Raw genomic sequence first — 55,938 nt, 5'->3', positions numbered from 1 at the left:
GGCGTTGCGCTGACCCTGAGCACCACCGCCGGCGAACTGTGCAGCGCCGCCGGCTCATCGCTGTACTGTGCCGCGTCGGACGGACGCGACCGCGTCGTGCTGCAACTGTTCGACCGCAGCGTGATCGGCCAGGCGCAGGTGGTGGCGATTCCTCTGGCCAGCGAGGACCTGCGGCAGAACGGTCGCGTGATGGACTACCGCGAGCGCATCGAGCGTCTCGTGCGCAGCATCCAGGGCGCGCAGGTGGCGATGGACATCGATCACCGCGACACCTTTGCCTATGTACTGTTCGACGGCCTGTCGAATTCCGAATCCTTCTTCATGGAAGCGCTGTACGAAGCCGGCCGCTTTCCCTGTCTGTTCGTCGGTGGTTCGGCCGGCGGCAAGCTCGACTTCAAGGACACCTGGCTGCACGACGGCAACCGCCGGCTCAACAACCACGTGCTGGTCACCTTCCTGAAGATGGCGCCGCAAGTGCGTTTCGGCGTGTTCAAGAGCCAGAACTTCGAAGCCACGCAGACCCGCTTCCAGATCTTCAGCGCGTCGGTCGAGCGTCGCCAGGTGAATCTGGTGATCGACGAGGACGGCCGCGCAGTGTCACTGATCGACGCGCTGTGCAGGACTTTCGGCTGCGAGCGCAGCCAGCTGTCGGCCAAGCTCGACAGCCACTCCTTCGCCATCCGCGTCAATGGCGAACTGTTCGTGCGCTCGGTCGCGACGCTGGATTTCGATCACGATCGCGTCGACTTCTACTGCGACGTGGCGCCGGGCGAGGAGCTGGTGCTGGTGCGGCGTACGCCGTTCGCCGCCACCACGGAGCGCGACTTCCGCGCCTTCATGTCGAACAAGCCGGGCCAGCCGCTGGCAGGCATGTTCAACGACTGCGTGCTGCGCCGGCTCTACAACGGCGCCGAACTGAGCGGGCTGGACCGCGTGTTCAGCGGCATCGACGTCGCCGGTTTCTCGACCTTCGGCGAAATCCTCGGTCTGAACCTGAACCAGACGCTGACCGCCGTGTTCTTCTTCCGGCTGCAGCAGGGCGAGGTGTTCCGCGATGAGTACGTCGACAACTTCGTCGCCCATTACGGCGAGTTCAAGGCCTTCTTCCTGCGCCGGCAGAACGCCAAGCTGGCCGGCATGTCGCGCGTGATGGTGCAGCAGATCAGCGATTACCGCGCCGGCAACTTCGGCAGCCGGCTCGATCCGGGCAACGTCGACCCCAGCATGGTGCCGGTGGTACGCGACCTGAACCACCTCGGCGAAATCATGCTCGACGCCCAGCGCACGCGCGAGGCGACCGCGAGCCAGCTCGAAGCCTGTGCCAACGATCTTTACGGCTCGGTGGGTGAGCTGACGACGCGCTTGAGCGACCAGCAGGGCGTCATCCAGACGGCGGTGCGTACCGTCGATACGCTGGCCGGGCAGGCGAACGAAGTGGGCAGCAGTGCGCGCGACCTGTCGCACGCCAGCGACCGCATCCAGCGTGTGGTCGAAATGATCCAGCAGATCGCCGATCAGACCAATCTGCTGGCGCTGAACGCCGCCATCGAGGCCGCCCGCGCCGGCGAAGCCGGTCGCGGTTTCGCGGTGGTGGCCGACGAGGTGCGCATGCTGGCCGAGAAGTCGCGCAACAGCGCCGGTGTGATCGGCAAGGACATTTCCGCGCTGGCGGCTGAGATCGTGCGTGTGGCGCAGATGATAGAAGCGCAATCGACCGGCGTATCCGGTCTGACCCAGGTGCTCGAAACCATCGACACCTACAGCAGCGAAACCGCCGGTGTGGCGGGGCACACGCGTGGCGTGGCCGACGTGCTCAAGGGGCTGACCGGGGCGACCCACGCGGTGCGTGCCTGAGAGGGCCGTCCGGCAGATGTGAAAAGGCGACAGCTCCGCCGCGGGCGGGCGCTGTCGCCAAGGGGGAGGCTCATCGGAAGTGCGCGATTGCGGAAGCCGCCGGGCCTGATCGGCACGGCGGCTGTCCGTATCAGTGCAGCGCCTGTTCCAGGTGTTTCACCAGTTCGCGCAGTTCGCTCGACGTCGAGTGCAGACGGGTGGCGGCCTCGCCAACCGACTGCACGCTCGAGTTGGTCTGTTCCACCGTGCTCGAAATGCGTTCCATGCTGCACGCCACCTCGTGCGAGGCGAGCGACTGCTGGCGCAGCATCTGGGTGATTTCCTCGGAGTAGTTGGCAGCTTCGCGGCTGGCGTCCCAGATGCCCTGCAGGCCGGCGCTGCTGGCCTCGATTTCGCTCGTCGAACGGGCCACCTCGCCAGCCGTGGCGCTCATCGTATCCACCGCCGAACCGGCCAGCTGGATGATGTCGGTCACCGCCGAGCCGATGTCCTTGGTGCTGGTGCGGGTGCGTTCGGCCAGCTTGCGCACCTCGTCGGCCACCACCGCGAAGCCGCGGCCCTGTTCGCCGGCGCGGGCGGCTTCGATCGCCGCGTTCAGCGCCAGCAGATTGGTCTGTTCGGCGATGTCGTTGATCACCTGCGACACCTCGCGGATCTTCTCGACCGACGCGTTCACCTCGGCAATGCGTTCCTGCGACTGCGTCACCACGCCGACCACGCGATGACTGCTGGCGATGCCCGCTTCCATCGTCTTCATCGCGTCCTGCGCACTGTGTTCGGTGCGCTTGACCGCCTCCAGGCCACGATCCGTGTTGCTCGACACCTCGTTGATCGACACGCTCATTTCTTCCATCGCCGCGGCGACCTGCATCACGTTCTCGCCCTGGGCACCGGTGGCCTTGATCAGCGCGCGCATCGCCTCGTCCAGTTCCTTCGAGCGATCATCGACCTCGCGCGCATTGACCAGTACGTCAGCGAACATTGCGCGCAGGTGGATGCGCATCACTTCCATCGCGACGAACAGCGGGCGCAGCGGCCCCGGCGGCGCTTCGATCTGCTTGGCCAGCTTGCCTTCGTCCAGTTCCAGCAGGGTGCGGTGCAGGCTGTCGAGGCGGCCGGCGACCGTGCTGTTCTGCCAGGCGGCCGTGCCCAGTGCCACAGCGGCGGCGACGCCGGACAGACCCAGGCCCCATGCTCCGCCGACGGCGCCGCCGGCCAGCGCCAGCGCTGACGTCACGCCGGCACCGAGCCAGACACGGCCGGCAAGGCCCAGTTTTGGCTTGCTGATCGGCGTACGCGGGAATTTCGCCGTCTTGTCGCGGACGGCGCGGTAGAGCGTTTCGGCGGCGGCGACTTCCTCGCGCTTGGGCGCGTTGCGCACCGACTGGTAACCGACCGTACGGCCATCGACGGTGATTGGCGTGACGAAGGCTTCGACCCAGTAGTGGTCGCCGTTCTTCGAGCGGTTCTTGACCAGACCGCGCCACGGCTGACCGGCCTTGATGGTGAGCCAAAGGTCTTCGAAAGCTTCGGGCGGCATGTCTGGATGCCGCACGACATTGTGATTGTGGCCGACCAGCTCTTCGCGGCTGAAGCCGCTGATGCTGATGAAGGACTCATTGGCGTAGGTGATGGCGCCCTTCAGGTCGGTTTTGGTGACGATGGGTTTCCCGGGCTCAAGGAAGACTTCTTTCTGCGTTACCGGCAGATTTATTTTCACGGCGACTCTCCAGGTGGCGTGATCCCTCCCGGAAAGGACTGTCGGGCTTCATGCAAGCAAGACGAACGGTCACGCATTTCCGGGGGCATGAAGCGGTTTACGGCTGCCGCCCGGAAAGCTTCACCGCTGCGTGAAATTTTTCCCGCAACGGTTGATTTCGGTCAATCGTCCGGCGCGAAGCGGGACGGGCTCAGCGCTTGAGCGAGATCCCGTTCGAGCGGCAGCGGATCGCCGCAAAGCCTTGCTGCGAGGAGCTCTGCGCCGAGCGCATTCCACACCAGGCCGCGCGCACCGAGGCCGGTCAGCAACTGCAGGCCGCCGGTTTCACCGATCAACGGCAGACGGTCAGGTGTTGCAGTCCGAAACGAAGTGCGACCGACCAGTGTTGCAGCGTGCGGCGGCGTGCAGGCCTCGGGCAGCAGGCGTTCGAGGCGGGCCAGGTTGCCGGCGTGACTGTCCTCGCGCACGGAAGTGTCGGCGTCACCGATGTCGAAGCTGGCACCGAGATTGAGATCGCCGTCCGGCGTCGGGCAGATGTAGCCCTCGCGGCACACCGTTACGTGCAGATTGGGCAGCAGGTTGCGCGGCAGCCGTGTCACCTGGCCGCGCACGCGCGTCAGCGGCAGCGCGAACGGCGCCAGTGCGCAGGCGTCCGCCGCGTTGGCCAGTACCACGGCGTCGGCGTCGATCAGCGTGCCGGCAGCGGTGCCTACCGACCAGTGGTCGCTGTCGCGGGTCAGGGACAGTGCTTCGGTGGACATCAGCCGGCTCACCGCCGCACCGCCGCGCTCGAGATTGGCGTCGCACAGGCTGGCCGGATTCACCCAGGCGCCGCGCGGGAACCACCAGCCGCCGAGTGCGACCGGATAGCCGATGCGGCGCGTCATTTCCCAGTCGGACAGGTAGCGCACCAGCGCCTGCGGCAGCGCGCCGGTTTCGCACACCTCGCGCTGCAGGCGCTCGTGTTCGGCGTCGTGGGCGATCTGCATCACGCCGGTCGGGCCCCACTTCAGCGGCCGACCTTCGCCGGCCAGCCGCCTCATGTGGGTCGAGGCGTGCAGGAAGGCGGCACGGGAAAAACGCGCGATCACGCTGTCGTCGCGGGCAATCATCGGTCGCAGCACGCCCGCCGCATTGCCCGACGCTTCCTGCGCGGGGGCTGCGTGGCGCTCGATCAGCACCACTTCGACGTCACGCGCGGCCAGTCGCTCGGCGACGGCGCAGCCGGCGAGGCCGGCGCCGATCACCGCCACCCGCTTCGGCGCCGCCGGCTCAGGCCGATGGCGCAGTGCGGCCGCCTGCGCGCCCGGGTGCAGACGGCCGGTCAGCATGTGGCGCTTCGGCCCGAAGCCGGTCTGCTTTTCCGTAACGAAGCCGGCGCCGGCCAGCGCGTCGCGCACGCCGGAGGCGACGCTCCAGGTGGCCAGCGTGGCATCCGCGGCGGCGAGGCGCGACAGCTGTTTACATATGTGGGGCGACCACAGTTCGGGATTCTTCGCCGGCGAGAAGCCATCCAGATAGATCGCGTTGGCGCGCAGGGTCAGTTGCGGCAGCAGCGTGTCGGCGTCGCCCAGACCCAGCGTCAGGATGACGCGACCGGCGTCGAACTCGATGCGGTGCAGCCCGCGCACCGCCAGCGGCCAGCGCTCGACCAGCTTCTGCGCCATCTCGGCCATGTCAGGCGGCAGCAGGCGCTGGTACGCAATGGACAGGTCGTACTGCGCGAACGGGTGTTTCTCGACCGATACGAAGTGCAGTCGTGCGCAGCGCTCTGGGCTGTCGCGCCAGGCGCGCCAGGTGGCGAGAAAGTTCAGGCCGAGGCCGAAACCGGTCTCCAGCACGACGAAGCGTTCGCGTCCGGCCCAGCGGTCGGGCAGACCGTTGCCGGCGAGAAACACGTGCTGCGCCTGCGCCAGAGCGCCGTCCGACGAGTGATAGACGTCGTCGTAGGCGGCCGAGCGCGGCGTGCCATCGTCGGCGAATTCGAGCGGCGCGGGAACCAGGGGCTGAAGAGGTCGGGACATGGTGCGGTCACTGGAAAGCGGAACGCCGATCAGGACCGGCGCCGCGGGCATCGGTTCGATCGGCGTTCATCGTGGGCCGTATCCGGGCCGGACGCTTACTCGCGCCGCATCTGCGGGAACAGGATCACGTCGCGGATATTGGCCGAGTCGGTCAGCAGCATGACCAGGCGGTCGATGCCGATGCCGCAGCCGCCGGTCGGCGGCAGGCCGTGCTCGAGCGCGCGGATGTAATCGGCGTCGAAATACATCGCTTCTTCGTCGCCAGCGTCCTTGGCTTTGGCCTGTTCGAGGAAGCGGGCCGCTTGGTCTTCCGGGTCGTTCAGCTCAGAGAAGCCATTCGCGATCTCGCGGCCGACGATGAACAGCTCGAAGCGCTCGGTGATGTCCGGCTGCGCGTCCGAACGGCGCGCCAGCGGGCTCACCTCGGCCGGGTAGTCGATGATGAAGGTCGGTTCCCACAGCTGCGCTTCGGCGCAGGCTTCGAACAGCTGCAGCTGCAGCGAGCCGAGGCCGCCCGGCTTCACCTTTTCGCCGTGGGTCACGATGGCCTGCTTCACGAAGGCCTCGTCGGCCAGCTGCTCTTCGGTGTACTGCGGGTTGTACTTGCGAATGGCCTCGACGATGGTGAGCCGGTGGAAGGGCTGGCCCAGGTCCAGCTCGCGGCCCTGGTACATGAACTTGGTCGTGCCCAGCGCCTGTTCGGCGCAGTGGCGCAGCAGGTATTCGGTGTAGTCCATCAGCTGCCGGTAGTCGGCATAGGCCTGATAGAACTCCATCATCGTGAATTCGGGATTGTGGCGCGGGCTGATGCCTTCGTTGCGGAAATTGCGGTTGACCTCGAACACCTTCTCGAAACCGCCGACCACCAGTCGCTTCAGGTAGAGCTCGGGCGCGATGCGCAGGAACAGTTCCATGTCGAGCGCGTTGTGGTGGGTCTTGAAGGGCTTGGCCGCAGCGCCGCCAGGGATGGGGTGCATCATCGGCGTTTCGACCTCGAGGAAGCCCTGGCGCGTCATTTCGGCGCGGATGGCGCTCATCATGCGGCTGCGCGCGACGAAGGTGGCGCGCGAGTCGTCGTTGGTGATGAGGTCGAGGTAGCGGTAGCGGTACTTCGCTTCCTGGTCCGACAGGCCGTGGAATTTCTCCGGCAGCGGACGCAGCGCCTTGGACAGCAGGCGGATGGCGTCGCACTTCACCGTCAGTTCGCCGGTGCGGGTGCGGAACAGCGTGCCGGAACAGCCGACGATGTCGCCCAGATCCCAGTGCTTGAAGGCGCCATGCACCTCTTCGCCGACGCCGTCATTGGTCACGTAGAGCTGGATGCGCCCCGACATGTCCTGGATGGTGGCGAAGCTGGCCTTGCCCATCACGCGCTTGAGCATGATGCGGCCGGCAAGTTGTACGCGCTCGGGATGTGCTTCCAGTGCCTCGGCGGTGGCCGTCGCATGCTGGGCGGTGATTTCGCCGGCGTAATGCGTGCGCTGGAAGTCGTTCGGGTAGGCGCCGCCGGCTTCACGCCACTGGCGCAGTTTCTCGCGCCGCTCCGCGATGATGTGGTTGTCGTCGTCGGCAGGCAGTGCGGCGTGGTCGGTCATGATGGGCTCGAAAGGTGGACCGCGCACGCAAGTGTGCGCAGCAAAAGCGAAAGCCCGCGATTTTCGCCGATAGCGGGCAGCCGGCACAAGTGCGCGGCTGCCGCGCCCGCCCTGACTGTCAGGCCGAAGTCAGCTTGAGACCGAGAATGCCGGCCACGATGAGGCCGACACAGACCAGTCGCGCCGCGTTCGCCGGCTCGCTGAACAGCACGATGCCGAGGATGACGGTGCCGACCGCGCCGATGCCTGTCCACACTGCGTAGGCGGTGCCGACCGGCAGGTTGCGCATGGCGATGCCGAGCAGCACGACGCTGATGATCATCGTCACGACGGTGAAGGCCGAAGGCCAGAAACGGCTGAAACCGTCGGTGTATTTGAGGCCGATCGCCCAGGCGCATTCGAACAGGCCGGCGATCACGAGGATGGTCCACGACATGAGCTCAACTCCGGATATCGGGGCCGTCCCCGTCGCATGAAACGCCGCGCGGGTCGTCCCGCTGGCGGTGTGCGTGTTGCACACAGAGAATATTCGTTTCTTTTGATGCACGGGTCAAGATGCGGCGCGTCAGCGCAGGCCGAGACGTTTCGCCAGCCGCTGCAGGTTGGCGCGGTCCAGCCCCAGTTCGCGTGCGGCGGCCGCCCAGTTGTGACGGGTGCGCTCCAGCGCGGCGGCGATCGCTTCGCGCTGGAGGCGGTCGACCGCGCTGCGCAGGTCGCCGACCGGGCCAGTCGGATCGCTGACCGGCGCCGCCTCTTCGGGAGGTGAGGGCGGCGACAGTTCGAGGTGGGCGGCGTCCAGCGTGACGATGCGCGGGCGCTCGTGACTGCCGGCCAGCGCCTTCAGCGCGGCGCGGCTGATCAGGTGTTCCAGTTCGCGCACATTGCCCGGCCAGTCGTGGGCGAGCAGGGCGGCCTGGGCGTCCGGGGCAAGGCGCAGGCCGCGCAGACCGAGGCGGGCGCGGTTCTGTTCGAGGAAGCGGCCGGCCAGCAGCAGCACGTCGCGACCGCGCTCGCGCAGCGGCGGCACGTGCAGCGGATAGACGCCCAGCCGGTGATAGAGGTCGGCGCGGAAGCGGCCGGCGCGCACTTCCTCGGCCAGATCGCGGTTGGTGGCGGCGATCACCCGCACGTCTACATGGACCTCCTGCTCGGCGCCGATGCGCTGCAGCTGGCCACCCTGCAGCACGCGCAGCAGCTTGGCCTGGGCCGCCAGCGGCAGTTCGCCGATCTCGTCGAGGAAGAGCGTGCCGCCATCGGCCAGCGCGAACTTGCCGCGGCGCTCGGTCAACGCACCGGAAAAGGCGCCGCGCACGTGGCCGAACAGTTCGCTTTCGACCAGGTTGTCGGGCAGCGCGGCGCAGTTCAGGCTGACCAGCGGTCGCGCCGCGCGGGCCGATGCGGCGTGCAGCGCGCGTGCCACCAGTTCCTTGCCGACGCCGGTTTCGCCGTGAATGAGCACGGTGAGCTCGCTGCCGCCGACCAGTTCGATCTCCTTCAGCAGTCGCCGGTGCGCCGCGCTGTGGCCGACCATGTCGCCACTGCCCGCCGGGCTGGCGCCGGCCGCTTCGCGGTAGGCCTCGGCGCGCAGTTCCTCGTTCTCGGCCCGGCGCGCCAGCGTGTCGATGCGCTGCGCGGCCTTGACGGTGGCCGCGGCCAGGCTGGCGAAGCCGGCCAGCATGTCGAGGTCGGCGCCGGCGAAGCGCGCCGGGTCGAGCGCGTCAAGTGTCAGTACGCCCCAAGGCTGTTCGTCGAGGTAGAGCGGGCAGCCCAGGCAGTCGTGTACTTCCAGATGTGCGCCGTGGCCCTGTATCAGACCGTCGTACGGATCGGGCAGCGGGCAGTCGGCGGCGAAGCGGGTCGGTTCACTGCGTTCGAGCAACGCAGCGAGGCGCGGGTGCTCGGCGATCAGGAAGTGACGGCCCAGCGTGTCAGGGCTCAGGCCGTCTATCGCCAGCGGCACCAGACGGTCGCCGTCCAGCCGCAGCAGCGCGGTGGCGTCGCAGGGCAGCAGTTCGCGCAGTGCCTGCAGCAGGCGGCGATAGCGCTCCTGCGCCGGCAGGTCGCGCGACAGGTCGTCGACCAGCGGAATCAGTGCGGACAGCAGAGGGTGTGTGGTCATTGTGACGCGGTGTTGTCGAAGTGACTCGAACGAAGTGTAGTCGTTTCAACTCGATGATGCTGCAAGTGACTGATCTGAAAGCAGCCGTTCGATGGCACGGCGCTTGATAGGGCGTGGGTGCCCGCGCGTCACGGGACTTTCGCGCCGGCGTTTCATTCACTGTCAGGAGAAAACCATGCTGAGCCCGGAACACCGAGCCGTCATCAAGGCCACCGTGCCGCTGCTGGAAAGCGGCGGCGAAGCGCTGACCACGCACTTCTACCGCATCATGCTGAGCGAACATCCGGAGGTGCGCCCGCTGTTCAACCAGGCGCACCAGGCCAGCGGCGACCAGCCGCGGGCGCTCGCCAACGGCGTGCTGATGTACGCGAAGAACATCGACCGCCTGGAAGCCCTCGGCCCGCTGGTCGGGCAGATCGTGCAGAAGCACGTGTCGCTGCAGGTGCTGCCCGAGCATTACCCCGTCGTCGGCGGCTGCCTGCTGCGCGCCATCCGCGAGGTGCTGGGCGCCGAGATCGCGACCGACGCGGTGATCGACGCCTGGGCCGCGGCCTACGGTCAGCTGGCCGACCTGCTGATCGGCGCCGAGGAGTCGGTCTATGCCGACCACGCGCAGGCCGACGGCGGCTGGCGCGGTGCGCGCGCCTTCCGCGTCGCACGCAAGGTGCGCGAGAGCGACGAAATAACCTCCTTCCATCTCGAACCGGTCGATGGCCGGCCGGTGCTGCGCCACGCGCCGGGCGAGTACATCGGCCTGCGGGTGACCATCGACGGCCAGGAAATGCGCCGCAACTACTCGCTGTCGGCCGCCGCCAACGGTCGCGACTACCGCATCAGCGTCAAGCGCGAGGCGGGCGGCCGGGTGTCCGGACACCTGCACGAGGCGGTGAACGAAGGCGATGTGCTCGACCTGTTTCCGCCGGCCGGCGATTTCACGCTGCGTGCATCCGACCGTCCGGTGGCGCTGATCACCGCCGGCGTCGGCATCACGCCAGCGCTGCCGATGATGGAAGCGGCGCTGGACCAAGGCCGCGAAGTGCACTTCATCCACTGCGCGCGTCACGGTGGCGTGCACGCCTTCCGCGACCACGTCGAAGCACTGGCCCAGCGGCACCCGAAGCTGAAGCGCTTCTATGTGTACAGCGAACCGCGCGACGGCGACCAGGCGCACGCCGAGGGCTTCATCGAGCGTCTGCTCCTCGAACGCTGGCTGCCGCAACCGTCGGCGCTGGACGCCTACTTCCTCGGCCCCAGGCCTTTCATGGCGCGGGTGAAGAAGCACCTGTCCGAACTGGGCGTGCCGGCTGCACAGACCCATTACGAGTTCTTCGGACCGGCGGCTGCACTGGACGGCTGATCGAAGTCTGCGGTCCGTCGCGGCCAAGGCCGCTCCCACTAGGGGGGGCGTGTCCGACCCGCGGCCGGAGCGAGGAATCTGTGGGAGGGGTCTTCTGACCCCGACTGCGGCGGTGGGCAGTGCGCCGCGATCGGCTCAGAGGCTGTCGGCCGCAATGGCCGCCATCCTCCTGAGGGCTCAGGCCTCGGCCGTCTCTTCCTCCACTGCCAGCGCCGTGCGCGGTCCGGCGGCGCGCAGTTCCTGCCCCCAGTCGACGATGGCGAAGCGGCCGTCGGCGTGTTCGACGATGGCGGTGCAGCTGTCCACCCAGTCGCCGCAGTTCATGTAGGTGAGCCCCTGCACCTCGCGCAACGACACCGCGTGGATGTGACCGCAGATCACGCCATCGACGCCGCGCGTGCGCGCCTCGTGCATGACCGAATCCTCGAAGTCGTAGATGAAGCTGACCGCGCTCTTCACCTTGCGCTTGGCATAGCCGGCCAGCGACCAGTAGCCGGCGATGCCCAGCGTGCGGCGCAGCCAGGACAGCCGCGAGTTGATGCTGACCAGCAGGTTGTAGGCGACGTCACCGAGCAGGGCGACCCAGCGGTGGTGGCGCGTGACCTGATCGAAGTCGTCGCCATGCACGAGCCAGTAACGGCGACCGTCGGCAGCCTGATGGATGTACTCACGCTGCAGTTCGATGTCGCCGAACACGGTGCCGGTGTATTCACGCAGCGCCTCGTCGTGATTGCCCGGGATGAAGATGACCTGGGTGCCCTTGCGCGCGCGGCGCAGGATCTTCTGCACGACGGTGTTCTGCGACGGCGTCCAGTGTATGGAGCGGCTCATCGCCCAGAAGTCGATGATGTCGCCCACGAGGTAGAGGTAGTCGGATTCGTGGTGGCGCAGGAAATCGAGCAGCGCCTCGGCCTGGCATCCACGTGTACCAAGGTGGATGTCCGACAGGAAGATGGCGCGCACGCGCCGAACGAGAGGATCGGGAGCATTCACGCCGCCGATTCAAGCCCATCCGTGTGACAGGGCGGTGACGCGGCGCATCGTTGCTGCCCGTCGCGGTGACCGGTGTCGCATGGACGCAAAAAAGGGCACGCCGCAGCGTGCCCTGGAATCGACCGGCCCGGCGCCCTGCGCGCCGGTGGGTCGAGGTGGATCAGTACATCAGCTGCACGCCGAGCACGAACTTGTCGGTGTCGGTACCGGCGGCGTTTTCCATGTCGGAGTACACCGCGGTGATGCGTGCGTTGTGGCCGGCCATCACATAGGTCAGGCCGAAGTCCCACTGCTTGGTGTCGCCGCCGGTGTCGGCGTTGAACTTCTGGTAGCGGGTGTAGGGCTGGAACTGGCCGATGCCGATCTTGGTCGGGATCAGGTAGGCGGCGGTCAGCAGCCAGGCGTCGCCGGCCTGTGCGCCGCCGCAGTTGTTCACATTGGTGCAGAGGATGTTGCCGGCCGTCACGTCGGTCACGCCGTCGGTGTCGTAGTCGTACCAGGCGCCTTCCAGCGTCATCACGCCGCCGCTGGCGAGCTTGGTTTCGTACAGCGCGTCGATGTTCCATGCGCGGTAGTCGCCGCGGGCGAGTGCGGTGCCGACACCGTTCTTCTGCATCTGGTAGGCCATGCCGACGGTGAAGATTTCCTTGCTGCCGAAATAGCTGTTGGTGCCGTAGTAGCCCAGTTCCGGATCGAGGAAGCTGTAGGCGATACGGGTGGCGTACAGCGGATCGTCCGAGTCGTTCGACAGGCCGGTGCCGCGGTTCTTGCCCTGGTAGGCGCCGACCGAGTACAGCAGCTTGCCGCCGAGCACGTTACCCCACAGCAGCGCGCCGTCGTCGCGGCCGGTGAAGGCGTTCGGGTACTGCGACACCATCGGGTATTCCCACACGTTGGCGAAGTAGGGGCCAGCCATGTTGGCGCGGTCGGTCGGCGGCAGCATGCGGCCGAACCAGAAATTCACGCCTTCGGTCAGTTCGAACTGGGCGACCGCGTCGAGGATGCGCATCGACTCGTCGGACTGGCGCTCGAAGTTGATCATGCCGCCGATGTTCTTGGTGATCTTGCCGCTGGTGATGATACGGACCGAATCCACCGAGAAGTCGTTCGAACGCGAGGTGCCGTTCGGTGCCGCGTCTTCGGCGTTGGTGTAGGAGGTGCGCGCCCACAGGCTGAGCGTCAGATAGCTTTCGCCGGGACCGGCAACGGTGACGCCCGCGTTCGCGCTGCCGCAGGCGGCGAGCGCGACGGCAAGAGCACTGGCTTTGCGCAGACGGTTCTTGGTGATGTTTTTCATGGTGCTGGACTCCCGGTTGTTGAGGTTCAAGGTGCGAGGTTCAAAGAGCGGACTGCAATGACGGACTGCAAATGGGGCGGACCGGGCGATCAGTGACTGATCATCCAGGGGCGTTTCGTCGGGAAGGCCTTGGAGCCGTCGCGCGCGACGGCCGTGGTCTTGCTGGGCTTGCCGCTGCAGCACGAGCAGCCGGGGCCGTGCGTGCGGCTGGCCAGCTTGGGCTCGTGGCGTGCGCGTTCGTTGGTGGCGTGCGCGCTGCGCAGCTGGCCCGGCATGTCGGCGAAGGCCGGCGCCGAAATCAGCTGGCGTGCGGCCGGCTGGCCGCAGGCCGGGCAGAGGCAGGGCGCATCCCGCTGCGCGATGCTGCGCATGGCGGAAAAGCTGCCATGCGCCTCGCAGTGAAAGTCGTAGGTCGGCATGGCAGCGTCCTCAGACGTCTTCCGAGATCGGCATCTGCACGCTGCCGTCGAGGAATTTCTGCGGACCGGCTTCGGTCGGCATGATGTCGAAGTCGAAGATGTCGGTCGGCAGCCACAGCGTCGCGCAGGCGTTCGGAATGTCGACCACGCCGCTGATGTGGCCCTGCACCGGCGCCGTACCGAGGATCGAGTAGGCCTGGGCGCCCGAGTAGCCGAATTTCTTCAGGTACTCGATCGCGTTCAGGCAGGCCTGGCGGTACGCCACATGCACGTCGAGGTAGTGCTGCTTGCCCTGTTCGTCGACCGAAATGCCTTCGAAGATGAGGTAGTCGTCGTACTTGGGCGTGATCGGGCTGGGCTTGAAGATCGGGTTCTTGACCGCGTACTTCTTCATGCCGTCCTTGATGATGTTCACCCGCAGGTGCAGCCAGCCGGCCATTTCGATGGCGCCGCAGAAGGTGATTTCACCGTCGCCTTGCGAGAAGTGCAGGTCGCCCATCGACAGGCCGCCGCCCTTCACATAGACCGGGAAGTAGATGCGCGAGCCGCGCGACAGATCCTTGATGTCGCAGTTGCCGCCGTGTTCGCGCGGCGGCACGGTGCGTGCGCCTTCCATCGCCGCCTTGTCGCGCGCCTCGCCCTTCAGGCGACCCATGTGCGCGGTCGGCGCGCAGGGCGGGCAGCCCAGCGGCGGCACGCGCTCGGGGTCGGTGTTGATGAAGTCGATCTCGCGCTTGTTCCACTCTTCGAGCAGCTTGGGATCGGGCAGGCAACCGATCAGGCCCGGGTGGATCAGGCCGGCGTACTTGACGCCCGGCACGTGGCGCGACTCGGTGAACATGCCCTTGATGTCCCAGATCGACTTCTGTGCCAGCGGGAAGTGGTCGGTCAGGAAGCCGCCGCCGTTCTTCTTCGAGAAGAAGCCGTTGAAGCCCCACAGGCTGTCTTCCTTGGCGCCGATGTCGAGGATGTCGACCACCAGCAAGTCGCCCGGCTCGCAGCCTTCGACGCCGATCGGGCCGGACAGGAAGTGCACCGTGGTCAGGTCGACGTCGCGCACGTCGTCGGCGCTGTCGTTGTTCTGGATGTAGCCGCCGGTCCAGTCGTAGGTTTCGATCTTGAAGTCGTCGCCCGGCTTCACCCACGCGACAATGGGGATGTCCGGGTGCCAGCGGTTATGCACCATGTCGTTCTCATACGGCGACTGCTTCAGGTCTACCTTGATCAGGGTCTCTGCCATGTTGATCTCCTTGGGTGGAAGGGGCGTTGGGGCGGTGTTGCGGCGGTGGGCGGGGTCAGACGGACAGGAACTGCTTGATGTGCGCGGTATCGGTTTCCGCGCGGGTGCTTTCATGGACCAGGCGGCCGCCTTCGATGACGAACAGGCGGTCGGCCACGTCCATCGCGAAGCTCAGCACCTGCTCGGATACGACGATGGTGATCTGGCGCAACTTGCGGATTTCGTTCAGTGCGCGCGCGATGTCCTTGATGATCGAGGGCTGTATGCCTTCGGTCGGCTCGTCGAGCAGCAGCACCTTGGGGTCGGTCACCAGCGCGCGGGCGATGGCCAGCTGTTGCTGCTGACCACCCGACAGGTTGCCGCCCTTGCGGCGGCGCATTTCCCACAGCACCGGGAAGAGGGCGTAGATCTCGTCCGGCACCTTCTTGACCTTGGCATTTTCGAGGCCGGTGTGGATGTTCTCCTCGACCGTGAGCGTCGGGAAAATCATCCGGCCCTGCGGCACGTAGGCGATGCCCTTGGCGACGCGCTTGTAGCTTTCGTCCTTCGATACTTCGTTGCCGGCAACTTCGATCTGGCCGCTCTTCAGCGGCAGGATGCCGATCAGCGACTTGAACAGCGTGGTCTTGCCCATGCCGTTGCGGCCCATGATGGCGACCGTTTCGTTGGCGTTGGCTTCGAACGAGATGCCGTGCAGTGCCTCGCTCTGCCCGTAGGCGACGTGGAGGTCCTTGACGTTCAGCATGGTGGTGTCCTTTCTCGGTGACTGGCGCGTAGGCGGGGCTGCCGACTCAGTGGCCCAGATAAACGTCGATGACCTTGGGATCGTTCTGCACCTTGTCCATCGATCCTTCGGCGAGGATCTTTCCCTGGTGCATGACGGTGACCTTGTGGGCGATGCGCTTGACGAAATCCATGTCGTGCTCGATCACGATCACCGAGCGGCCCTTGCAGATGCGCTGCAGCAGTTCGGCGGTCAGTTCGCGTTCGCGCACGCTCATGCCGGCGATCGGTTCGTCGAGCATCAGCAGCTCCGGCTCCTGCATCAGCAACATGCCGATCTCCAGCCACTGCTTCTGGCCGTGGCTGAGCAGGCCGGCTTCGGTGTCGAGTGCGTCGCCGAGGCCGATCTCGTCGGCCACCGACTGCACGCGCGCCTTCACCTCGTCGGTGCAGCGGAAGCCGAGCGCGCCGAGCACGCTGCGGCCGCGCGGGAAGGACACTTCCAGGTTCTTGAACACCGAAAGGTTTTCGTAGATCGACGGCGTCTGGAACTTGCGGCCGATGCCGGCGCGCACGATCTTGTGTTCCTGCAGCTTGGTCATTTCCACGTTCTTGAACTTGATGCTGCCGCCGCTGGCCTTGGTCTTGCCGCAGATCAGGTCGAGCAGCGTGGTCTTGCCGGCGCCGTTCGGGCCGATGATCACGCGCAGCTCACCGCGATCGACGTAGAGGGTCAGCGCGTCGATCGCCTTGAAGCCGTCGAAGGACACGGTCAGGTCCTCGATCGCCAGTACGAAGTCGGTATTGCTCATGTCGGTCTCCTGTCAGGTCGGGCGCGGCTCAGGCCGACTGGCCCTGTACGCCGCCGGGCAGCGCGGCGGGCGGTGCGGACTTGTTGGTGGGGGCCGAGGGCGGTGCCGGCGGTTCGCCCGCGGACGCAGCCGGCTTGGCGACGGACTTGCGGCGCGAGAACCAGGGCTTGATGTGGCTTTCGTACAGACCGGCCAGACCGTTGGGGAAGGCGAGCACGACGCCGATGAACAGCGCGGCCATCAGGAACAGCCAGAGGTCGGGCGCACTCTCGGAGAAGTAGGTCTTGCCGGCATTGACCAGCAGCGCGCCATACACCGCGCCGACCAGCGACATGCGACCGCCGACCGCGGCGAAGATGACCATTTCGATCGACGGCACGATGCCGACGAAGGACGGCGACATGAAGCCGACCTGCAGCGTGAACATCGCGCCGCCGATGGCCGAGATGCCGGCCGCCAGTACGAACACGAACACCTTGAACATCGCCACGTCGTAGCCGGAGAAGCGCACGCGGTCTTCCTTGTCGCGCATCGCCAGCAGCAGGGTGCCGAGCTTGGACATCTGTATCCAGCGGCAGAGCAGGATGACGCCGATCAGCAGCGCGGCATTGACGAAGTACAGGACGTACTTCGACGAGTCGTCGCGGATGTCCCAGCCGAGCAGGGTCTTCAGGTCGGTGATGCCATTGACACCGCCGGTGTAGCCCTGCTGGCCGATGATGAGCACGGTCAGGATGAGCGCCACCGCCTGCGTGATGATGGCGAAATACACGCCACCGACCCGGCGCTTGAACATGGCGAAGCTGATGATGAACGCCAACAGCATCGGCACCACGACCACCGCGATCAGCGCCAGCGGCAGGTGGTGGAACGGCTCCCACCAGAACGGCAGCTCGGTGATCTGGTTCCAGTCCATGAAGTCCGGAATGCCCGGCGTGCTCTGGATCTTGGTCGATTCCGGATCGGATGCCTCGAGCTTCAGGAACATCGCCATCATGTAGCCGCCGAGGCCGAAGAAGCAGCCCTGGCCCAGGCTCAGGATGCCGCCGTAGCCCCACAGCATGACCAGGCCGACGGCGACGAAGGCGTAGGTGAGGTATTTGCCGACGAGGTTCAGACGGAAGATGTCCATCGTCAGCGGGAACACGACCATGATGACGAGCGCGAGGATGAGCACGCTCCCCATTCCGGTTCGTGCAACCCAGTTCTTGAATGCGTCCATGTGAATCTCCTGGAAGGTGCGAAGTCGGTGCGGATCGCGTTCAGCGGCGGATCTTCGAAGCGAAGAGGCCCTGCGGACGGATCATCAGGATGGTCACGATGAGCAGCAGCGTGAGCACCTTGGCCATCGAGCCGGTCAGGAAGAACTCGGCGATGGACTGCGTCTGGGCGATGCCGAAGGCCGAGGCCACGGTGCCGAGCAGCGAAGCCGCGCCGCCGAAGGTCACCACCAGGAAGGCATCGACGATGTAGAGCGAACCGGAGGTCGGACCGGTGGAGCCGATGGTGGTGAAGGCTGCGCCGGCCACGCCGGCGATGCCGCAGCCGATGGCGAAGGTGAGGCGGTCGGTGCGCTTGGTGTTGATGCCGGTGGCGTTGGCCATCGCGCGGTTGGCGACGGTGGCGCGCACACGCAGACCCCAGCGCGACTTGTACAGCGCGAGCAGCACGCCGCCGGTCACCACGGCGGTGAGGCCGAGCACGAACAGGCCATTGATCGGGATGTCCAGCCCTTCGGACGGCGCCCACGAACCCATCAGCCACTCGGGCAGGGTGGGGCTCACTTCCTTCGGACCGAAGGTGGAGCGGAACACCTGCTGCATGCCGAGCGACAGACCCCAGGTGGCGAGCAGCGTATCCAGCGGACGTTTGTACAGATGCCGTATAAGCGCCCACTCTGTCAGCCAGCCGAAGGCGAAGGCGATGAAGAAGGCGGCAACGATGGCGATCGGGAAATAGGCTTGCACCAGCCCGGGTGCATAGGTTTCGGTCAGGCTGGAGAACATGAAGATGGTGTAGGCGCCGATGGTCATGAATTCGCCATGTGCCATGTTGATCACGCCCATCTGGCCGAAGATGATGGCGAGGCCGAGGCCCATCAGCAGCAGGACTGAGAACAGGCTCAGCCCGGCGAAGCCCTGCATCAGGGCGATGTTGTAGATTTCGTCGAATGACATGACGGACCTCCGGACGGTTGGCCGGGCACTGCCCGGCCGTGCAGGGAAAGGAGGCGCGCCGCCCGGTCTGCGCCGGGGCGGCACGCCGGGGTCTTACTGGTAGCCCTTGGGGAAGGGGTTGGGTTCGATCAGGTCGGCCGATTCGGCGACCACCTTGAAAGTGCCGTCCGGCTGGCCCTGCGCGATGCGCGCCTTGGACCACAGGTGATGGTTCTCATGGACCTTCACGTAGCCTTCCGGCGCGCTCTTCAGTTCGATGCCGGGCGAGGCGGCGACCACCTTGTCGACATCGAAGCTGCCCGCCTTCTCGACCGCCGCCTTCCACAGCCAGGGGCCGAGATAGCCGGCCTGGGTTACGTCGCCGATCACCGACTTCGGACCGTAGGCCTTCTTGAAGGCCTCGACGAAAGCCTTGTTGTTGGCGTTGTCGAGCGACTGGAAGTACTTCATCGAGGAGTAGAAGCCGGCGAAGTTTTCACCGCCGACGCCCAGCATTTCGTCCTCGGTCACCGACAGCGTCAGCAGGAACTGCTTGACGCCGGTGATGCCGGCCGCCTTCAGCTGCTTGTAGAAGGCCACGTTGGAGCCACCGACCACGGCTGCGAAGATGCAGTCCGGCTTGGCGACCTTGATCTTGTTGATCAGCGAGTTGAAGTTGGTGTGGCCGAGCGGGTAGTACTCCTCGCCGACCACCTTGCCGAGCTTGCCGACCGACTCGATGTGCTTGCGCGCGATCTTCATCGACGTACGCGGCCAGATGTAGTCCGAGCCGACCAGGAAGTAGGTCTTGGCCTTCTTTTCCTTCGACGCCCAGTCGAGACCCCAGATGATCTGCTGGGTCGCTTCCTGGCCGGTGTAGATGACGTTCTTCGACTGCTCCAGGCCTTCGTAGAAGGTCGGGTAGTAGAGCAGGCCGTTCTCCTTTTCGAACACCGGCAGCACCGCCTTGCGCGAGGCCGAGGTCCAGCAGCCGAACACGCAGGCCACCTTGTCGTTCACCAGCAGCTTTTTCGACTTCTCGGCGAAGGTCGGCCAGTCGGAGGCGCCGTCTTCCTTGATCACCTTGATCTTGCGACCGAGGATGCCGCCCATCGCGTTGATCTGGTCGATCGCCAGCTGTTCGGCCTGGATCGAGCCGGTTTCCGAAATCGCCATCGTGCCGGTGGCGGAGTGCAGCTGACCCACGATGACTTCGGTATCGGTCACCGCGAGCTTGGTCGTATTGACCTTGGCTGTCGGGAACTGCGCGTTGCCGAAGCTGACGCCGGGCACCATCAGCGCCGGTGCAGCCGCCATGCCGAGCAGAACCTTGCGACGTTGTTCGTCGGTGAGCGGAGCCGGAATCGTGTCTTTCTTGTCAGCCATATCGTTTCTCCTGAGCGGAAGGGGTTGGGGAGCTTCAGGCGATCCGCTTGCGGCCGTTGAATCGTTTTGTGCACTGCACCGCAATCGCTCGCTGCGGAGCGAAAAGTAGTGTTCGGGGGTGCGTAGCCGGAATACGTCGATTGACGTATGTGCGTACTCGGCGCAACACCCGCGATCGAGGTGGGCCGGTGCTAAGGTGGAATCCTGCGCTGTCGCACTGCACCAGGATGTTGCCGAGGGCACCGTCGGGGTGCGCGGCGTGGAGGGAAGCTGCACTTGGGCTCCGGGCAGCGCGCGGTTTCGCTGCCCGGAGCATTTCTTGCATGGTGTGGCCTCGATCGCGTCAGCGCCTGCCCCGATGTCCGAAGCCACCCACCAGATATTCAAGATCCGCCGCGACTACAACACCTGGGTCGCCAACGAGACGCTCGAGGACTACGCGCTGCGCTACACGCCGCGCAGCTTCCGCAAGTGGTCGGAGTGGCGGGTCGCCAACACGGCCTTCGGCGCGGTGTCCTTCCTCGCGCTGGAGGCGATCGGCGGCGCCATCGCGCTGAACTACGGCTTCACCAACGCGCTGTATGCCATCCTGCTGGTCGGGCTGATCACCTTCCTGACCGGCCTGCCGATCAGCTACTGCGCCGCCAAGTACGGCGTGGACATGGACCTGCTGACGCGCGGCGCCGGCTTCGGCTATCTCGGCTCGACCATCACCTCGCTGGTGTACGCGAGCTTCACCTTCATCTTCTTCGCCATCGAGGCGGCCATCATGGCGCTCGCCTTCGAGATGTATTTCGGCCTGCCGTTGGCGTGGAGCTATCTGCTGTGCTCGGTGGTGGTGATTCCGCTGGTGATCCACGGCGTCACGCTGATCAGCCGCATACAGCTGTGGACGCAGCCGCTGTGGATCGTGCTGCTGGCACTGCCCTACCTCGCGGTGTGGTGGCAGGCGCCGCATCTGTATTCCGAATTCACCGGCCTAAGCGGCCGCAGCTCGGGCAGCAGCGAATTCGACTGGATCATGTTCGGTGCCGCCTCGACGGTGGCGATCTCGCTGGTGGTGCAGATCGGTGAGCAGGTCGATTACCTGCGTTTCCTGCCGGAGAAGACGCGCGAGAACCGGGTGCGCTGGTGGGCCTCGGTGCTGATTGCCGGCCCCGGCTGGGTGGTGCCGGGCATGGTGAAGATGCTGGGCGGGGCTTTCCTCGCCTTCCTCGCGCTGCAGGCCATGGTGCCGGTGGACCGCGCGGTCGAACCGACGCAGATGTACCTGGCCGGCTTTGCCTACGTGTTCGATTCGCCGGCCGTGGTGCTGGCGGTGACCGCGCTGTTCGTCATCGTGTCGCAGCTGAAAATCAACGTGACCAATGCCTACGCCGGCTCGCTCGCCTGGTCCAATTTCTTCGCCCGCCTCACGCACAGCCATCCGGGTCGAGTCGTGTGGCTGGTGTTCAACGTGGTGATCGCGCTGCTGCTGATGCTGCTCGGCGTGTTCGAGGCGCTGGAGCACGTGCTCGGCCTGTACGCCAATCTCGCCATCGCCTGGGTCGGCGCGCTGGTGGCCGACCTGGTCGTGAACAAGCCGCTTGGGCTGTCGCCGTCGCACATCGAGTTCAAGCGCGCCCATCTGTACGAGATCAATCCGGTCGGTCTCGGCTCGATGCTGATCGCCACCGTCGTATCGGTACTCGCCTACACCGGCTGGATGGGCGACATGGCGCAGGCCTTCTCGCCCTTCATATCGCTGGCCACCGCCTTCGTCACCGCGCCATTGATCGCGCTCGCCACGCGCGGCCGCTACTACCTCGCGCGGCGCAGTGCCACGCAGTGGCGGCCGGGCCAGACGGTAACCTGCCACGTCTGCGAAAACAGCTTCGAGTCCGAGGACATGGCTTACTGCCCGGCCTACGGCCAGCCCATCTGTTCGCTGTGCTGCACGCTCGAATCGCGCTGCCACGACCGCTGCAAGACCGACGCCAGTGCTGCCGACCAGCTGCACGCCTTCCTGAACGCCATCCTTCCGGTGCAGCTGGCGCGACGGGTGAACTTCCGCGTCGGCCATTTCCTGGTCGTGTTCCTGTCGCTCACCGTGCTGCTGGCGGTCATCTTCGGCGTCGTGTTCTATCAGGAAGCCATCGTCAGCGGCCTCTACCCGGCGGCGCGCGACAGCCTGCAGCTCACGCTGTCGAAAACCTTCGCGCTGCTGGTGCTGCTGTGCGCGGTATGCGCCTGGTGGATAGTGCTTGGCTCGGAAAGCCGGCGGCTGGCGCAGGACGAATCGAACCGGCAGAACCAGCTGCTGATGCGCGAAATCGATGCCCACCGCAAAACCGATCTCGCGCTGCAGAAGGCCAAGGATGCGGCCGAATCTGCCAACCTCGCCAAGACGCGCTACGTGACCGGCATCAGCCACGAACTGCGCACGCCGCTGAACAGCATTCTCGGTTACGCGCAGATCCTGCTGCGGGAGAGCGGCAGCGCCGGCAAGGGCGGCAGCGACGACACGCAGAAGCGCGCGCTGGGCACCATCCTGCGCAGCGGCGAACATCTGCTGGGCCTGATCGACGGTCTGCTCGACCTGGCGCGCATCGAAGCCGGCAAGCTCAGGCTGGACCCGGCGCCGATGCCGCTGCGCGAATTGCTGGACGATCTGGCCAAGATGTTCGAGCCGCAGGCGGCGCGCAAGGGCTTGCAGTTCCGCATCGAAACGACCGGCCGGCTGCCCGACTACGTGCGCGTCGATGCCAAGCGGCTGCGCCAGGTGCTGATCAACCTGCTGGCGAACGCGGTCAAGTTCACCGAGCAGGGCGAGGTGCTGCTGCGCATCGATTACCGGATGGAAGTGGCGCGCTTCGAAATCGCCGACACCGGCCCCGGCATCGCGGCGGACGACCACGCGCGCATCTTCATGCCGTTCGAGCGCAGCGCCAGCGGCCGCGTCATCGCCGAGCCGGGCACCGGCCTGGGCTTGAGCATCACCCGCATGCTCACCTCGCTGATGGGCGGCGAACTGACGCTGGAGAGCGAGGTCGGCCGCGGCTCGACCTTCCGCCTGCGGCTTTACCTGCCCGAATACCTGTCGGTGCCGACGCAGACGCGCTCGATGCGCACCGTGATCGGCTACGAAGGTCCGCGCATGCGCGTGCTGCTGGTCGACGACGACGCCACCCAGCGTCACATGCTGACCGGCATGCTGGCGCCGCTCGGTTTCGACGTGGACGAGGCGGCCAGCGGCCGCGAGGCGCTGGACTGCGTCGCCCGCGTGCGCCCGGACGTGGTGCTGCTGGACATCAATATGGACGGCATGGACGGCTGGGAAACCGCACGCCGGCTGCGCGAATTCGACGGCGCGCCGATACCGGTGCTGATGGTGTCGGCCAATGTGTTCGAGAACCGCAGCGAGCTGCTGCGCACCGCTGGCTGCGCCGGTTTCGTGCCCAAGCCGGTGATGGAATCCGAACTGCTCGACCAGTTGCGCGAGGCGCTGGACCTCACCTGGCACGTCGACGAACCGGCCGACGCCGCGCCGCCGAAGGCCGAGCCGGCCGCCGACGCGCCGCTGGCCGCGCTCGACGACGAAGAACGCGCGGCGCTGCTGCGCCTGTCGCGGCTGGGTCACGTCAATGGCATCGCTACGCTGCTGGACGCGATTTCCGAACGGTCCGACGCCGCGCGCGAAGACTGCCGTCGCCTGCGCGCGCTGGTCGACGGCTTCGACCTCATACGCTTCACACAACTATTACAACGCGACGCCCATGCTCTCTGAATTCCATCAACCGGTCGTGCTCGTCGTCGACGACGCGCCTGACTCGCTCGGCTTCCTGTGCGACGCGCTGTCGCAGGCCGGCTACACCGTGCTGATCGCGCACGACGGCGCGTCGGCGCTGGCCCGTCTCGAATGGGTGGTGCCGGACGCCATCCTGCTCGACGCGGTGATGCCCGGCCTGTCCGGCTTCGAAACCTGCCGCCGCATCCGTGAGGAGCCGGGGCTGACTCATGTGCCGGTCATCTTCATGACCGGCCTGTCGGGCACCGCCGAGGTGGTCGAAGGTTTCACCGCCGGCGGCACCGACTACGTGGTCAAGCCCTTGCGCGTTGAAGAGGTGCTGGCGCGGCTGACCGCCCACGTGCGCAACGCGCGCGCGGTGCGCATCGCCCGCCAGGCGGTGGACGTGGCTGGCCTCGGCGTGCTGGTGGTCGATGCGCTGGGTCGTGTCGCCTGGCGTTCGCCGCGTGCGGCGGAGTGCCTGGGCCAGTTCGGCATCGACCCCGCGGCGAACTCGACCGCCGACTGGCTGGGTGACCCGGCCGGCCTCACGGCGGATCCCGCCGCCGACGCGCGCCTGCTGCGCGAGCAGGGCGATCAGGCGCTGTATGCGCGCAGCCTGGGCGCGGTGGGGCTGGGCGAACACATGCTGCTGCTCGACGTCAGAAAGCGCGGCGAATCGAGCACCCGCATCGCCGGCGCCCAGCTGACGCCGCGCGAGGCCGAAGTGCTGTCCTGGCTGGCCAAGGGCAAGACCAACCGCGACATCGGCGACATCCTCGGCATGAGCCCGCGCACTGTTAACAAGCACCTGGAGCACATCTACGAAAAGCTCGGCGTCGAAACCCGCGCCGCTGCCGCCGCGCTGGCGATGCGCGCGTCCAGCGACTGAACCGGCCCTAGTACAGCAGTTGCAGGCCGAGCACGAAGCGGTCGAGCGAGGCCGCGCCCTCGCTCTTCGCACTCGAATACACCGCGGTGAGGCGCGCCTTGTGTCCGGAGATGACGTAGTTGGTGCCGACGTCCCACTGTTCGGCGCGTGCGCCGGCGTCCGGATCGAGGCGCTGGAAGCGTACATAAGGCTGGAAGCGGCCAGGGCCCAGCGCGTGCGGAATCAGGTAGCCGACGGTGAGCAGTGCGGCGTCCGCCTGCAAGGCGCCACCGCAGTTGCTCACCCGCGAACAGAGCGGGTCGGCGGGCGCCACGTCGGCCACGCCGTCGGTGTCGTAGTCGTACCAGGCAGCCTCGACCGTGAGCACGCCACCGGAGCGCAGGCGGGTCTCGTACAGCGCGTCGAGGTTCCAGGCGCGGTAGTCGCCGCGCGCGCCGGCCAGACCCACGCCGTCCTTCTGGCTCATGAAGGCGGCGCCCAGCGTGAACACCTCCTTGTCGCCGTAGTAGGTGCTGGTGCCGTAGTAGCCGGGTTCCGGATCGAGGAAGCTCCAGGCGAAGCGGGCGGCGAACAGCGGATTGTTCGACGCGTTCGACAGACCGCCGCCGCGGTTCTTGCCCTCGAACACGCCGACGCTGTAGAGCAGCCGGTCGGCGTACAGATTGCCCCACAGCAGCACGCCGTCGTCGCGGCCGGTAAAGGCGTTCGGATAGAGCGACACGAAGGGGTAGCCCCACACGTTGGCGAACTGGTTGCCCGCCATGTTCGAGCGGTCGGTCGGCGGCACCAGCCGGCCGGCCCACAGGTTCAGACCTTCCGCCAGTTCGAACTGCAGGATGGCGTCGAGCAGCTGCATGTCCTTCGCCGGCGGCCGTTCGAAGGTGATCGTGGCGCCGATGCGACGAGTGAATTGCGCCGACGACAGCAGACGGACCGAATCCATCGTGAAGCCGCTGTCGTGCGCACTGCCGCCGGCCGGACGCGCCTCTTCGGCATTGACGTAGGAGGCACGCAGCCACAGGCCGAGCGTCAGCGAACTGTCGCCCGGGCCCTGCAAGGTCATCTGGGCATCGGCTGCTCCGGCGCAGAGCAGGGCTGCGCTGGCGAGCAGCGCGTGGCGAAAGGGCGGCGTCCATCGCAGACGCGTGAAGCGGCGGAAGGTCATGGTGGCGGTCCTGAACGGGTGCGCAGGGCGGGCAGTCGCCGGGTGCGCGGGTGGCGTCGGGAGTCCGGTATCCGGAGTGCGGCGTCCGGAATCCGGTCGTGTCGTCTGGCTGCGATTGCACGATGGGGCGTCGCGGCAGCGCCTACGGGGCAAGGCGGTTTGCCGCGTCGGTAAGCCGTTTCCGCACCGATGTGGTGCATTCGGGCGGCGAATTTCTCCGCCATCGCGCATGCGGCGACCCGTTGCACGGTGCAAGGCCAGTGCCAGGCGGGCATGGCTGATGCATGCAGAACCGGGCGACGGTCGCCTCTCAGCCTGATCGTCCACCCAGACCGGAGTCAGCCATGACAGAACGCCTATGGACTTTCGCCGCCGGTGCCGACGGCCCCTGGCGCATTACCGAAGTACGCGCCGTCATCGGCGAAGCGCTGGCCGAGGCGCCACGCCTCGACCGCATCGCCGGCGATGCGGCGGGCAGCGGCCTGTGGTCGCTGCGCGGCATCACGAGCAATGAGCGCTACGTCACCCGCGACGAGAAACAGACGCTGACCGCTGCCTCGCCGCCGCTCGGTCGCAGCAGCGCAGCCTGTGCGGTGCTGATCCCGATCCGCAAGTCGGCGGCCTGGTGGGCGCTGGCGCAGGACGAGCGGCGCGCCATCATGGAAGAGCAGTCGCACCACATCGCGCATGGTCTGCGCGTGTTGCCGGCGGTGGCGCGCCGGCTGCATCACTGCCGCGACCTGTCGCCGGACGAGCCTTTTGATTTCCTGACCTGGTTCGAATTCGCGCCGGAACACGAAGCAGAGTTCGACGCGCTGCTGGACGTGCTGCGGGCGTCGCCCGAGTGGGCCTACGTCGAGCGCGAGTTCGAGGTGCGGGCGCGGGTGGATATGGGGCCGGAGAACTGAGTCCGCCGGCCCGCTGCACGCGGTACTACCAGACGGCGAGGTCGCTGCCGTTGGCGCCGATGCGGATGTCGCCGAACTGGGCGCGGCCTTCGCCACGTCCGAACACGCTGTTGGCGATCAGCCACACGCGCACGATGCGTTGTGGCGGTGGCCCGCCGACCGCCTTCGCGTAGTCCTGCAGCACATTGCGCGACTCGTTCAGCCAGCGCCCGAGATCAGCATTGCCCGAGCGCGCCACCACGTGGGTTTCGCGGTCCTTCCAGCCGGGCAGCGGGCAGCGGAAGGTTTCGCCGACTGGCAGCGTGCTGCTCCACAGATAGGTCAGGTCCTGACCATTGTCGAACTCGACGGCGATGCTGATGTAGTCGTGCGTGATCACGCTGTTCTCGGCCTGTTTGCCCGGCAGCTGGTTTACGCGCCACGACCACTTGAGCTCGGTGTCCGGTGTCAGCGCGACCTCGGCCGGCTTTTGCAGGATGGCGACGTCGTTGCGCGTGTGCGTGTGCATGCGGCGCCTCGGGCCGCCGTCGTCGTCAGCGTGGACCTCGCGGAAGATTTCCGCCGGGCCCAGTTCCCACAGGTACTGCCAGCCCTCGGGCGCCGCAGGTGGCGACTGCAGACGGGCCAGGGCCGGCGCCGCCCAGTCGGGCGCAGCCGGCTGCAGGGCCAGTGCCGCGAGTGTGGCCGCGACGTCGGCGTCCGGCGCCCAGCGGATCAGCGCCACGCTGATGCCGCCGCCGGCGTCGGGGCTGGCGGGCGGCGCCTCACCTTGGTAGCGGCCCTTGGCGTCGAGCCAGCGGGTGGGCAGGTTCTTCAACTGCACGGTGCCGCTTTCCGCGACGGTGAAGGTGTCGGTGGCGTCGAGGCCGCGCGAGATCGCTCCATTTTCGCCGATGCGACGCCATAACTGGAGCGGCGCTTCGAGCGAAATGTCGTAGTGACGCGACAGCCATACCCGGCCCTGCAGCAGTACGGTCACCCGGTCGCCGGCCTTCACCGGAAAGCCGCTGTCCAGCCACGGGCTGTGTTCCGCGCCAAGGTAGAGCACCTTCATGCCGGTGACTGCGCCGTCGACCAGCGGCGCAACGGCGGTCTTCACCGACGCCTCGAAGCGCTCATGGGCGGACTGCGCCCACGCACTGCCGGAGGCCGCTACCGCCAGGCTCAGTACAAGGCTGCGCCACAGATGTTTCATCGTCATTCCGTCTCCTTCCTCATTTGCCGTGCAATGCCGCACGCATGCAGGGTGGCAGCAACTGCGCGCCAAAGGCAGGGCTGGACAGGGGGCGGGGCGCCGTTCCCGGCGCAGCGGGTGGAAGATGCCTGCTTCGCCGCCGGCGCAGGCGCGGAGTGGTGCGGACATCACGTCCACCTGCTCAAACAAGTAACATCACGCCTTCGCAAATTTCCCACACCGCCGTCCGGCATGTCCGATTCCCGTACCGTCGCCGTCTATTTCGTCGCCTCGCCGCTGCAGTACCTTGCCGCCAGGCGCATTGCGCAGGCGTTCGAGCCCGGCGCACGGCAGGTGCTGGTCTGGTACAAGCCGGGCATGAAGTCGGCCGTCGATCCGGCCGAGTGGGACGCGTGTACCTATATGCCGTGGCCGCGCTGGGAGCCGCTGCCCGGCGCTTTTGGCCGGCATCGGCGACTGCGCGCCAACATCGGTCTGGTGAGCGGGCTGGTCGGGCAGTGCGAGCGCCTGATCGTCCACAGCGCGGTGTTCGATACCGAGGCGATCAACTATTTCCTGCACGCCCTGCCGCGCGCCGTCGGCGCGCGCGAAATGCACGCGCGCATCCTGCCAGACGGCCTGATCTCGATTCGCCGTTATCCGCTCAGCCTCACGAAAAGACTGGCGCAGCGCCTGCGGCTGCTGCGCAGCCTGTTCGCGCCGGAGCTGCGCTACACCTGTTTTTCCGGTGACCGCATCGGTTCGGATGCGCCCTTCTGCGACCGCATCTACGTGCTGCCGGGGTTGCCGCACGAGTATCCGGCCGACAAGGTGGCGGTGTTGCCGCCGCTGGTCGATGCGCCGACGCCGGCTGCTGACGACACTGGGCGGCGCGCGCTGGTGGTGGGGCAGCCGCTGACCGGCTTCGGGTTGATGAGCGCTGCCGATCTGACGGCGACCACCGCGCGCATACGCGACTGGCTGGCGGAGCAGGGCATCACCGATATCGATTACAAGGCGCACCCGAAGGACGCCGCGCACGAGCTGCGTCATCCCGACTACCGGCTGATCGAGCCGGACTGCGCACTGGAGGTTCATATGGCGCGCACGCCCTACGCCGCCGTCGTTGGCGTACGCTCGACCGCGCTGCTGATCGCGCGGCAGATCTATCCTCCGGCAGTGCGCGTGCGCGCTTTCGGCTGGCCGGCGCTGAACTTCAAGACACCGGATGAACGGAAGGACATGAGGACAACCTTCGAGCAGTGCGGTGTGGAGATCGAATGACTTTCGCCGATTTCCGCACGCGCATACCCGCGATCAATTCATGGCTGCTGGCGGGCGTGTTCTTCATGATTCCGGTGACGGTCGCGCCAGCGTACTGGCTCACCGTGCTGATTCTGGTTCTCTGGCTGATCGAGGGGCGCCTCGGGCAGAAACTGCGTGCCTTGGCTGCCGAGCCGCTGGTGTGGGCCTTCGTCGCCTACTTCGCCGTGTTCGCCCTCTCGCTGCTGTGGTCGGACGACCTGTCATGGGGGCGGCGGCTGCTTGGCCGGCAGTACCTGTTCCTGCTGTTTCCGCTGTATCTGAGCGTCGCACAGCGTGGGCACTTCGCCCGCTACGTCAGCGCCTTCCTGCTGTCGGTGACGATGTGCGAGCTGCTGACTTTCTACAACTGGGCTCAGTTGCACGTATGGCCCGAGTTGCCGGACGGCATACGTGTCGACAAGGGGGCCGACGACACGGCGCCGTTCGTCGATCGAATTCTTTATACGCCGGCGCTGGCACTGGCCGGCTATCTGTCGGCGCACCGCCTGCTGTTCGAGCTGACTTCACTGCGTGCCCGGCTGACCTACGCAGCGCTGTTCGCAGCCACCGTGTTCAACCTCCTGATTTCGGGTGGCCGGGCCGGTCTGGTCGGTTTCCTCGCGTTGCTCACCATGCTCGCGTTCCAGCGCCTTGTCCGCCGGCCCATGCTGGCGGCGGGCGTGGCGGCCGCGCTGGTCAGCGGCATCGTGTTCGGCGGGTACTATGGCAACGACTACTTTCGCTTGCGAGTGGACCGCGCGTTCGACGAAGTTGTCCGTTACGAAGAGTTGCCGAAAGCGTCGGTCAGCCAGCGCATCGTATATGCCGCGAACGCGTGGCGCGTGTTCGCCGAGCACCCGCTGGTCGGCGTCGGCCTTGGCGATACGCGCGAGGCCTATCGGGAAATGAACGCCCGCCACACGCCAAAGTGGAAGCCTGCCTGGAACCCGCACAATCACTATCTCTACGTCCTCACGGCTGCCGGTACGCTGGGTGCTCTTGCGCTGGCTGCCGTGCTGCTGCTGCCCTGGTTTCTCGGTGCGCCGGCAGATGGAAGGGAACGCGTGCGAAAGGCGTTGCCGCTGCTGTTCATCGTCATCTGCCTGTTCGAGTCCTATCTGATGCGGTCCAACACCACCCTCATGTTCGTGCTATTCACTGCGGCGTCATGGTGCGGCGTGCGAGGGCGGCCGGCTTGAAGCGCATTCTCATCGTCCGCACCTCGGCCATCGGCGACGTGGTGTTCGCGTCGCCGCTGGCGGCGGCGATCAGGCGGACGCATCCGGACGCCTGCATCGCCTGGCTGGTCGAGCCCGGCATCGACGCGTTGATCGCGCACGACCCGAACATCGATGCCCGCATCCTGTGGCCGAAGGCAGAGTGGACGCGGCTGTGGCGCGAACGCCGCTACGGTGAGCTGTGGCGGCGGGTGAGGGCCCTGCGCGCCGAACTGCGCAGCCATCGCTTCGATACCGTGCTCGACCTGCAGGGCCTGCTGAAAAGCGGCTTTCTTGCCTGGCTGGCCGGTGCGCGCACACGCATCGGTCTCGGTTCGCGCGAGGGGAGCCAGTGGTTGATGACGCGCGTGGTGCCGCGCGGCGGCGACATCGCGCGCATTTCGTCCGAATACCTGCATCTGGCTGAACAGCTCGGTCTGGACACGGGAGATTTCCTGCCGACACTGCACGTATCCGCGGACGCGGACGTCCGCGCGCAGGCGTTGCTGGCGGAGCATGGGCTGACGCCAGGCCGCTACGCCGTGTTCGCTGCGTTCACGACGCGGCCGCAGAAGCACTGGTTCGAGGATGCCTGGCAGACGCTGGCGCCCAAGCTCGCCGCGCAGAAGGGATTGACCCCGGTCCTGCTCGGCGGACCGGCCGACGCCGAGGCGGCGGCACGCATCGCTGCCGGCGCGCCGGGGCTGGTCAATCTGGTCGGCCGCACGAAGCTGCCGGAAGCGGCCGCGCTGGTGCGTGGCGCCGGCCTGCTGGTCGGCGTCGATACCGGACTGACGCACATGGGCATCGCCTTCGCGACGCCCACCGTGGCGATCTTCGGTTCGACCTGTCCCTATACGAATACCGGTCGCGCCAACGCGCGCGTGATCTGGCTGGGCCTGCAGTGTTCGCCGTGCAAGCGCCGGCCGACCTGCGGCGGCGCCTATACCTGCCTGCGCGACATCACGCCGGACCGGGTGCTGGACGAAACGGCAAAGGCGCTCGCGGCATGAAGGTGCTGCACGTCGAAGCCGGCAAGCACTACTACGGCGGTGCGCGCCAGGTCGCCTACATCGTCGAGGGACTGGCGCGACGCGGTGTGGCCAATGTGCTGGCCTGCCCGCCGGGTGCCGGCATTGCCGCTGCGTGCGCCGGCCATGCGCAGGTGGTCGAGATGAAGATGGGCGGCGATGCCGACGCCGGCATGACGCTGCGTCTGGCGCGTCTGATCCGCGCCGAGCGGCCCGACATCGTGCATCTGCACAGCCGGCGCGGCGCCGACCTGTGGGGCGGCATTGCCGCGAAGCTGACGGGCACCCGCTGCGTGCTGTCGCGCCGCGTCGACAACCCGGAGCCGCGCTGGCTGGTCGCGCTGAAGTACCGCCTGTACGACCACGTGATCACCATTTCCGAAGGCATACGCGAGGTGCTGCTGTCCGAGGGGCTGGCCCCGCAGCGGGTGAGCTGCGTGCGCAGTGCGGTCGATGCCGCCCCCTACCTCGAACCGGTGGATGGCGTCGCCTTCCGCCGCGAGTTCGGCCTGCCGGACAATGCGCGCGTGATCGGTGTGGTGGCCCAGCTGATCGCCCGCAAGGGCCATCGCTACATGATCGAGGCGACGGCCGCACTGCATGCGAGCCATCCGGATGTCCGGGTGATCTTCTTCGGGCAGGGGCCGCTGCGCGAGGAACTGGAAGCCGAGGTGGCGGAGCGGGGGTTGGCGGAGGTGATCCGCTTCGCCGGTTTCCGTACCGACCTGCCACGCTGGCTGGGCGGGCTGGACATCCTCGCTCATCCGGCTGACATGGAAGGGCTGGGCGTATCGCTGCTGCAGGCTTCGGCCGCCGCGGTGCCCATCGTCACCTCACGCACCGGCGGACTGCCGGAGGCGGTGGCCGACGGCGTCAGCGGACTGCTGATTCCGCCCGGCGACGTGGCCGCGCTGACCGCGGCGCTGGCACGTCTGCTCGACGATGCCAGACTGCGTCGCCGCTTTGGCGAGGCCGGCCGCGCACGCATACTGGCGGAGTTTTCGGTGGATGCGATGGTCGAGGGCAACCTCGCCGTCTATCGCCGGCTGATATCACGCAACTGAATACGGATACGACATGACGACGACTGACCGCCGCATCGTGTGGCTGCTGATTGCCTACTCGCTGCTGCTTGCTTTGCTGCCGATTGCGCTGAACGAGCAGGCTTTCCACTGGACCTTCTCCGAAGTGGGGCCATTCGAGCAGTTGTCGATCGCCGGCTGGCTGGGTACGGCGGTCATCGTGCTGTTGCGCATCCGCCCGCTGGGCGCGCGCGCCTGGGCCTTCGCCTTGCTGTGCCTGGCGTTTGCCGCGCGCGAGGCCGACTGGCACAAGCTGTTCACCGGCGAGAGCTTTCTGAAGAACAGCTTCTACCGTGACGCGGCGCGTCCCTTCGAGGAGAAGCTGATCTGCGGCGCGATCGCCATCTTTCTGGTGGCACTCGTGCTGTACGCCGGGCTCGTGATCGCGCGCTTCCTGTTCCTGCAGGGCGGCTGGCGTTCGCGGTCCGGCGCCTGGCTGATGGCGGGTACTGCGCTGGTGGTAGTAGGCAAGCTGATCGATCGCCTGCCGGCCGTGCTGTCGGTCGATTACGGCATCGAACTGGGCCCACTGACCAAGCTCTATTCGGCCGCTTTCGAGGAAGGCCTGGAAATGGCGCATCCGATGATACTGGCGTGGTCGGTGTGGATCAGCCAGACCGGGCGGCGCTACCTGTCGTGACCGAGCTGCCCGGCCGTTCGCGCGTGCCGGTGAGCACGCAGACCGGGCCGCACGAACAGCTGGCGGTGCTGATCGAACGCCGCCGCGGACAGGACTACCGCAAACCGGTCGCCCCCTACAGTGCGGAGGCGTTCGCGCGCTTCGCGGCCGTCTGCGTGCCGGGCGCGCCCCTCATCGTCGACAGCTGCTGTGGCGTCGGCGAGAGCACACTGCATCTGGCCGAGCTTTTTTCCGATCACTTCGTGCTCGGCGTCGACCAGTCGGCCGACCGCCTGTCGCGTGCACCGGCATTGCCATCGAACGCGCTGCTGTTGCGCGCGGACATGGCCGACGTCTGGCGCCTCCTCTACGAGGGCGGATATCGACCGACGCATCAGTACATGCTCTACCCCAACCCCTGGCCCAAGATCGGGCAACTGGCGCGGCGCTGGCCGGCGCATCCGGTGTTCCCTCTGGTGCTCGCGCTGGGCGGCGTCATCGAGTGCCGCAGCAACTGGCGCGTCTACGTCGAAGAGTTCGCGCAGGCGGTCAAGCTGATCGCGGGCATCGACGCCCGCGTCGATGAGCATGTTCCGTCGACGCCGATCACGCCCTTCGAACGGAAGTATCTGGCGAGCGGGCACGCCCTGTACCGCTGTGGTGTGCATGTGGGTTGACGACAACGGGCGGATCGCCGGCAGCGATCCGCCCGTGCGCGACCGCATCTTTCGCGGCCGCTGGCGTGTCATCAGTTCACGTGGAAAGGCACGAAGTCCGGATCAGCCGGCGCCGCCGGTGCGATCGGGCTCGGGCGCTGGGTGATTTCGGCCCACGCCTGTTCCGGATTGCCGCCGCGCGCCTGCTGCGCCGCGGCAGCGCGATGCCAGCCGGTGTCGTTCGGGTAGTTGTCGCTGCGGTACAGCGGGTCGGCCGCAGCGGCGGGCGCCACTGGCGTCGGGCGGGCGGTTACCGCGTTGCGAGCATCGACCGCGTCGGTCGTCATTGCGCCCTGGCTGCCAGCAGGCAGGGATTCAACCGTGTCGTTCATGTGCTCGGTCGGATAGGTGGTTTCGGCCATCGCGCCGGCGGATGTGATTACGAAGGCGGCGGTAACGAAGGTCTTGAGGACGGTCATTGCAGTCTCCTTGGATAGCGTGGATAGCGGATACCGGGATCGGCATCCATGGACTGCATTGTCGACGCTGGCGGCCTGGCCGGCTGTCGGCAGGAGGGTAGCCGCTGTAGGCGCCCTGCCAATGCGTGTAGGAAGCCGGGCGGCTCCGGTCACCGATGATGTGCCGGTGTTCCCGGCGCGATCGCGCTGCCGGGGCGGCATACGCCGCGCCCTGTCGTTGTCGGTCGCGCTGTCGGACAATGTCGGAACATCAGATCGGCGCGAGGCGCGCGATCCACACCTATCCGGAGCTTCATGGACTACAACTGTGTCGAATGCGGCGCCTGCTGCGCTACTTTCCGCGTCGATTTCCATCCGTCGGACGGCGAGGCGCAGGGCGGGCGCGTGCCCGAGGGCCTGTACGACGAACTGAACGGATCAATCGCCCGCATGCGTGGCACCGACCACACGCCGCCGCGCTGCCGTGCGCTGCGCGGCTGCATCGGCGAGCAGGTGAGCTGTTTAATCTACGACGAGCGGCCCGATCCGTGCCGCGAATTCGAAGCGGGGTCGGATGCCTGTGTGCGAGCGCGGCGCCGGCATGGCTTGGCTGAATCGGCCTGACGGATACCGGATTCCCCGAAAGGCCGATTCCCCGGTGGAGCGAGCTTGCTCGGGATGGTGGCCTGAGCGGAAGGTCAGCCGACGATAACCGGTTCCGGTTCGATATCGACGCCGAATCGCTCGCGCACGCTGGCCTGTATGTCCGCGGCCAGCTTCATCAACTGGTCGGCGGTCGCCTGGCCGTGATTCACCAGCACCAGTGCCTGCCTGTCGTGCACACCGGCATCGCCGCGCCGCGTGCCCTTCCAGCCGCAGCGGTCGATGAACCAGGCAGCGGCGAATTTCACCGAGCCGTCGGTCGCAGCGTAGTGCGGGGCGTCCGGGTGGGCGGCGAGCAGGCGGCCGGCTTCGTCCGCGGGCAGCACCGGATTGCGGAAGAAGCTGCCAGCGTTGCCGATCACCGCCGGGTCAGGCAGCTTGGCGCGGCGCACCGCGCACACGGCGTCGAACACGTCGCGCGGGGTCGGACTGGTGACTCCGCGCGCCGTCAGTTCGCGCTGCAGGTCAGCGTAATCCGCACGCACCTCGGGCCGCGTGCTCAGCCGGAATACGACGCGGGTGATGATGGCGCGGCCGGCCAGCCGGTGCTTGAACACGCTGTCGCGGTAGCTCATCGCGCAGTCGGCAGCCGTCAGTTGCAGCCAGCGACGGTCCTGCATGTCCCAGGCGTTGACACTGTCCAGCCGGTTCACCAGTTCGACACCGTAGGCGCCGATGTTCTGGACCGGCGCGGCACCGACGGTGCCGGGAATGAGCGCGAGGTTCTCCAGCCCGTGCCAGCCGTGGTCGAGTGCGTGACTGACCCAGTCGTGCCAGTTCTCGCCCGCCGCGACTGCGACACGCACCGTGTCGCCGTCGCGCGCCAGCACTTCGATGCCGCGTGTGCGCATCTGCAGCACGGTGCCCGGAAAGTCGGCCGCGAACACGATATTGCTGCCGCCGCCCAGAACCAGGATGCGCTCGCCGCGCTGCAGCAGCGCCTCGGTCAGCGCCGGCAGATCGGCCGCGTCGTCCACCGGCTGCAGCCTTGCCGCGCGGGCGGGCAGGTGCAGCGTGTTCAGATCGCGCAGGTCGGCGTCGGGGAGGGCAGGGGCAATCATGACGAGCCGTGAGTCGGACCGCGAAGCGCTGGAGCAGGGGCGCGCAGTATAGCCAAGCGACTGCGCTGCAGTGCGGCAGGCGGCTTGGCTTTAAATCGAATAAAAGATATCATATATAAGACTTGAACCGCCTTCGCGCGCAGTGGGTTTTGCGCTGCGCCATGCAAGGTTGCGGTCGTCGCCAAGGTGCAGATTAGAAAGCACTTTTTCGATGCCGTTTCGGTGCAAGCCGCGGCTTTTCAGTCCGCGTCTTCGTGCGACGCACCATCGGAAGCGTGTGTCGTTCTATGATGCGGTATACCCGTCTACCGGAGGACTCACCGTGCTTGAAGCTTACCGTGCCCATGCCGCCGAACGCGCCGCGCTCGGCATCCCGCCGCTCGCCCTCGATGCGAAGCAGACTGCTGAACTGATCGAGCTGATCAAGAACCCGCCCGCCGGCGAAGAAGCCTTCCTGCTCGACCTGCTGACCCATCGCGTGCCGCCGGGCGTGGACGACGCCGCCAAGGTGAAGGCCTCCTTCCTGGCCGCCGTGGCGCACGGTGACGTCAAGGTCGCACTGATTTCCAAGGCGAAGGCCACCGAACTGCTGGGCACCATGGTGGGCGGCTACAACGTGAAGCCGCTGATCGACCTGCTGGACGACGCCGAAGTCGCCGGTGTCGCCGCCGAAGGTCTGAAGAAGACGCTGCTGATGTTCGACTTCTTCCACGACGTCGCCGAGAAGGCGAAGGCCGGCAATGCCAAGGCCAAGGAAGTCGTGCAGTCCTGGGCCGACGCCGAGTGGTTCACCAGCCGTCCGGAAGTGCCGAAGTCCATCACCGTCACAGTGTTCAAGGTGCCGGGCGAAACCAATACCGACGACCTGTCGCCGGCGCCGGACGCGACCACCCGTCCGGACATCCCTATGCACTACCTGGCGATGCTGAAGAACACCCGCCCGGATGCGGCCTTCAAGCCGGAAGAAGATGGCAAGCGCGGTCCGATGCAGTTCATCGAGGACCTGAAGAAGAAGGGTCACCTCGTAGCCTATGTCGGCGACGTGGTCGGCACCGGCTCGTCGCGCAAGTCGGCGACCAACTCGGTCATCTGGGCCACCGGCCAGGACATCCCCTTCGTGCCGAACAAGCGCTTCGGCGGCGTTACGCTGGGCGGCAAGATCGCCCCGATCTTCTTCAACACGCAGGAAGACTCCGGCTCGCTGCCGATCGAAGTCGATGTGTCGAAGCTGGAAATGGGCGACGTGATCGACGTGCTGCCGTACGACGGCAAGATCGTCCGTAACGGCGAGACGGTCGCTGAATTCGCACTCAAGAGCGAAGTGCTGCTGGACGAAGTGCGCGCCGGCGGCCGCATCAACCTGATCATCGGCCGTTCGCTGACTGCCAAGGCGCGCGACTTCCTCGGCCTGGGCGCGTCGACGCTGTTCCGTCTGCCGAAGGCGCCGGTCGATACCGGCAAGGGCTACACGCTGGCGCAGAAGATGGTCGGCCGCGCCTGTGGCCTGCCGGAAGGCAAGGGCATCCGCCCGGGCACCTACTGCGAACCGAAGATGACCACGGTCGGCTCGCAGGACACCACCGGCCCGATGACCCGTGACGAACTGAAGGATCTGGCCTGCCTCGGCTTCTCGGCCGACCTCGTCATGCAGTCCTTCTGCCACACCGCCGCCTATCCGAAGCCGGTGGACGTGAAGATGCACCGCGAACTGCCGACCTTCATTTCGAACCGCGGCGGCGTTGCGCTGCGTCCGGGTGACGGCGTGATCCATTCCTGGCTGAACCGCCTGCTGCTGCCGGATACCGTCGGCACCGGCGGCGACTCGCACACCCGTTTCCCGATCGGCATTTCCTTCCCGGCCGGTTCCGGCCTGGTCGCGTTCGGCGCCGCCACCGGCGTGATGCCGCTGGACATGCCGGAATCGGTGCTGGTGCGCTTCAAGGGCACGATGCAGCCGGGCGTTACGCTGCGCGATCTGGTGCATGCGATTCCGCTGTACGCGATCAAGGCCGGTCTGCTGACCGTTGCCAAGCAGGGCAAGAAGAACATCTTCTCCGGCCGCATCCTGGAGATCGAAGGTCTGCCGGATCTGAAGGTCGAACAGGCGTTCGAACTGTCGGACGCGTCGGCCGAGCGTTCCGCTGCCGGCTGCACGATCAAGCTGAACAAGGAGCCGGTGCAGGAATACCTGCGCTCGAACATCGTTCTGATGAAGAACATGATCGCCAACGGCTACCAGGATGCCCGCACGCTGGAGCGTCGCATCAAGTCGGTCGAAGCCTGGCTGGCCGACCCGCAACTGCTGGAAGCGGACAAGGACGCCGAGTACGCGGCCGTGATCGAGATCGATCTCGCCGACATCAAGGAACCCATCGTCTGCTGCCCGAACGATCCGGATGATGCCAAGTTCATGTCCGAAGTCAGCGGCACGAAGATCGACGAAGTGTTCATCGGCTCGTGCATGACCAACATCGGCCACTTCCGCGCCGCCGGCAAGCTGCTGGAAGGCAAGAAGGACATTCCGGTGCGCCTGTGGATCGCTCCGCCGACCAAGATGGACGCCTCCGAGCTGACCAAGGAAGGCTATTACGCCACCCTCGGCGGTGCGGGTGCCCGCATGGAAATGCCGGGCTGCTCGCTGTGCATGGGTAACCAGGCGCAGATCAAGGAAGGCAGCACCGCGATGTCGACCTCGACCCGCAACTTCCCGAACCGTCTGGGCAAGAACACCAATGTGTTCCTCGGCTCGGCCGAACTGTCGGCGATCTGCTCGAAGCTGGGCCGCATCCCGACGCGCGAGGAGTATCTGGCGGAAATCGGCGTCGTCACCAAGGACGCCGACAAGGTCTACAAGTACATGAACTTCGACCAGATCGAAGAGTACGCGGAGACCGCGAAGGAAGTGACGGTCTGATCGTCGTTCGCAGCACGCAGTGAAGACGGCCCGCGATTGCGGGCCGTTTTTTTTGCCTGTCGCACCGTAATGCCGGCATCGCAGCCGACGCCGGACGGGGGCCTCACGCCGAAATGCGGCGGCGAGGCGCGTCGGCAGGTCGAGTGCGTGACGAAGCGCTGCTCATGTTGCAGCGCGATGGTGCCGTCAAGTACAGCACCACATCCTGCGGGCCACGCCCATGACGCCTGACCTGTTCAATCTCGACGTGCTGCTGGTCGAACCTTCCCCGACGCAGAACAGGATCATCCGCGAGCGCGCGGCGGCGGTCGGCATCATGCAGATGCGCGAAGCCGAGGGTGTTCAGTCGGCGCTGGCGGCGATGCAGGCCAAGGTGCCCGACGTGGTCATCAGCGCGCTCTACCTGCCGGATGGCGATGGCACCGGCCTGGTCCAGGCCATGCGCAACACGCCCGAACTGCAGCATGTCGCCTTCGTGCTGGTGTCCAGCGAAACCCGGCCGCAGGCGCTCGACGCGGTGCGCCAGTCCGGCGTCTGCGGCATCCTGCCCAAGCCCTTCAGCAGCGCCCAACTGCAGCGGGTACTGGCGGCTACGCTCGATTTTCTCGCCGACGATGCATCGCCCGATGAAGACATCGACTACGAATCGCTGCGCGTGCTGCTGGTCGATGACAGCGGCAATGCGCGCCGCTTCATGCGCCGCGTGCTGGAGAACATGGGGCTCAGCGACATCGTCGAGGCTGGCGATGGCAGCGAAGCGGTGAAGTTGCTGGAGCAGACCCTGTTCGATCTGGTGGTGACCGACTACAACATGCCGGAGATGGACGGACAGGCGCTGGTCGAGTACGTGCGCCAGCAAAGCTGGCAGGCTTCCGTGCCCATCCTGATGGTGACCAGCGAATCCGACATGGGGCGCCTGGCCGCCGTGGAGCAGGCCGGCGTGTCCGGCATCTGCGACAAGCCCTTCGAGCCAGCCACCATACGCACACTGCTGAAGGGCGCGCTGCGGCACACCGCCTGAGCAGGCCTCAGCCGGCAGCCATCCGGCGCTTCAGTGCCGGGCCTGCGGTGGCGGCCAGTTCGCGCAGCATGCGCTCGGTGGTGGCCCAGTCCACGCATCCATCGGTGACCGAACAGCCATAGCGCAACTGCGACAGATCCTTCGGAATCGGCTGGTTGCCTGCTTCGAGATGACTTTCGATCATGACGCCGACGATGGAGCGGTTGCCGTCGCGGATCTGCCCCGCCACGTCGGCCAGCACCAGCGGCTGCATCTCGGGCTTCTTGAACGAGTTGGCGTGCGAACAATCGACCACGATATTGGGCGGCAGGCCGGCCTTGATCAGCGCCTGTTCGGCCAGCGCGATGCTGACCGAATCATAGTTCGGCCGGCCCGCGCCACCGCGCAGCACCATGTGGCCGTGCGGGTTGCCGCGCGTGCGGATGATGCTGGAGCGGCCGTAGCGGTTGATGCCGAGAAAGCTGTGCGGGCGCGAGGCGGAAATGATGCCGTTGATCGCCGCGTCGAGGTCGCCGTCGGTGGCGTTCTTGAAGCCGACCGGCGTCGACAGCCCGCTCGACATTTCCCGGTGCGTCTGCGACTCGGACGTGCGCGCGCCGATCGCCGTCCATGAGATCAGGTCGCCCAGATATTGCGGCGAGATCGGGTCCAGTGCCTCGGTCGCCGCCGGCAGCCCCAGTTCGGCGACGTCGAGCAGGAAGCGGCGCGCCAGGCGCATGCCTTCCTCGATCTGGAAGCTGTCGTCCATGAAGGGGTCGTTGATGTACCCCTTCCAGCCGACCGCGGTGCGCGGCTTCTCGAAATACACGCGCATCACCAGCAGCAGCGTCGGCGACAGTTCGTCCGACAGGGCGCGCAGTCGGCGTGCGTAGTCCATGCAGGCCTGCGGGTCGTGCATCGAGCAGGGGCCGACGACGACGAACAGGCGCGGGTCGGTCCGTTCCAGGATGGCGCGCACCGCCTCGCGGCCGGCCCGCACGGTTGCCTTCGCCGCTTCGCTGAGCGGCGCTTCGCTCTTGATGTCGCCCGGCGCCGGCATCACCGAAAAGCTCTCGATGCGGCTGTCTTCGAGTGTGGTGTCGGTGTTCATGATCAGTCTCCCCGTTTGTCATGCCAGTCAACGCCGACCGGCGCGCGCTGTCAATCGCGCCGGTCAAGGAAAGCGTGAATGGCGGGTGCAGACTGTTTCAGCGCGCGGCGTGCCGGGTGCCGTTCCAGCGCACGCGGTAGATCGCGTCCGCGGCGTCGTCGGACACCAGCAGCGAACCGTCGGGCAGCACCAGCACGTCGGCCGGCCGGCCGGATACTGCGTCGTTGCGGCCGAGGAAGCCTTCGATGAAGGGCGTGTAGCTGGTGACGGTATTGCCGTCGAGACGCGCCACCATGACGCGGTAGCCGTCGCGCACGCTGCGGTTCCACGAACCGTGTTCGGCGATGAACACCGCACCGCGGTATTCGTCCGGGAACTGCGATCCGGTGTAGAAGCGCATGCCCAGCGGTGCCACGTGGGCGCCGAGCCGCAGCACCGGCGGCGTGTAGTCGGCGCAGGACCGGCCCTTGCCGAATTCCGGATCGGCAATGTTGCCGCCGTGACAGTAGGGGTAACCGAAATGCTCGCCGGCCTTGCTGACGCGGTTCAGTTCACACGGCGGCGTGTCGTCGCCCATCCAGTCGCGGCCATTGTCGGTGAACCACAGCTCGCGCGACTTCGGGTGCCAGTCGAAGCCGACGCTGTTGCGCACGCCGCGGGCGTAGATTTCCAGCCCGGTGCCGTCCGCGTTCATGCGCATGATGTTGGAAAAGCCATCCTTGTCGCGGTCGCAGATGTTGCACGGGGCGCCGACCGGAACGTAGAGCTTGTCGTCCGGGCCGAAGGCGATGAATTTCCAGCCGTGCGCGCTTTCCTTCGGGAAGCGGTCGCTCACCAGCACCGGCTTCGGTGGCGCCGCCAGCCTGTCGTCGATGGCGGGCAGTTTCACGATGCGGTCCAGCGACGAAACGTAGAGGTCGCCCTTGCGCCACGCGACGCCGACCGGCATGTTCAGCTGGTCCGCAATCCTGACCGCCTTGCCGGCCTTCATCGTCGCCGGGTCGAAAGCGACGGCACTGACATGGCCGGCGCGCGAGCCGACATAGAGCCGGCCGGGGGCGCCCAGCGTCATCGCGCGCGGATTGTCGACCTGCGCCCACAGCTCTATCGTGAATCCAGGCGGCACGCGCAGTTTCTCGATAGCGGTTTCGGCGTGGGCGAGGGCGGAGCCGAGCGAAAGCGCGCCGGCGAGCAGGAGGCTTCGTATCATGGTGGTCATTCCGTCATCAGATGCGGAATCGACCGGCCTGCGGCGCCGGTGTTCCGCAGTGGAGCGAACATGAAGCTGGTCAGCTGGAACATCCAGTGGGCGCGCGGTTGCGACGGCCGCGTCAGCACCGGGCGTATCGCCGACATCGTGCGTGCCTGGGGCGACGCGGACGTGATCTGTCTGCAGGAGGTGGCGGTCGGTTTCGACACCTTGCCCGGAATGCAGGGCGAAGACCAGGTGGCGCAGTTCGGCGCGCTGTTTCCGGACTTTACCGCGGTCTTTGCGCCGGGCAGCGACCGCCTCGCTGACGACGGCCAGCGCGTGCAGTTCGGCAACCTGACGCTGTCGCGCCTGCCGGTGCTCGCCGTCTGGCGCCGTCTGCTGCCGTGGCCGGCCGACGACAGCGTACCCGGCATGCAGCGCGCGGTCGCGGAAGTGACCGTCGCTTCTCCGGGCGGACCACTGCGCGTGCTGAACACGCACCTCGAGTACTACTCGGCGATGCAGCGCATGGCGCAGGTGGAGGCTTTGCGCGCGCTGTCAGCAGAGGCGCTGGCTCACCTGCGTGCGCCGCCCCGGAGCAAGGACGCGAACCCGGCTTTTCTGCCGCCGCCGCGCCCTGCCGCGGCGTTGCTGTGCGGCGATTTCAACTGCGAGCCGCACAGTGCGGAACACGCGCGGCTGACTGCGCCGGCGGACGAAGCAGGCGCCGACTGGATCGATCTGTGGACGCACTGCCACGGCAGTCAGCCGCACGCGCACACCGTCGGCCTGCATGGTGCCGACTGGCCCGACCATCCGTACTGCTGCGATTTCGGTCTGGCGACGCCGGCCTTGCTGCCGCGCGTGGTCGGCATCGATGTGAACGGCGGCACGGACGCTTCGGATCATCAGCCCTTGCGGGTGGAACTGCGCGACTGAAGCGCAGTCATCATCCATGCAGGGCTGATCGCCCGGAATCGGTCGTCGTCAGGCGATGTCGTCGGGGTCGAGCAGGCGCTCTATCGTCGCGATACGGTCGCGCAACAATAGTTTTCGTTTCTTCAGTCGTCGCAGCAGAAGCTCGTCGCGCGACTGCACGTCATGCAGGTCGGCGATGGCCTGATCGAGGTCACGGTGTTCGGCGCGAAGCGCGTCCAGCGTGGCGCGCAGTTCCTGTTCTTCCATGCCTGGCGCGCTGCCGGGAGGCGGCGCCTACTCCGTTTCGGGGACAGGCCCGGATGTTAGGTGTCACACAGCGGGGGCGCAAGCGCCCTTCAGCAAAGCAGTACCCGGCCGTTAGTTCACTTGAAAGGCGGCGGGTGTGCCCCATCTGCACTGCAGGGACGCGGTGCAGGAAGCTGCGACGGGCATTCTGCCGTTGCGTGTTGTACAGCCGCACCAGCCAAGGAGAGAAATCATGCACATCATGTTCAACAATCCGCTGGTCTATGTGGTCGAGTACGCAGGTCTGGAAGCCGTCGAGGTGATCGACAAGCGCATCGGACGTGGCGCCCTGATCCGCGACGACGCAGCACGCCGTTTCCGCGAGGAACTGAAGGAACTGGTCGACCACGACGAAGAGGTCGGACCGGAAGAGTTCGATGCCTTCATGGTGCCGTGGGAGGCGCTGCTGACGCAGCCGGCGATCTACCACTGACGCACCCACCGGCCGCCCGCGGTGTTTCGCCGCAGGCGGCCGCTTCGGTAAGATGCGTGTCCGCAGAATCTGCACGCAGCCTCCGCATTCCGATGAGCAAGGCCTTCACCAAGGAAACCGACACCGAAGAGGACGATCCCGAATCGGTCAGCGCGCTGCCACCTGGCAGCAAGAACTACATGACGCTCGCCGGCTACGGCCGTCTGCGGGCCGAACTTGACGATCTGGTGCGCAGCGAGCGCCCGCGCATCGTCGAAACCGTCGCCTGGGCCGCCTCCAATGGCGACCGCTCCGAGAACGGCGACTACATCTACGGCAAGAAGCGCCTGCGCGAGATCGATCGCCGCATCCGCTTCCTGATCAAGCGACTCGAATCGGCCACCGTGGTCGACCCCAGGGAACAGCAGAACCCTGAACAGGTGTTCTTCGGCGCCACCGTTGACTACGAGGACGAGGACGGCCCGCACACGGTGCAGATCGTCGGCGTCGACGAAGCCAACGCATCCGACGGCCGCATTTCATGGATATCGCCGCTTGCCCGCGCGCTGCTCAAGGCACGCGAGGGCGACACCGTGCGCTTCCAGAGTCCGGCCGGACTGCGCGAGATCGAGGTGATCGAGGTGCGCTACGAGTGAGCGCACAGCGACATGTGCGTGTCGTTGCGCGCCTGCTTCTGCTGGCGCTGCTCGCGCTGCCGGCGGTGCCGGTGCTGGCGCAGGGACTCGCACGCAGCGCAGGAATCGCGCTGGCCGCCGACATCTGCACCGGCGCACGCGCGGCGGACGACGGCATGCCGGCCCCGGTTCAGCATGGCGGAGCGCATTGCCAGCTGTGCGGTACTCATGCCGGCGGTGCCGTTCCGGTCCGCGCGATGCCGGCCCTTGTCTTCGGTTCACGTCCCGGGCGGGAACGCCTCGCGCCGACGAGCGAATGCGGCGGTGACGAGCGCGGAATGCGACCGGAGGCGAGGGCGCCTCCCGGCGCCCACCGTCCCTCCGCCCGACCCTTGCACAGCATTCCCGACTGACGCGCGGCGCCTGCTCTGCCGGTGCCCGACACGTCATCGCCCAGTCCTTTCCGGAGCACAGAAATGAAATCAGTCCTGACCGCCACTCTCCTTTCCATCGCCTGCGCCGCCGCCATGGCCGACGTTACGGTGAAGGATCCTTGGGTACGCGCCACCGTGGCCGAACAGAAAGCCACCGGCGCCTTCATGCAGATCACCGCGCCGAAGGCTGCGCGGCTGGTCGGCGTTCAATCGCCGGTGGCCGGCGTCGCGGAAATCCACGAAATGTCGATGAACAACAATGTGATGCGCATGCGTGCCATCCCGGCGATCGATCTGCCGGCCGGCAAGGCGGTCGAACTCAAGCCTGGCGGCTACCACCTGATGCTGATGGATCTGCGCGCGCCGCTGGTCGATGGGCAGGTCGTGCCGCTCAGCCTGACCGTCGAGACCGCCGACGGCCGGCGCGAGACGCTGGAGGTCAAGGCCCCGGTGCGCCCGCTTGGCGCGGCCGCGTCGCACGACCACCACTGAGCGAAGCGACGTTTCCGCGCGCGGGCCGCGCGTCCCCGAGCGCCCCTCGCGGTCTTCTGCTCCCCGCTGTCCGCTGCCTGCACACCTCGCGTGTGCAGGCGGTCCTGCCTTTTCCGTCGTCCTCTCACGTTCTCCGGGATATCTTCCCGCCGCGGTGATCAATCAACCGTACGGATACAGTTAATTAACCGTACGCCTAAAGTTTCGCCTCCAGGGTTCGTAATCCTGCACAGCAGGTGGTCGCTGACAGCCTTGTCCGGCCGGACTTTCGCAATACAACGCACACAGAACTGTCATGAACTCGAATTCCAGGAGTGGCGATCCGGTCGCTTCCAGGGTGCTGGACGCGAGCGCGCTCGGCCGTCCCGTCCATCGTCTGGATGCCTTCGCCGACAGATTGTCCAGGGATCTGGCCGAGGCATTCCGCGGTGGCGTGAACCGCCGCTACCGGGCCGCCTTCGATCTGCGCTCGGTCAGCATCGACCGCACCGGACACGCCGGCGACCTGATCCGCTGGACGGCCTACACCGGCGAGACAGGGCGCATCCTGTTCGCCGCCGAACGTCCGCTCGTACTCACCCTGCTCGGATACCGCTTCGGCCTGATCGGGCGCAGCGGTGCAGCGGCGCCGGCGCAGGCCGACGGCAACGGTCGCGCAACCGCGACCGAGGAACGTGTGGCGGTCGCCCTGGGTGAGGAACTGGCCGCCGTGGTCGCCGCCCGCATCGAAACCGGTGACCTCGACCGGCCGCTCGACGCCGTCGCAACGCCGGCCTTCTCGATCGCGCCGGCACCGCCTCCGGCCGCGGGCGCCTGGACGCTCAGCTGCACGGTGGCCGACCCGCTGCTCGGCGAGGACAGCCGCATGTGGTTCGTGCTCGACGACGCCTGCATGGACAGACTGCTGCGCGGCCTCGCGCCGCCGCGGGAAAAAAAGGACGCAGCCGGCGCCGACACGCCGTTTGCCCACCGACTGCAGATGACGCTCACCGGCCGCCTGCTGAGCAGGGACATCCAGCTCGGTGAACTGTTCGACCTGCGTGTCGGCGATGTCATTCCGGTCTTCGTCGGCGAAGCCGACGTGCTGGTCGACGACTCGCGCCTCTTTACGGCAGCTGTCGCCGAACACCGGGGCAAGCTCTGCCTCACCTCATTCAACGATATGGACTGATGCCATGGACAACACTTCCGGAATCGACACGCTGCTGGACGGACTGGACGAGGCAGGCGACGACCTGGCGCTGCTCGGCAACGAAGCGCCGGCCACACCGGCTGCACCGCGACGGAACATTCCGCAGATGATGCGGCGCATACCGGTCACGCTGACGCTGGAGGTCGGTTCCGCGCGCGTATCGCTGCAGGATCTGATGGAAATCGGACCGTCGAGCGTGCTCGAACTGGATTCGCTGGCCGGTCAGCCGCTGGTGATCAAGGTCAATGGCACGCCCATCGGTCACGCCGAGGTGGTGCTGGTCGGCGACAACCACGGCCTGCGCGTGGTCGATCTCGACGGCCTCGATCTGGACACCCTGGCGCAATGACCGACCGATCGTCCTGCGAGCCGTCGTGGGCGCGTCGCGCCTGCTGGCTGTTGCCGGCCGGTGCCGCGCTGCTCGTCTGCGCATCGGCCGGGGCGGCGGAGATCCCGCTGCTCGAATCGACCACCCGCGGCGCCAGCACCGAGTTCTCGGTGAAGACGCAGATACTGATCATCATGACCCTGCTCGGGCTGCTGCCCGTCATGGTCATGATGATGACCAGCTTCACCCGCTTCGTCATCGTGCTGTCGCTGCTGCGCCAGGCGCTGGGCCTGCAGCAGGGCCTGCCCAACCGCATCGTCACCGGCATCGCGCTCATCCTTACCTTGCTGGTGATGCGCCCGATCGGCGAGCAGATCTGGGCCGAGGCCTTCGTGCCCTACGACCGCGACAGCATCAGCCTCGAACAGGCGCTGAAGATCGCCGAGGCGCCGGTGTCGCGCTTCATGATGGCGCAGACCGGCAAGGCCGCGCTCGAACAGATCGCCCGCCTGTCCGGCTCCGGGCCGGTCGCGCAGCCGATGGACCACCCCTTCCTGGTGCGTCTGGCCGCCTTCGTGCTGAGCGAGCTGAAGACCGCCTTCCAGATCGGCTGCATGCTGTTCATTCCCTTCCTGGTGATCGACCTCGTCGTGTCCTCGGTGCTGATGGCCATGGGCATGATGATGCTGTCGCCGCTGGTCATTTCGCTGCCGCTGAAGCTGCTGCTGTTCGTGCTGGTCGACGGCTGGACGCTCACGGTCAACACGCTGGTCACCAGCATCCAGGTCTGATGCGATGCTGACGCCCGACATTGCGGTTGATCTGGTCAGCGAAAGCCTGCACATCACCATGGTGCTGGTGCTGCTGCTGGTCGGCCCGGGGCTGGTGATGGGCCTGATCGTCGCGCTGTTCCAGGCGGCCACGCAGATCAACGAACAGACGCTGAGCTTCCTGCCCCGACTGCTGGTCACGCTGCTGGCCATCATCTTCGCCGGACGCTGGATGACCGGCTACCTGATGGACTTCTGCGTGTCGGTGTTCCAGCGGGCGTCGGCGCTGGTCGGCTGAACGGGCGCGCACGTCGTGGAACCGCTGTTCAACCAGATGCTGCCCTTGCTGCACACGCTGTGGTGGCCGTTCTGCCGCATCCTCGCGATGTTCAGCGCGGCGCCGCTGATCGGCGAAACCACGCTGCCGATGCCGGTGCGCATCCTGCTGTCGCTGGTGCTGGCGGTGGTCATGCTGCCGCTGGTGCCGGGCGGTGCACAGATCGACCCCTTCTCGCTGAACGGCGTCGCCACCACGGTACAGGAGGTGCTGATCGGCTTCGTGATGGGGCTGGCCTTCCACCTGGCGATGGCGGTCATCATGGTGCTCGGCTTCCTGGTGTCGTCGCAGATCGGCCTGTCGATGGCGCTGATGAACGACCCGCTCAACGGCGCCTCGTCCGACGTCGTGTCCAGCCTGCTGGCGACCATGTGCGCGCTGGTGTTCTTCGCCGTCGATGGCCACCTGCTGCTGGCCGGCGTCATCGGCGCCAGTTTCGCTGCCTGGCCGGTCGGCGGCGGCATTCCGCTGTCCACGCTGCAGGCGATCGCGTTCAATGTCGCCTGGGTGTTCTCGGCGGCGCTGCTGCTCGCGGTGCCCATGGTGTTCGCAACCATGGTCGTGCAGATCGGCTTCGGCTTCCTGAACCGTGTGGCGCCTTCGCTGAACCTGTTCTCGCTCGGCTTCTCGCTGGTGACCGTGTTCGGCCTGTTCATGCTGGGCCACGTCGCGCGCGTGGTTCCGCAGCACTACCTGCGCATGTGCGGGCAGGTGCTCGACATGCTGCAGCAACAGATGAGGGCGGTGCCGCATGGCTGACGAGTCCGGCAGCAGCGGCGACAAGTCCGAGAAGGCTTCGCAGCAGAAGCTCCGGAAGACGCGCGAGAAAGGGCAGGTCGTGCGCTCACGCGATCTGGCGACGGCGGTCGGCATCCTGGTCAGCCTCAAGCTCATCGTGCTGATGATGCCGTCGCTGCTCGACGACTTCCGTGGCCTTTTCGCGCTCGGCTTCGTGCCGCTGGACGGCGACGGCGCGCTGGACAACGCGTGGTCGGCGCGCTTTGCCGCCGCCTCGACACTGCTGCTGAAGATGCTGCTGCCGCTGTGCGCGGTGCCGCTGGCCATCCTGATTGCGTCGCTGCTGCCCGGCGGCTGGGTGCTCAACGTCGAGCACTGGCAGCCCAAGCTGGAACGCCTGAGCCCGATCAAGAATCTGGGTCGGCTGGTGTCGCCCAAGCACCTGTTCGAGGTGGCGACCTCGGTGCTGAAGGCGACCGCGCTGTGCTGCGTGCTGTGGTACGTCTGCAGCCGCGGTGTCACCGATTTCCTGATGCTGCAGTCGCTGCCGCTGGACCGCGCGCTCATTGCCGGCGCCGACCTGATGCTGGACAGCATCATGGCGCTGTGTGCTGTGTTCGTCGTGTTCGCGCTGGTCGATGTGCCGGCGCAGGCCTTCTTCTTCCTGCGCAATCTGCGCATGACCAAGCAGGAGGTGAAGGAGGAGCACAAGTCGAACGAAGGGCGGCCCGAAGTGAAGCAGCGCATCCGCCAGCTGCAGCGGCAGATGGCGCGGCGCGGCGTGCGCAAGGCCGTACCGGGGGCTGACGTGGTCATCGTCAATCCGGAGCACTACGCCGTTGCGCTGAAGTATGACGAGCGCCGCGCGCAGGCGCCTTTCGTCGTCGCCAAGGGTGTGGACGAAATGGCCCTCTACATCCGCAGCATCGCGGCCGAACACAGCGTCGAGACGGTCGAGCTGCCGCCGCTCGCGCGCGCCATCTACAACACCAGTCAGGTCAATCAGCAGATTCCGCTGCCGCTGTATCGCGCGGTGGCGCAGGTGCTCACCTATGTGCTGCAGCTCAAGGCCTTCCGCCGCGGGCAGCGCCGGGGCGAGCCGCGCTTGCCGACCGATCTGGTCATTCCGAAACATCTGAGCGAGGTGATGCCCGCATGAACTTCCTGAACCGCCTGGGCGACGCCATGCGCCGGCACCGCGTCGCCACACCGGTGTTCCTGCTGCTGATACTGGCGATGGTGATACTGCCGCTGCCGCCGGTGCTGCTCGACGTGCTGTTCACCTTCAACATCGTGCTCGCGCTGATCGTCATCCTGGTCAGCGTGTCGGCGCGGCGGCCGCTCGACTTCTCGGTGTTCCCGACCATCATTCTCGCCACCACGCTGATGCGGCTGACGCTCAACGTCGCCTCGACGCGGGTGGTGCTGCTGCACGGTCACGAGGGCACGCACGCCGCCGGCCAGGTGATCGAATCCTTCGGCAACGTGGTGATCGGCGGTAACTTCGTGGTCGGTCTGGTGGTGTTCGTCATCCTGATGATCATCAACTTCGTCGTCGTGACCAAGGGTGCCGAGCGCATTTCCGAAGTGTCCGCCCGTTTCACGCTGGACGCGCTGCCGGGCAAGCAGATGGCCATCGACGCCGATCTGAACGCCGGCCTGATCAACCAGGAGAAGGCCCAGGCCCGTCGCCGCGACGTGGCGATGGAGGCGGATTTCTACGGCGCCATGGACGGCGCCTCGAAGTTCGTCCGCGGCGACGCCATCGCCAGCATCCTCATCCTGCTGATCAATATGGTGGGCGGCGTCATCATCGGCGCGCTGATGTACGACCTGAGCCTCGGTGACGCTTTCCGCCAGTACGCGCTGCTGACCATCGGCGACGGCCTGGTGGCGCAGATCCCGGCGCTGCTGCTGTCGGCGGCGGCAGCCATCATCGTCACCCGCATCAGCGATTCCGGCGACTTCGAACAGCAGATCAGCACCCAGTTGCTGACCTCGCCGACCGTCATGTACGGCGCGGCGGCGATGATGGCGGTGCTGGCGGTCATCCCGGGCATGCCCTGGCTCATGTTCTCGCTGTTCGCCGGCGTGCTCGGTTTCGTCGGCTGGCGACTGTCGGGCATGGCCGAGCGACCGGCGCAGACCGATCTGGGCGAGGTCGAAAGCGCGCTGATGAACGCGCGTGCGCCGGAACTCGACTGGAGCGATCTGCCGGTGGTCGAGCCGGTCACCGTCATGCTCGGCTACAAGCTGGTCGGCCTGATCGACGCGGCGCAGGGCGCGCCGCTGACGCGGCGGATCAAGGGCGTGCGCCAGAGCCTGAGCGAAACCATGGGCTTCCTGCTGCCACAGATCGGCGTACGCGACGATCTTTCTCTGAAGCCGTCGCAGTACTCGGTGCTGCTCAGCGGCGCGGTGATTGCCCAGGCCGAGGTGTTCGCCGACCGCCTGATGGCCATTCCGTCACCGAAGACCTATGGCACGCTCGACGGCATTCCGGGCATCGAGCCGGCCTACGGCATGCCGGTCACCTGGATCGCGCCGGAGGACAAGGCGCACGCGCTGGGTCTCGGCTACCAGGTGGTCGAATGCGCGTCGGTCATCACCACGCATCTGTCCAAGCTGGCGCGCGAACATCTGGCCGAACTGTTCGGCCACGAGGACGTGCCGGCGCTGCTGGAGCGGCTGTCCGCGCTGACGCCCAAGCTGTCGGCGGCGCTGGACAAGGCGATGACGCACACCCAGTTGCTGCGCGTGTTCCGCGTGCTGCTCGCCGAGAACGTGTCGCTGAAGGACATCGTGCCGATCGCGACGACGCTGGTCGAGAACGCCGAGGTGACCAAGGACCCCATCCTGCTGGCGGCCGAAGTGCGTTGCGCGCTGCGCCGGCAGATCGTCGGTGCGCTGGTCGGCCCGCTGGCGGACATGAAGGTGTTCAATCTGGGCAGCGAGCTGGAGAACATGCTGCTCGGCTCGCTGAACCAGGCGCGCCAGACCGGCAAGGCGGCGCTGGACAACTACCCGATCGATCCCAATCTGCTGGCCCAGCTGCAGACCCACATGCCGCTGGCACGCGACCAGATGAAACAGCAGGGCGGCACGCCGCTGCTGCTGGTGATGCCGCAGATACGCCCCTTGCTCGCACGCTATGCGCGGCTGTTCGCGCCCGGCCTGCAGGTGCTGTCGTACAACGAAGTGCCGGAACAGCGCGACGTCAGTGTTGTCGGTACGCTGGGCTGAGCGCGGCGCTCAGCAGAGCCTGCCGCCGCGCGCGTACAGGAAGGCGTGGGTGAGCCAGACGGTACGAAAGGCGGCGACCTCGGTCGCTACGATGCGATGGCGCGCCAGCACGGGCAGTATGTAGTCGATGCAGCGCACGCCGCCATTGGCATCGCGGGTCGCGCGGCACAGCAGTCCGGTGCGTCGCAGATCGTCATCGGACTCGACCTCGCAGGGCGACAGGCGGTCGTGCCCGTTCTCGATCAGGAACTGCAGCGCCACCACGAAGGCGGCGCGGGCGATGCGGATGTCGTGCGGCACGATGCGCACAAAGGGACGGTCCGTCTCGTGCAGGATTTCGAAATCGGTGTCCGGCGCGTCGTGCGTGGCGTAGCGCTGGCCGTCGCCGATCAGATGCCAGATCGCGTCTATCGTCGCTTCCGAGTGTGAATCGCAGATCGCGGATTCGCAGCGGTTCCTCATATATGAATCATCCTTCCGTTTGGGGGTACGCCGCCGACGCCAGGACGAACGCCCGCACCGGTGATGCCGGGGCGGGCGGACGCGGAGCGGGAGTTGCCGGACGCCGGAGCGCCGGCAGTCGCCGTATTACTGCATCAGCGACATGACGAGCTGGGACATGCTGGAGCTCTGCTTGAGCATGGAAGTGCCGGCCTGCATGAGCATCTGCTTCGAGGTCATGTTGGCGGTTTCGGACGCGTAGTCTACATCCATGATGCGACCGCGTGCCTGTTCGGTATTGGTTTTCATATTCGCCAGGTTGTTATAGACGTGATCCAGGCGGTTCGACGCGGCGCCGATCTGCGAGCGCAGCGTGCCGACGGCGGTGATCGTCGTCTCGGCCAGCGTGATCGCGGCGTTGGCGGCGGTGGAGATATCACCGCCGTTGAGTGCGGTGACCGCCGTGGTCAGCGCCGTGAAGTTGGCCGAGGTGTCGACCACCATCGTTTCGGCGGCGTCGGCGCCGATCTGGAAGGTCACGCCGCCGGCGGTGGCCAGCGTGCCGCCGGTCAGCAGCGCCTGACCGCCGAACTTCGTGTTGGTCATGATGTTGGTCAGTTCCAGGCCCAGCTGGTCGTATTCCGCCTTCATCGCGGTCTTGTCGTCCGCGTTCGACGCACCGTTCGACGCTTCGGTCGCCAGGTCCTTCATGCGCAGCACGATGTTGGTGATTTCGGTGAACGCGCCTTCGGCGGTCTGCATCATCGAAATGCCGTTCTGGGTGTTGCGCTGGGCGACCCCCATGCCGCGGGTCTGGGCGCTCAGGCGGGTGGCGATCTGCAGGCCGGCGGCGTCGTCCATCGCGGAATTGACGCGGAAGCCGGTGCCCAGACGGGTCATCGAGGTCGACAGGGCTTTCTGGGTACCACCTACCGAGTTCTGGGCGGTCAGGGCGGCGGCGTTGGTATGAAGGCTGAGCATGAATGTTCTCCGGGTCGAGGGGCGGGGATCGGCCACCGGCAGGGGCATGTTCGCCGCCTCGTTGGCCTCATCAGGAAAGGGCGACGCGGAAGGACGCAAACTTAAATGGCCGGCGTGTCCGTTTTGCGACACGCCGCCGGTGCGCAGAAAAAAAAGCCAGCCGCACCGACGGGCACGACTGGCTCAGCCTGCTGCACACGGCCCGGGGGGGCACGTGCCGCGGAGGGAGGGTTACTGCATCAGCGACATGACGAGCTGGGACATGCTGGAGCTCTGCTTGAGCATGGAGGTGCCGGCCTGCATGAGCATCTGCTTGGAAGTCATGTTGGCGGTTTCGGAGGCGTAGTCGACGTCCATGATGCGACCGCGTGCCTGTTCGGTATTGGTCTTCATGTTGGCCAGGTTGTTGTAGACGTGGTCCAGGCGGTTCGACGCCGCACCCAGGTCGGCACGCACCGAGCCCACTTCGTTGATGCGCGACTCGAGCTGGCCGATGGCGGCCGTCGCGTTGGCCGAGGTCAGGATTTCACCGAGCGAGGTGGCGGTCGCGTTGCCGGCGCCGGTGGCAAAGGCGGCGTCCAGATCGGTCAGCTTGGTCACCACGTCCACCGTCATCGTTTCCGCCGCGGCGGCACCGATCTGGAAGGTGGTGGTGGCTGCGCCCAGCGAGCCTGCGCCCTTGAGCAGCGCCTGACCGCCGAACTTGGTGTTGGTCATGATGTTGCCGATTTCCGCCGCGAGCTGCTGGTACTCGGCGTTCATCGCGGTCTTGTCATTGGCGTTCGATGCGCCGTTGGCGGCTTCGGTCGCCAGGTCCTTCATGCGCAGCAGGATGTTGGTCACTTCGGTGAAGGCGCCTTCGGCGGTCTGCATCATCGAAATGCCGTTCTGCGTGTTGCGCTGGGCCACGGCCATGCCGCGGGTCTGTGCGTTCAGGCGGGTGGCGATCTGCAGGCCGGCGGCGTCGTCCATCGCGGAATTGACGCGGAAGCCGGTGCCCAGGCGGGTCATCGAGGTCGACAGGGCTTTCTGGGTACCGCCCACCGAGTTCTGTGCGGTCAGGGCGGCGGCGTTGGTGTGCAGGCTCAGCATGGGTGTCTCCGTATGGAAGGGGGTCTGGCTTCGGGCCACCGGTGCGACGACGCGCGATTCCGATGTCCTTGTCCGGAGAAGGCGACGCCGGCGCGGCCAACCTTAAATCGGCGACATCCTTTTTGTTGCCGCGAGGTCGGTGCGGCTGGTCGGCGGCGCGGTCAGCGCGAGCAGCACTTCGGCGGCGACGCGGAACAGCGGCAGCGGCAGGTGCGCGTGCAGGATCGACGGGCGCGAGATGTCGAGAGCGCGGATGTGCGGCCGTCCCGACGTTACGCGCAGCAGGCGGCACGACGCGAGCCGGGTGCCGGCGCGCACCAGTGCCGCGGCCAGCGCGGGCAGGATGTCGCGCACATGCGCGACCGCCTTGTCGCCGTCGATACGGAACTGCAGGTGGACGCCGCCCGCGATCTGCAGCCGGACCTGTACGAGTCCCATGTCCGGCAGTTCCGTCTCGATCAGCAGCACGGCCGAGGCGGCGGCGCCGCCGCCATGCCCGTCGTCACCGTCGTCGCCGATCAGCAGATGTGCCGACTGACCGTCGCTCAGATGCACCGGAAAGAGCCAGCGCTCGGCGCCCGGCATCGGGAGCAGGGGCGGGGCAGCGACACGGCCCGGATCGCCGGCTTGCGCGGGCGTCACGGCGGCGGCGATGTCGGCGCGCGCAAGTTCGGTCGTGACCTGCCGGAACACGCGGGTGCGCAGCGCGGTGGCGAGGTCCAGCGCACCCGGTGCGCGCCAGCGCAGATGACGCAGCAGGAGCTGGTCCGGCCGCATCGCCGCCGGAAGTCCGTCGGCCGCCGGCACCGACGGCCGGGCCGGCGGCGTGGCTGCGTCGGCATCGATCTGAAGTTCGACCGCTGGCGAGGTGGACAGCACGCGGACGGCCAGCCGCTCGCCGGCCACCAGCGGTCGCCCAAGGGCGGCCAGCCCTTGCAGGCGTGAGGCCACCGCGTCGCCGTCGATCATCGGCGCCGGATCCTCGGCGGTGGGCAAGGCGGTCGGCAGGCCTTCCGGCGGGCGCCGCAAGGGCAGCGCCAGCGCAAGACGCGGAATCCTCTCTATCGTCATGGCGAATGCTCCGGATGTGAAAGAGCCAACCGTCCGGCGGGCACGGTTGGCTCGTCCTGCGGCGCGCGGACCCCGGGTCCGCGCGGGGCATCATGTCTTACTGCATCAGCGACATGACGAGCTGGGACATGCTGGAGCTCTGCTTGAGCATGGAGGTGCCGGCCTGCATGAGCATCTGCTTGGAAGTCATGTTGGCGGTTTCGGAGGCGTAGTCGACGTCCATGATGCGCCCGCGCGCCTGTTCGGTATTGGTCTTCATGTTGGCCAGGTTGTTGTAGACATGGTCGAGGCGGTTCGACGCCGCACCGAGCTGGGCGCGCACACCGCCGACGTCGTTGATCCAGCCTTCGATGTCGCCGATCGCCGTTGCTGCGTTGGCCGCGGTCGTGATGTCGCCGAGCGTGGCGGCGGTGGTCAGGTCGGTCACCAGTGCGGCCAGATCGGTCGATACGTCGACCGTCATCGTTTCCGCCGCGGCGGCACCGATCTGGTAGGTGATGGCGCCGGCCTGCAGCGAGCCTGCGCCGTTGAGCAGCGCCTGACCGCCGAACTTGGTGTTGTTCAGGATGTTGCCCAGTTCCGAGCCCAGTTCCTGGTACTCGGCATCCATCGCCGTCTTGTCGTCGGTGTTCGATGCGC

Annotated in this window: 52 protein-coding genes and 1 pseudogene (2 of these 53 cut by a window edge); 27 read left to right on the top strand and 26 right to left on the bottom strand. The window is 66.8% G+C overall.

Annotated elements, in window-relative coordinates; translation table 11 throughout:
* Together METFAM1_RS21390 and METFAM1_RS21385 are read left to right on the top strand one after the other, a co-directional pair.
* Positions 1 to 969: pseudogene (locus METFAM1_RS21390) on the top strand (FIST signal transduction protein); its annotated part reaches 183 nt to the left of the window's first position; the annotation flags it as partial.
* Between the two features lie 168 nt (positions 970 to 1,137).
* Complete coding sequence (locus tag METFAM1_RS21385) at positions 1,138 to 1,854, top strand: methyl-accepting chemotaxis protein (RefSeq protein WP_408630422.1); 717 nt, start codon at positions 1,138 to 1,140, stop codon at positions 1,852 to 1,854.
* Positions 1,855 to 1,984: 130 nt separating this feature from the next.
* On the opposite strand, the gene METFAM1_RS0106950 is transcribed toward METFAM1_RS21385, so the two are convergent.
* The 5 genes from METFAM1_RS0106950 to norR form a co-directional block, all read right to left on the bottom strand.
* Positions 1,985 to 3,574: a methyl-accepting chemotaxis protein gene (locus METFAM1_RS0106950; protein WP_019918885.1), complete on the bottom strand. Its 1,590-nt coding sequence runs from the start codon at positions 3,572 to 3,574 to the stop codon at positions 1,985 to 1,987.
* Positions 3,575 to 3,735: 161 nt separating this feature from the next.
* Positions 3,736 to 5,598 (bottom strand): bifunctional tRNA (5-methylaminomethyl-2-thiouridine)(34)-methyltransferase MnmC2/FAD-dependent 5-carboxymethylaminomethyl-2-thiouridine(34) oxidoreductase MnmC1, encoded by a 1,863-nt coding sequence (mnmC, locus tag METFAM1_RS0106945; protein WP_036271834.1) that lies wholly within the window; start codon positions 5,596 to 5,598, stop codon positions 3,736 to 3,738.
* Positions 5,599 to 5,693: 95 nt separating this feature from the next.
* The gene (gene lysS / locus METFAM1_RS0106940) at positions 5,694 to 7,193 is read right to left on the bottom strand and encodes a lysine--tRNA ligase (RefSeq protein WP_019918883.1); all 1,500 of its coding nucleotides are present in this window, start codon (positions 7,191 to 7,193) and stop codon (positions 5,694 to 5,696) included.
* A 118-nt stretch (positions 7,194 to 7,311) separates the two neighbouring features.
* A complete protein-coding gene (gene sugE / locus METFAM1_RS0106935) occupies positions 7,312 to 7,629 on the bottom strand; it encodes a quaternary ammonium compound efflux SMR transporter SugE (RefSeq protein ID WP_019918882.1) in 318 nt (105 codons plus the stop codon).
* 129 nt (positions 7,630 to 7,758) lie between these two features.
* Positions 7,759 to 9,312 (bottom strand): nitric oxide reductase transcriptional regulator NorR, encoded by a 1,554-nt coding sequence (gene norR / locus METFAM1_RS0106930; RefSeq protein ID WP_019918881.1) that lies wholly within the window; start codon positions 9,310 to 9,312, stop codon positions 7,759 to 7,761.
* A gap of 175 nt (positions 9,313 to 9,487) precedes the next feature.
* Between norR and hmpA the strand changes: the two genes are divergently transcribed.
* A complete protein-coding gene (gene hmpA, locus METFAM1_RS0106925) occupies positions 9,488 to 10,669 on the top strand; it encodes an NO-inducible flavohemoprotein (protein ID WP_019918880.1) in 1,182 nt (393 codons plus the stop codon).
* Between the two features lie 177 nt (positions 10,670 to 10,846).
* Here hmpA and METFAM1_RS0106920 read toward each other — a convergent pair whose 3' ends face one another.
* From METFAM1_RS0106920 to urtA, 9 genes are all read right to left on the bottom strand, one after another.
* Positions 10,847 to 11,662 carry a UDP-2,3-diacylglucosamine diphosphatase gene (locus METFAM1_RS0106920; protein ID WP_024300536.1) on the bottom strand — a complete coding sequence of 272 codons (816 nt, stop codon included), beginning with the start codon at positions 11,660 to 11,662 and terminating at the stop codon, positions 10,847 to 10,849.
* A gap of 160 nt (positions 11,663 to 11,822) precedes the next feature.
* Entirely contained in the window at positions 11,823 to 12,959 is a 1,137-nt protein-coding gene (locus METFAM1_RS0106915) for a hypothetical protein (protein ID WP_024300535.1), read from the bottom strand.
* An 89-nt stretch (positions 12,960 to 13,048) separates the two neighbouring features.
* Complete coding sequence (locus METFAM1_RS0106910; protein WP_019918877.1) at positions 13,049 to 13,378, bottom strand: FmdB family zinc ribbon protein; 330 nt, start codon at positions 13,376 to 13,378, stop codon at positions 13,049 to 13,051.
* 10 nt (positions 13,379 to 13,388) lie between these two features.
* Positions 13,389 to 14,618, bottom strand: coding sequence for a formamidase (gene fmdA / locus METFAM1_RS0106905; protein ID WP_019918876.1), 1,230 nt, complete (start codon positions 14,616 to 14,618; stop codon positions 13,389 to 13,391).
* Positions 14,619 to 14,673: 55 nt separating this feature from the next.
* Positions 14,674 to 15,363 (bottom strand): urea ABC transporter ATP-binding subunit UrtE, encoded by a 690-nt coding sequence (urtE, locus tag METFAM1_RS0106900; RefSeq protein ID WP_019918875.1) that lies wholly within the window; start codon positions 15,361 to 15,363, stop codon positions 14,674 to 14,676.
* A gap of 46 nt (positions 15,364 to 15,409) precedes the next feature.
* Complete coding sequence (gene urtD, locus METFAM1_RS0106895; RefSeq protein ID WP_019918874.1) at positions 15,410 to 16,153, bottom strand: urea ABC transporter ATP-binding protein UrtD; 744 nt, start codon at positions 16,151 to 16,153, stop codon at positions 15,410 to 15,412.
* 28 nt (positions 16,154 to 16,181) lie between these two features.
* Positions 16,182 to 17,375, bottom strand: coding sequence for an urea ABC transporter permease subunit UrtC (gene urtC, locus METFAM1_RS0106890; protein ID WP_024300534.1), 1,194 nt, complete (start codon positions 17,373 to 17,375; stop codon positions 16,182 to 16,184).
* A gap of 40 nt (positions 17,376 to 17,415) precedes the next feature.
* On the bottom strand, positions 17,416 to 18,330 hold the full coding sequence (urtB, locus tag METFAM1_RS0106885; protein WP_019918872.1) for an urea ABC transporter permease subunit UrtB: 915 nt from the start codon (positions 18,328 to 18,330) through the stop codon (positions 17,416 to 17,418).
* A gap of 93 nt (positions 18,331 to 18,423) precedes the next feature.
* Entirely contained in the window at positions 18,424 to 19,695 is a 1,272-nt protein-coding gene (urtA, locus tag METFAM1_RS0106880; RefSeq protein ID WP_019918871.1) for an urea ABC transporter substrate-binding protein, read from the bottom strand.
* Between the two features lie 358 nt (positions 19,696 to 20,053).
* Between urtA and METFAM1_RS0106875 the strand changes: the two genes are divergently transcribed.
* Together METFAM1_RS0106875 and METFAM1_RS0106870 are read left to right on the top strand one after the other, a co-directional pair.
* Positions 20,054 to 23,461: an ATP-binding protein gene (locus tag METFAM1_RS0106875; RefSeq protein ID WP_019918870.1), complete on the top strand. Its 3,408-nt coding sequence runs from the start codon at positions 20,054 to 20,056 to the stop codon at positions 23,459 to 23,461.
* Positions 23,451 to 24,353, top strand: a complete 903-nt coding sequence (locus METFAM1_RS0106870; protein ID WP_019918869.1) for a response regulator transcription factor — start codon at positions 23,451 to 23,453, stop codon at positions 24,351 to 24,353. Before METFAM1_RS0106875 ends, METFAM1_RS0106870 begins: the two co-directional genes overlap by 11 nt.
* 7 nt (positions 24,354 to 24,360) lie before the next feature.
* Here METFAM1_RS0106870 and METFAM1_RS0106865 read toward each other — a convergent pair whose 3' ends face one another.
* Positions 24,361 to 25,518, bottom strand: a complete 1,158-nt coding sequence (locus METFAM1_RS0106865; protein ID WP_019918868.1) for a hypothetical protein — start codon at positions 25,516 to 25,518, stop codon at positions 24,361 to 24,363.
* A gap of 344 nt (positions 25,519 to 25,862) precedes the next feature.
* On the opposite strand from METFAM1_RS0106865, the gene METFAM1_RS0106860 reads away from it, so the two are divergent.
* On the top strand, positions 25,863 to 26,426 hold the full coding sequence (locus METFAM1_RS0106860; RefSeq protein ID WP_019918867.1) for a chlorite dismutase family protein: 564 nt from the start codon (positions 25,863 to 25,865) through the stop codon (positions 26,424 to 26,426).
* A gap of 25 nt (positions 26,427 to 26,451) precedes the next feature.
* On the opposite strand, the gene METFAM1_RS0106855 is transcribed toward METFAM1_RS0106860, so the two are convergent.
* Complete coding sequence (locus tag METFAM1_RS0106855) at positions 26,452 to 27,627, bottom strand: DUF3047 domain-containing protein (RefSeq protein ID WP_019918866.1); 1,176 nt, start codon at positions 27,625 to 27,627, stop codon at positions 26,452 to 26,454.
* Positions 27,628 to 27,852: 225 nt separating this feature from the next.
* On the opposite strand from METFAM1_RS0106855, the gene METFAM1_RS0106850 reads away from it, so the two are divergent.
* The 6 genes from METFAM1_RS0106850 (at position 27,853) to trmB (ending at position 33,531) form a co-directional block, all read left to right on the top strand.
* Positions 27,853 to 28,884: a polysialyltransferase family glycosyltransferase gene (locus METFAM1_RS0106850; RefSeq protein ID WP_019918865.1), complete on the top strand. Its 1,032-nt coding sequence runs from the start codon at positions 27,853 to 27,855 to the stop codon at positions 28,882 to 28,884.
* A 65-nt stretch (positions 28,885 to 28,949) separates the two neighbouring features.
* A complete protein-coding gene (locus tag METFAM1_RS0106845; RefSeq protein ID WP_232419676.1) occupies positions 28,950 to 30,104 on the top strand; it encodes an O-antigen ligase family protein in 1,155 nt (384 codons plus the stop codon).
* Complete coding sequence (locus METFAM1_RS0106840) at positions 30,101 to 31,135, top strand: glycosyltransferase family 9 protein (protein WP_024300533.1); 1,035 nt, start codon at positions 30,101 to 30,103, stop codon at positions 31,133 to 31,135. The genes METFAM1_RS0106845 and METFAM1_RS0106840 overlap by 4 nt, the downstream gene beginning before the upstream one ends.
* Complete coding sequence (locus METFAM1_RS0106835) at positions 31,132 to 32,217, top strand: glycosyltransferase (RefSeq protein WP_019918862.1); 1,086 nt, start codon at positions 31,132 to 31,134, stop codon at positions 32,215 to 32,217. The genes METFAM1_RS0106840 and METFAM1_RS0106835 overlap by 4 nt, the downstream gene beginning before the upstream one ends.
* A gap of 13 nt (positions 32,218 to 32,230) precedes the next feature.
* Positions 32,231 to 32,875: a hypothetical protein gene (locus tag METFAM1_RS0106830; protein WP_019918861.1), complete on the top strand. Its 645-nt coding sequence runs from the start codon at positions 32,231 to 32,233 to the stop codon at positions 32,873 to 32,875.
* A complete protein-coding gene (trmB, locus tag METFAM1_RS0106825) occupies positions 32,872 to 33,531 on the top strand; it encodes a tRNA (guanine(46)-N(7))-methyltransferase TrmB (RefSeq protein WP_019918860.1) in 660 nt (219 codons plus the stop codon). Before METFAM1_RS0106830 ends, trmB begins: the two co-directional genes overlap by 4 nt.
* Before the next feature lie 71 nt (positions 33,532 to 33,602).
* On the opposite strand, the gene METFAM1_RS0106820 is transcribed toward trmB, so the two are convergent.
* Positions 33,603 to 33,989 (bottom strand): hypothetical protein, encoded by a 387-nt coding sequence (locus METFAM1_RS0106820; protein ID WP_019918859.1) that lies wholly within the window; start codon positions 33,987 to 33,989, stop codon positions 33,603 to 33,605.
* 294 nt (positions 33,990 to 34,283) lie between these two features.
* Between METFAM1_RS0106820 and METFAM1_RS0106815 the strand changes: the two genes are divergently transcribed.
* Positions 34,284 to 34,592 (top strand): YkgJ family cysteine cluster protein, encoded by a 309-nt coding sequence (locus METFAM1_RS0106815; protein WP_019918858.1) that lies wholly within the window; start codon positions 34,284 to 34,286, stop codon positions 34,590 to 34,592.
* Between the two features lie 74 nt (positions 34,593 to 34,666).
* Here METFAM1_RS0106815 and murB read toward each other — a convergent pair whose 3' ends face one another.
* On the bottom strand, positions 34,667 to 35,692 hold the full coding sequence (gene murB, locus METFAM1_RS0106810) for a UDP-N-acetylmuramate dehydrogenase (RefSeq protein ID WP_019918857.1): 1,026 nt from the start codon (positions 35,690 to 35,692) through the stop codon (positions 34,667 to 34,669).
* 322 nt (positions 35,693 to 36,014) lie between these two features.
* Between murB and acnB the strand changes: the two genes are divergently transcribed.
* Together acnB and METFAM1_RS0106800 are read left to right on the top strand one after the other, a co-directional pair.
* A complete protein-coding gene (acnB, locus tag METFAM1_RS0106805) occupies positions 36,015 to 38,606 on the top strand; it encodes a bifunctional aconitate hydratase 2/2-methylisocitrate dehydratase (protein ID WP_019918856.1) in 2,592 nt (863 codons plus the stop codon).
* Between the two features lie 220 nt (positions 38,607 to 38,826).
* On the top strand, positions 38,827 to 39,627 hold the full coding sequence (locus METFAM1_RS0106800) for a response regulator (RefSeq protein ID WP_019918855.1): 801 nt from the start codon (positions 38,827 to 38,829) through the stop codon (positions 39,625 to 39,627).
* Between the two features lie 7 nt (positions 39,628 to 39,634).
* Here METFAM1_RS0106800 and METFAM1_RS0106795 read toward each other — a convergent pair whose 3' ends face one another.
* Both METFAM1_RS0106795 and METFAM1_RS0106790 read right to left on the bottom strand, forming a co-directional pair.
* Positions 39,635 to 40,717, bottom strand: coding sequence for a 3-deoxy-7-phosphoheptulonate synthase (locus tag METFAM1_RS0106795; RefSeq protein ID WP_019918854.1), 1,083 nt, complete (start codon positions 40,715 to 40,717; stop codon positions 39,635 to 39,637).
* Positions 40,718 to 40,814: 97 nt separating this feature from the next.
* Positions 40,815 to 41,936 carry a PQQ-dependent sugar dehydrogenase gene (locus METFAM1_RS0106790; RefSeq protein ID WP_019918853.1) on the bottom strand — a complete coding sequence of 374 codons (1,122 nt, stop codon included), beginning with the start codon at positions 41,934 to 41,936 and terminating at the stop codon, positions 40,815 to 40,817.
* A gap of 60 nt (positions 41,937 to 41,996) precedes the next feature.
* Here METFAM1_RS0106790 and METFAM1_RS0106785 point away from each other — a divergent pair, with 60 nt between their 5' ends.
* A complete protein-coding gene (locus tag METFAM1_RS0106785; RefSeq protein ID WP_019918852.1) occupies positions 41,997 to 42,848 on the top strand; it encodes an endonuclease/exonuclease/phosphatase family protein in 852 nt (283 codons plus the stop codon).
* 48 nt (positions 42,849 to 42,896) lie between these two features.
* Here the strand turns inward: METFAM1_RS0106785 and METFAM1_RS0106780 are convergent, their stop codons facing one another.
* Positions 42,897 to 43,094, bottom strand: coding sequence for a DUF465 domain-containing protein (locus METFAM1_RS0106780; protein WP_019918851.1), 198 nt, complete (start codon positions 43,092 to 43,094; stop codon positions 42,897 to 42,899).
* 232 nt (positions 43,095 to 43,326) lie between these two features.
* On the opposite strand from METFAM1_RS0106780, the gene METFAM1_RS0106775 reads away from it, so the two are divergent.
* From METFAM1_RS0106775 to METFAM1_RS0106725, 11 genes are all read left to right on the top strand, one after another.
* Positions 43,327 to 43,566, top strand: a complete 240-nt coding sequence (locus tag METFAM1_RS0106775; protein WP_019918850.1) for a DUF3567 family protein — start codon at positions 43,327 to 43,329, stop codon at positions 43,564 to 43,566.
* Positions 43,567 to 43,658: 92 nt separating this feature from the next.
* Positions 43,659 to 44,201 (top strand): transcription elongation factor GreB, encoded by a 543-nt coding sequence (gene greB / locus METFAM1_RS0106770; RefSeq protein WP_019918849.1) that lies wholly within the window; start codon positions 43,659 to 43,661, stop codon positions 44,199 to 44,201.
* On the top strand, positions 44,198 to 44,593 hold the full coding sequence (locus METFAM1_RS20810; protein WP_157256674.1) for a DUF2946 family protein: 396 nt from the start codon (positions 44,198 to 44,200) through the stop codon (positions 44,591 to 44,593). The genes greB and METFAM1_RS20810 overlap by 4 nt, the downstream gene beginning before the upstream one ends.
* 63 nt (positions 44,594 to 44,656) lie before the next feature.
* A complete protein-coding gene (locus METFAM1_RS0106760; RefSeq protein WP_019918847.1) occupies positions 44,657 to 45,106 on the top strand; it encodes a copper chaperone PCu(A)C in 450 nt (149 codons plus the stop codon).
* Between the two features lie 295 nt (positions 45,107 to 45,401).
* On the top strand, positions 45,402 to 46,277 hold the full coding sequence (locus METFAM1_RS0106755; RefSeq protein ID WP_081627195.1) for a FliM/FliN family flagellar motor C-terminal domain-containing protein: 876 nt from the start codon (positions 45,402 to 45,404) through the stop codon (positions 46,275 to 46,277).
* Between the two features lie 4 nt (positions 46,278 to 46,281).
* Positions 46,282 to 46,647 carry a FliM/FliN family flagellar motor switch protein gene (locus tag METFAM1_RS0106750; protein ID WP_019918845.1) on the top strand — a complete coding sequence of 122 codons (366 nt, stop codon included), beginning with the start codon at positions 46,282 to 46,284 and terminating at the stop codon, positions 46,645 to 46,647.
* Complete coding sequence (gene fliP, locus METFAM1_RS0106745; RefSeq protein ID WP_019918844.1) at positions 46,644 to 47,417, top strand: flagellar type III secretion system pore protein FliP; 774 nt, start codon at positions 46,644 to 46,646, stop codon at positions 47,415 to 47,417. The genes METFAM1_RS0106750 and fliP overlap by 4 nt, the downstream gene beginning before the upstream one ends.
* 4 nt (positions 47,418 to 47,421) lie before the next feature.
* Positions 47,422 to 47,694, top strand: coding sequence for a flagellar biosynthesis protein FliQ (fliQ, locus tag METFAM1_RS0106740; protein ID WP_019918843.1), 273 nt, complete (start codon positions 47,422 to 47,424; stop codon positions 47,692 to 47,694).
* 15 nt (positions 47,695 to 47,709) lie between these two features.
* On the top strand, positions 47,710 to 48,492 hold the full coding sequence (fliR, locus tag METFAM1_RS0106735; RefSeq protein WP_019918842.1) for a flagellar biosynthetic protein FliR: 783 nt from the start codon (positions 47,710 to 47,712) through the stop codon (positions 48,490 to 48,492).
* On the top strand, positions 48,485 to 49,630 hold the full coding sequence (gene flhB, locus METFAM1_RS0106730; protein ID WP_019918841.1) for a flagellar type III secretion system protein FlhB: 1,146 nt from the start codon (positions 48,485 to 48,487) through the stop codon (positions 49,628 to 49,630). The genes fliR and flhB overlap by 8 nt, the downstream gene beginning before the upstream one ends.
* Positions 49,627 to 51,714: a flagellar biosynthesis protein FlhA gene (locus tag METFAM1_RS0106725; RefSeq protein WP_019918840.1), complete on the top strand. Its 2,088-nt coding sequence runs from the start codon at positions 49,627 to 49,629 to the stop codon at positions 51,712 to 51,714. The genes flhB and METFAM1_RS0106725 overlap by 4 nt, the downstream gene beginning before the upstream one ends.
* 9 nt (positions 51,715 to 51,723) lie before the next feature.
* Here the strand turns inward: METFAM1_RS0106725 and METFAM1_RS0106720 are convergent, their stop codons facing one another.
* From METFAM1_RS0106720 to METFAM1_RS0106700, 5 genes are all read right to left on the bottom strand, one after another.
* Positions 51,724 to 52,176: a hypothetical protein gene (locus tag METFAM1_RS0106720; RefSeq protein WP_019918839.1), complete on the bottom strand. Its 453-nt coding sequence runs from the start codon at positions 52,174 to 52,176 to the stop codon at positions 51,724 to 51,726.
* 126 nt (positions 52,177 to 52,302) lie between these two features.
* Complete coding sequence (locus METFAM1_RS0106715) at positions 52,303 to 53,136, bottom strand: flagellin N-terminal helical domain-containing protein (RefSeq protein WP_019918838.1); 834 nt, start codon at positions 53,134 to 53,136, stop codon at positions 52,303 to 52,305.
* A 231-nt stretch (positions 53,137 to 53,367) separates the two neighbouring features.
* On the bottom strand, positions 53,368 to 54,228 hold the full coding sequence (locus METFAM1_RS0106710; protein WP_019918837.1) for a flagellin N-terminal helical domain-containing protein: 861 nt from the start codon (positions 54,226 to 54,228) through the stop codon (positions 53,368 to 53,370).
* A 102-nt stretch (positions 54,229 to 54,330) separates the two neighbouring features.
* A complete protein-coding gene (locus METFAM1_RS0106705) occupies positions 54,331 to 55,299 on the bottom strand; it encodes a hypothetical protein (protein WP_019918836.1) in 969 nt (322 codons plus the stop codon).
* A 97-nt stretch (positions 55,300 to 55,396) separates the two neighbouring features.
* Positions 55,397 to 55,938: the 3' portion of a flagellin N-terminal helical domain-containing protein gene (locus tag METFAM1_RS0106700; protein ID WP_019918835.1), read on the bottom strand. 301 nt of this gene lie beyond the right edge of the window; only the last 542 of its 843 coding nucleotides appear in the window; the start codon falls outside the window, past its right edge — the gene reads right to left on this strand; it ends in the stop codon at positions 55,397 to 55,399.

The organism is Methyloversatilis discipulorum, assembly GCF_000527135.1.
GTDB classification, from domain to species: Bacteria; Pseudomonadota; Gammaproteobacteria; order Burkholderiales; family Rhodocyclaceae; genus Methyloversatilis; species Methyloversatilis discipulorum.
This window is presented reverse-complemented; position numbering and strand designations above follow the sequence as displayed.

Bases quoted from the DNA above. Each gene is read 5' to 3' on its own strand.
- METFAM1_RS21385 (WP_408630422.1), top strand. From the start codon at position 1,138: ATGTCGCGCGTGATGGTGCAGCAGATCAGCGATTACCGCGCCGGCAAC.
- mnmC (WP_036271834.1), bottom strand. From the start codon at position 5,598: ATGTCCCGACCTCTTCAGCCCCTGGTTCCCGCGCCGCTCGAATTCGCC.
- lysS (WP_019918883.1), bottom strand. From the start codon at position 7,193: ATGACCGACCACGCCGCACTGCCTGCCGACGACGACAACCACATCATC.
- sugE (WP_019918882.1), bottom strand. From the start codon at position 7,629: ATGTCGTGGACCATCCTCGTGATCGCCGGCCTGTTCGAATGCGCCTGG.
- norR (WP_019918881.1), bottom strand. From the start codon at position 9,312: ATGACCACACACCCTCTGCTGTCCGCACTGATTCCGCTGGTCGACGAC.
- hmpA (WP_019918880.1), top strand. From the start codon at position 9,488: ATGCTGAGCCCGGAACACCGAGCCGTCATCAAGGCCACCGTGCCGCTG.
- METFAM1_RS0106915 (WP_024300535.1), bottom strand. From the start codon at position 12,959: ATGAAAAACATCACCAAGAACCGTCTGCGCAAAGCCAGTGCTCTTGCC.
- METFAM1_RS0106910 (WP_019918877.1), bottom strand. From the start codon at position 13,378: ATGCCGACCTACGACTTTCACTGCGAGGCGCATGGCAGCTTTTCCGCC.
- fmdA (WP_019918876.1), bottom strand. From the start codon at position 14,618: ATGGCAGAGACCCTGATCAAGGTAGACCTGAAGCAGTCGCCGTATGAG.
- urtE (WP_019918875.1), bottom strand. From the start codon at position 15,363: ATGCTGAACGTCAAGGACCTCCACGTCGCCTACGGGCAGAGCGAGGCA.
- urtD (WP_019918874.1), bottom strand. From the start codon at position 16,153: ATGAGCAATACCGACTTCGTACTGGCGATCGAGGACCTGACCGTGTCC.
- urtC (WP_024300534.1), bottom strand. From the start codon at position 17,375: ATGGACGCATTCAAGAACTGGGTTGCACGAACCGGAATGGGGAGCGTG.
- urtB (WP_019918872.1), bottom strand. From the start codon at position 18,330: ATGTCATTCGACGAAATCTACAACATCGCCCTGATGCAGGGCTTCGCC.
- urtA (WP_019918871.1), bottom strand. From the start codon at position 19,695: ATGGCTGACAAGAAAGACACGATTCCGGCTCCGCTCACCGACGAACAA.
- METFAM1_RS0106875 (WP_019918870.1), top strand. From the start codon at position 20,054: ATGTCCGAAGCCACCCACCAGATATTCAAGATCCGCCGCGACTACAAC.
- METFAM1_RS0106870 (WP_019918869.1), top strand. From the start codon at position 23,451: ATGCTCTCTGAATTCCATCAACCGGTCGTGCTCGTCGTCGACGACGCG.
- METFAM1_RS0106865 (WP_019918868.1), bottom strand. From the start codon at position 25,518: ATGACCTTCCGCCGCTTCACGCGTCTGCGATGGACGCCGCCCTTTCGC.
- METFAM1_RS0106860 (WP_019918867.1), top strand. From the start codon at position 25,863: ATGACAGAACGCCTATGGACTTTCGCCGCCGGTGCCGACGGCCCCTGG.
- METFAM1_RS0106855 (WP_019918866.1), bottom strand. From the start codon at position 27,627: ATGACGATGAAACATCTGTGGCGCAGCCTTGTACTGAGCCTGGCGGTA.
- METFAM1_RS0106850 (WP_019918865.1), top strand. From the start codon at position 27,853: ATGTCCGATTCCCGTACCGTCGCCGTCTATTTCGTCGCCTCGCCGCTG.
- METFAM1_RS0106845 (WP_232419676.1), top strand. From the start codon at position 28,950: ATGATTCCGGTGACGGTCGCGCCAGCGTACTGGCTCACCGTGCTGATT.
- METFAM1_RS0106835 (WP_019918862.1), top strand. From the start codon at position 31,132: ATGAAGGTGCTGCACGTCGAAGCCGGCAAGCACTACTACGGCGGTGCG.
- METFAM1_RS0106830 (WP_019918861.1), top strand. From the start codon at position 32,231: ATGACGACGACTGACCGCCGCATCGTGTGGCTGCTGATTGCCTACTCG.
- METFAM1_RS0106820 (WP_019918859.1), bottom strand. From the start codon at position 33,989: ATGACCGTCCTCAAGACCTTCGTTACCGCCGCCTTCGTAATCACATCC.
- METFAM1_RS0106815 (WP_019918858.1), top strand. From the start codon at position 34,284: ATGGACTACAACTGTGTCGAATGCGGCGCCTGCTGCGCTACTTTCCGC.
- murB (WP_019918857.1), bottom strand. From the start codon at position 35,692: ATGATTGCCCCTGCCCTCCCCGACGCCGACCTGCGCGATCTGAACACG.
- METFAM1_RS0106800 (WP_019918855.1), top strand. From the start codon at position 38,827: ATGACGCCTGACCTGTTCAATCTCGACGTGCTGCTGGTCGAACCTTCC.
- METFAM1_RS0106795 (WP_019918854.1), bottom strand. From the start codon at position 40,717: ATGAACACCGACACCACACTCGAAGACAGCCGCATCGAGAGCTTTTCG.
- METFAM1_RS0106790 (WP_019918853.1), bottom strand. From the start codon at position 41,936: ATGACCACCATGATACGAAGCCTCCTGCTCGCCGGCGCGCTTTCGCTC.
- METFAM1_RS0106785 (WP_019918852.1), top strand. From the start codon at position 41,997: ATGAAGCTGGTCAGCTGGAACATCCAGTGGGCGCGCGGTTGCGACGGC.
- METFAM1_RS0106780 (WP_019918851.1), bottom strand. From the start codon at position 43,094: ATGGAAGAACAGGAACTGCGCGCCACGCTGGACGCGCTTCGCGCCGAA.
- METFAM1_RS0106775 (WP_019918850.1), top strand. From the start codon at position 43,327: ATGCACATCATGTTCAACAATCCGCTGGTCTATGTGGTCGAGTACGCA.
- greB (WP_019918849.1), top strand. From the start codon at position 43,659: ATGAGCAAGGCCTTCACCAAGGAAACCGACACCGAAGAGGACGATCCC.
- METFAM1_RS0106760 (WP_019918847.1), top strand. From the start codon at position 44,657: ATGAAATCAGTCCTGACCGCCACTCTCCTTTCCATCGCCTGCGCCGCC.
- METFAM1_RS0106755 (WP_081627195.1), top strand. From the start codon at position 45,402: ATGAACTCGAATTCCAGGAGTGGCGATCCGGTCGCTTCCAGGGTGCTG.
- METFAM1_RS0106750 (WP_019918845.1), top strand. From the start codon at position 46,282: ATGGACAACACTTCCGGAATCGACACGCTGCTGGACGGACTGGACGAG.
- fliP (WP_019918844.1), top strand. From the start codon at position 46,644: ATGACCGACCGATCGTCCTGCGAGCCGTCGTGGGCGCGTCGCGCCTGC.
- fliQ (WP_019918843.1), top strand. From the start codon at position 47,422: ATGCTGACGCCCGACATTGCGGTTGATCTGGTCAGCGAAAGCCTGCAC.
- flhB (WP_019918841.1), top strand. From the start codon at position 48,485: ATGGCTGACGAGTCCGGCAGCAGCGGCGACAAGTCCGAGAAGGCTTCG.
- METFAM1_RS0106725 (WP_019918840.1), top strand. From the start codon at position 49,627: ATGAACTTCCTGAACCGCCTGGGCGACGCCATGCGCCGGCACCGCGTC.
- METFAM1_RS0106720 (WP_019918839.1), bottom strand. From the start codon at position 52,176: ATGAGGAACCGCTGCGAATCCGCGATCTGCGATTCACACTCGGAAGCG.
- METFAM1_RS0106715 (WP_019918838.1), bottom strand. From the start codon at position 53,136: ATGCTCAGCCTTCATACCAACGCCGCCGCCCTGACCGCCCAGAACTCG.
- METFAM1_RS0106710 (WP_019918837.1), bottom strand. From the start codon at position 54,228: ATGCTGAGCCTGCACACCAACGCCGCCGCCCTGACCGCACAGAACTCG.
- METFAM1_RS0106705 (WP_019918836.1), bottom strand. From the start codon at position 55,299: ATGACGATAGAGAGGATTCCGCGTCTTGCGCTGGCGCTGCCCTTGCGG.